This window comes from Ruegeria sp. N10, from assembly GCF_056531545.1.
Genome location: NZ_JBQFLY010000003.1, coordinates 169,782 through 225,734, shown reverse-complemented (window position 1 = coordinate 225,734; position 55,953 = coordinate 169,782). Strand labels below are relative to the sequence as shown.

54 protein-coding genes (2 of these 54 running past the window's edge) are annotated in these 55,953 nt (G+C 60.2%); 27 read left to right on the top strand and 27 right to left on the bottom strand.

Going from position 1 to position 55,953, the window contains the following annotated elements; all coding sequences use genetic code 11:
* The 3 genes in view from ACR0JI_RS06680 to ACR0JI_RS06670 are tightly spaced (at most 14 nt apart) and all read left to right on the top strand, a layout consistent with a single transcriptional unit that may run on beyond the window.
* On the top strand, positions 1–477 hold the 3' portion of the coding sequence (locus tag ACR0JI_RS06680) for a glutathione S-transferase family protein (RefSeq protein WP_480474213.1). 138 nt of this gene lie to the left of the window's left edge; 477 of the gene's 615 nt are visible here — the last part of the coding sequence; its start codon lies off the left edge, out of view; its stop codon occupies positions 475–477.
* A 14-nt stretch (positions 478–491) separates the two neighbouring features.
* A complete protein-coding gene (locus tag ACR0JI_RS06675; protein ID WP_480493926.1) occupies positions 492–1,547 on the top strand; it encodes a saccharopine dehydrogenase in 1,056 nt (351 codons plus the stop codon).
* 3 nt (positions 1,548–1,550) lie between these two features.
* The gene (locus ACR0JI_RS06670) at positions 1,551–2,693 is read left to right on the top strand and encodes a saccharopine dehydrogenase family protein (RefSeq protein WP_480493927.1); all 1,143 of its coding nucleotides are present in this window, start codon (positions 1,551–1,553) and stop codon (positions 2,691–2,693) included.
* Between the two features lie 94 nt (positions 2,694–2,787).
* Here ACR0JI_RS06670 and ACR0JI_RS06665 read toward each other — a convergent pair whose 3' ends face one another.
* The 3 genes from ACR0JI_RS06665 to ACR0JI_RS06655 form a co-directional block, all read right to left on the bottom strand.
* The gene (locus ACR0JI_RS06665; RefSeq protein ID WP_480474216.1) at positions 2,788–2,991 is read right to left on the bottom strand and encodes a DUF1127 domain-containing protein; all 204 of its coding nucleotides are present in this window, start codon (positions 2,989–2,991) and stop codon (positions 2,788–2,790) included.
* Between the two features lie 37 nt (positions 2,992–3,028).
* Positions 3,029–3,256: a DUF1127 domain-containing protein gene (locus tag ACR0JI_RS06660; protein WP_480474217.1), complete on the bottom strand. Its 228-nt coding sequence runs from the start codon at positions 3,254–3,256 to the stop codon at positions 3,029–3,031.
* A 245-nt stretch (positions 3,257–3,501) separates the two neighbouring features.
* Positions 3,502–3,819, bottom strand: coding sequence for a DUF3775 domain-containing protein (locus ACR0JI_RS06655; protein ID WP_209505065.1), 318 nt, complete (start codon positions 3,817–3,819; stop codon positions 3,502–3,504).
* Positions 3,820–3,970: 151 nt separating this feature from the next.
* Here ACR0JI_RS06655 and ACR0JI_RS06650 point away from each other — a divergent pair, with 151 nt between their 5' ends.
* Entirely contained in the window at positions 3,971–4,627 is a 657-nt protein-coding gene (locus ACR0JI_RS06650; protein WP_480474218.1) for a sigma-70 family RNA polymerase sigma factor, read from the top strand.
* Positions 4,628–4,637: 10 nt separating this feature from the next.
* On the top strand, positions 4,638–5,288 hold the full coding sequence (locus tag ACR0JI_RS06645; RefSeq protein ID WP_480493928.1) for a ChrR family anti-sigma-E factor: 651 nt from the start codon (positions 4,638–4,640) through the stop codon (positions 5,286–5,288).
* A gap of 63 nt (positions 5,289–5,351) precedes the next feature.
* Here the strand turns inward: ACR0JI_RS06645 and ACR0JI_RS06640 are convergent, their stop codons facing one another.
* From ACR0JI_RS06640 to ACR0JI_RS06615, 6 genes are all read right to left on the bottom strand, one after another.
* Entirely contained in the window at positions 5,352–6,581 is a 1,230-nt protein-coding gene (locus ACR0JI_RS06640) for a DNA recombination protein RmuC (RefSeq protein ID WP_480493929.1), read from the bottom strand.
* Between the two features lie 52 nt (positions 6,582–6,633).
* On the bottom strand, positions 6,634–8,496 hold the full coding sequence (gene mutL / locus ACR0JI_RS06635) for a DNA mismatch repair endonuclease MutL (RefSeq protein WP_480493930.1): 1,863 nt from the start codon (positions 8,494–8,496) through the stop codon (positions 6,634–6,636).
* Positions 8,497–8,757: 261 nt separating this feature from the next.
* Positions 8,758–9,687 carry a metal ABC transporter permease gene (locus ACR0JI_RS06630; RefSeq protein ID WP_480474222.1) on the bottom strand — a complete coding sequence of 310 codons (930 nt, stop codon included), beginning with the start codon at positions 9,685–9,687 and terminating at the stop codon, positions 8,758–8,760.
* The gene (locus tag ACR0JI_RS06625) at positions 9,684–10,889 is read right to left on the bottom strand and encodes a metal ABC transporter permease (protein ID WP_480493931.1); all 1,206 of its coding nucleotides are present in this window, start codon (positions 10,887–10,889) and stop codon (positions 9,684–9,686) included. The genes ACR0JI_RS06630 and ACR0JI_RS06625 overlap by 4 nt, the downstream gene beginning before the upstream one ends.
* A 3-nt stretch (positions 10,890–10,892) precedes the next feature.
* A complete protein-coding gene (locus tag ACR0JI_RS06620; protein ID WP_209505072.1) occupies positions 10,893–11,696 on the bottom strand; it encodes a metal ABC transporter ATP-binding protein in 804 nt (267 codons plus the stop codon).
* A gap of 3 nt (positions 11,697–11,699) precedes the next feature.
* Entirely contained in the window at positions 11,700–12,653 is a 954-nt protein-coding gene (locus ACR0JI_RS06615) for a metal ABC transporter solute-binding protein, Zn/Mn family (protein ID WP_480493932.1), read from the bottom strand.
* Between the two features lie 198 nt (positions 12,654–12,851).
* On the opposite strand from ACR0JI_RS06615, the gene deoC reads away from it, so the two are divergent.
* From deoC to ACR0JI_RS06600, 3 genes are all read left to right on the top strand, one after another.
* Positions 12,852–13,850: a deoxyribose-phosphate aldolase gene (gene deoC / locus ACR0JI_RS06610; RefSeq protein WP_480493933.1), complete on the top strand. Its 999-nt coding sequence runs from the start codon at positions 12,852–12,854 to the stop codon at positions 13,848–13,850.
* A gap of 47 nt (positions 13,851–13,897) precedes the next feature.
* Positions 13,898–16,231: an aldehyde dehydrogenase family protein gene (locus tag ACR0JI_RS06605; protein WP_480493934.1), complete on the top strand. Its 2,334-nt coding sequence runs from the start codon at positions 13,898–13,900 to the stop codon at positions 16,229–16,231.
* A 224-nt stretch (positions 16,232–16,455) separates the two neighbouring features.
* Positions 16,456–17,265 (top strand): SDR family oxidoreductase, encoded by an 810-nt coding sequence (locus ACR0JI_RS06600; RefSeq protein WP_480493935.1) that lies wholly within the window; start codon positions 16,456–16,458, stop codon positions 17,263–17,265.
* Between the two features lie 22 nt (positions 17,266–17,287).
* Here the strand turns inward: ACR0JI_RS06600 and ACR0JI_RS06595 are convergent, their stop codons facing one another.
* From ACR0JI_RS06595 to ACR0JI_RS06565, 7 genes are all read right to left on the bottom strand, one after another.
* A complete protein-coding gene (locus ACR0JI_RS06595; protein ID WP_480493936.1) occupies positions 17,288–18,598 on the bottom strand; it encodes a M16 family metallopeptidase in 1,311 nt (436 codons plus the stop codon).
* Positions 18,595–19,935, bottom strand: a complete 1,341-nt coding sequence (locus ACR0JI_RS06590) for a M16 family metallopeptidase (RefSeq protein WP_480474231.1) — start codon at positions 19,933–19,935, stop codon at positions 18,595–18,597. The genes ACR0JI_RS06595 and ACR0JI_RS06590 overlap by 4 nt, the downstream gene beginning before the upstream one ends.
* A gap of 81 nt (positions 19,936–20,016) precedes the next feature.
* Positions 20,017–20,532 carry a DUF3035 domain-containing protein gene (locus ACR0JI_RS06585; protein ID WP_480474232.1) on the bottom strand — a complete coding sequence of 172 codons (516 nt, stop codon included), beginning with the start codon at positions 20,530–20,532 and terminating at the stop codon, positions 20,017–20,019.
* Between the two features lie 50 nt (positions 20,533–20,582).
* Positions 20,583–21,059, bottom strand: a complete 477-nt coding sequence (gene lspA, locus ACR0JI_RS06580) for a signal peptidase II (protein ID WP_480474233.1) — start codon at positions 21,057–21,059, stop codon at positions 20,583–20,585.
* Positions 21,059–22,648, bottom strand: coding sequence for a bifunctional phosphoribosylaminoimidazolecarboxamide formyltransferase/IMP cyclohydrolase (gene purH / locus ACR0JI_RS06575; protein ID WP_480474234.1), 1,590 nt, complete (start codon positions 22,646–22,648; stop codon positions 21,059–21,061). Before purH ends, lspA begins: the two co-directional genes overlap by 1 nt.
* Before the next feature lie 22 nt (positions 22,649–22,670).
* Entirely contained in the window at positions 22,671–24,410 is a 1,740-nt protein-coding gene (locus ACR0JI_RS06570) for a heparinase II/III family protein (protein ID WP_480493937.1), read from the bottom strand.
* A gap of 89 nt (positions 24,411–24,499) precedes the next feature.
* Positions 24,500–25,759, bottom strand: a complete 1,260-nt coding sequence (locus ACR0JI_RS06565) for an RsmB/NOP family class I SAM-dependent RNA methyltransferase (protein ID WP_480493938.1) — start codon at positions 25,757–25,759, stop codon at positions 24,500–24,502.
* Positions 25,760–25,847: 88 nt separating this feature from the next.
* Between ACR0JI_RS06565 and ACR0JI_RS06560 the strand changes: the two genes are divergently transcribed.
* Positions 25,848–26,030 carry a DUF1674 domain-containing protein gene (locus ACR0JI_RS06560; RefSeq protein WP_480474237.1) on the top strand — a complete coding sequence of 61 codons (183 nt, stop codon included), beginning with the start codon at positions 25,848–25,850 and terminating at the stop codon, positions 26,028–26,030.
* A gap of 4 nt (positions 26,031–26,034) precedes the next feature.
* On the opposite strand, the gene ACR0JI_RS06555 is transcribed toward ACR0JI_RS06560, so the two are convergent.
* Positions 26,035–26,889, bottom strand: coding sequence for a LysR family transcriptional regulator (locus ACR0JI_RS06555; RefSeq protein WP_480493939.1), 855 nt, complete (start codon positions 26,887–26,889; stop codon positions 26,035–26,037).
* 99 nt (positions 26,890–26,988) lie between these two features.
* Between ACR0JI_RS06555 and tmpA the strand changes: the two genes are divergently transcribed.
* Genes tmpA through ACR0JI_RS06540 form a run of 3 tightly spaced genes read left to right on the top strand, consistent with a single transcriptional unit; the run spans position 26,989 to position 29,377 of the window.
* Positions 26,989–28,125 carry a 2-trimethylaminoethylphosphonate dioxygenase gene (gene tmpA / locus ACR0JI_RS06550; RefSeq protein WP_480474241.1) on the top strand — a complete coding sequence of 379 codons (1,137 nt, stop codon included), beginning with the start codon at positions 26,989–26,991 and terminating at the stop codon, positions 28,123–28,125.
* Complete coding sequence (tmpB, locus tag ACR0JI_RS06545; protein ID WP_480493940.1) at positions 28,122–28,712, top strand: (R)-1-hydroxy-2-trimethylaminoethylphosphonate oxygenase; 591 nt, start codon at positions 28,122–28,124, stop codon at positions 28,710–28,712. Before tmpA ends, tmpB begins: the two co-directional genes overlap by 4 nt.
* Positions 28,709–29,377, top strand: coding sequence for an ureidoglycolate lyase (locus ACR0JI_RS06540; RefSeq protein WP_480493941.1), 669 nt, complete (start codon positions 28,709–28,711; stop codon positions 29,375–29,377). The genes tmpB and ACR0JI_RS06540 overlap by 4 nt, the downstream gene beginning before the upstream one ends.
* Before the next feature lie 86 nt (positions 29,378–29,463).
* Here ACR0JI_RS06540 and dapB read toward each other — a convergent pair whose 3' ends face one another.
* Entirely contained in the window at positions 29,464–30,273 is an 810-nt protein-coding gene (dapB, locus tag ACR0JI_RS06535; RefSeq protein ID WP_480493942.1) for a 4-hydroxy-tetrahydrodipicolinate reductase, read from the bottom strand.
* 101 nt (positions 30,274–30,374) lie between these two features.
* Here dapB and rbfA point away from each other — a divergent pair, with 101 nt between their 5' ends.
* The 7 genes from rbfA to ACR0JI_RS06500 all read left to right on the top strand — a co-directional run bounded on the left by rbfA (position 30,375) and on the right by ACR0JI_RS06500 (position 35,910).
* A complete protein-coding gene (gene rbfA, locus ACR0JI_RS06530) occupies positions 30,375–30,770 on the top strand; it encodes a 30S ribosome-binding factor RbfA (protein ID WP_480474247.1) in 396 nt (131 codons plus the stop codon).
* The gene (locus tag ACR0JI_RS06525; protein ID WP_480493943.1) at positions 30,767–31,510 is read left to right on the top strand and encodes a phosphodiester glycosidase family protein; all 744 of its coding nucleotides are present in this window, start codon (positions 30,767–30,769) and stop codon (positions 31,508–31,510) included. The genes rbfA and ACR0JI_RS06525 overlap by 4 nt, the downstream gene beginning before the upstream one ends.
* Positions 31,511–31,564: 54 nt before the next feature.
* Positions 31,565–32,470: a tRNA pseudouridine(55) synthase TruB gene (truB, locus tag ACR0JI_RS06520; RefSeq protein ID WP_480494047.1), complete on the top strand. Its 906-nt coding sequence runs from the start codon at positions 31,565–31,567 to the stop codon at positions 32,468–32,470.
* 21 nt (positions 32,471–32,491) lie between these two features.
* Entirely contained in the window at positions 32,492–32,995 is a 504-nt protein-coding gene (locus tag ACR0JI_RS06515) for a DUF1643 domain-containing protein (RefSeq protein ID WP_480493944.1), read from the top strand.
* A 95-nt stretch (positions 32,996–33,090) separates the two neighbouring features.
* Entirely contained in the window at positions 33,091–34,125 is a 1,035-nt protein-coding gene (locus ACR0JI_RS06510) for a calcium-binding protein (RefSeq protein ID WP_480474253.1), read from the top strand.
* Between the two features lie 143 nt (positions 34,126–34,268).
* On the top strand, positions 34,269–34,538 hold the full coding sequence (gene rpsO, locus ACR0JI_RS06505; protein ID WP_480474255.1) for a 30S ribosomal protein S15: 270 nt from the start codon (positions 34,269–34,271) through the stop codon (positions 34,536–34,538).
* A 196-nt stretch (positions 34,539–34,734) separates the two neighbouring features.
* Positions 34,735–35,910 carry a S41 family peptidase gene (locus ACR0JI_RS06500; protein ID WP_480474256.1) on the top strand — a complete coding sequence of 392 codons (1,176 nt, stop codon included), beginning with the start codon at positions 34,735–34,737 and terminating at the stop codon, positions 35,908–35,910.
* A 69-nt stretch (positions 35,911–35,979) separates the two neighbouring features.
* Here ACR0JI_RS06500 and ACR0JI_RS06495 read toward each other — a convergent pair whose 3' ends face one another.
* Positions 35,980–36,879 (bottom strand): hypothetical protein, encoded by a 900-nt coding sequence (locus ACR0JI_RS06495; protein ID WP_480493945.1) that lies wholly within the window; start codon positions 36,877–36,879, stop codon positions 35,980–35,982.
* A 175-nt stretch (positions 36,880–37,054) separates the two neighbouring features.
* The gene (locus ACR0JI_RS06490) at positions 37,055–38,767 is read right to left on the bottom strand and encodes an adenylate/guanylate cyclase domain-containing protein (protein WP_480493946.1); all 1,713 of its coding nucleotides are present in this window, start codon (positions 38,765–38,767) and stop codon (positions 37,055–37,057) included.
* Between the two features lie 331 nt (positions 38,768–39,098).
* Here ACR0JI_RS06490 and pnp point away from each other — a divergent pair, with 331 nt between their 5' ends.
* Both pnp and ACR0JI_RS06480 read left to right on the top strand, forming a co-directional pair.
* Positions 39,099–41,249 carry a polyribonucleotide nucleotidyltransferase gene (pnp, locus tag ACR0JI_RS06485; RefSeq protein ID WP_480493947.1) on the top strand — a complete coding sequence of 717 codons (2,151 nt, stop codon included), beginning with the start codon at positions 39,099–39,101 and terminating at the stop codon, positions 41,247–41,249.
* A gap of 176 nt (positions 41,250–41,425) precedes the next feature.
* A complete protein-coding gene (locus ACR0JI_RS06480; RefSeq protein ID WP_480493948.1) occupies positions 41,426–42,430 on the top strand; it encodes a Hint domain-containing protein in 1,005 nt (334 codons plus the stop codon).
* Between the two features lie 12 nt (positions 42,431–42,442).
* On the opposite strand, the gene ACR0JI_RS06475 is transcribed toward ACR0JI_RS06480, so the two are convergent.
* Positions 42,443–43,078, bottom strand: coding sequence for a DUF1326 domain-containing protein (locus tag ACR0JI_RS06475; RefSeq protein WP_480493949.1), 636 nt, complete (start codon positions 43,076–43,078; stop codon positions 42,443–42,445).
* 266 nt (positions 43,079–43,344) lie between these two features.
* On the opposite strand from ACR0JI_RS06475, the gene ACR0JI_RS06470 reads away from it, so the two are divergent.
* On the top strand, positions 43,345–44,034 hold the full coding sequence (locus ACR0JI_RS06470; protein WP_480493950.1) for an outer membrane protein: 690 nt from the start codon (positions 43,345–43,347) through the stop codon (positions 44,032–44,034).
* Positions 44,035–44,163: 129 nt separating this feature from the next.
* Here the strand turns inward: ACR0JI_RS06470 and ACR0JI_RS06465 are convergent, their stop codons facing one another.
* The gene (locus ACR0JI_RS06465) at positions 44,164–44,814 is read right to left on the bottom strand and encodes a peroxiredoxin (RefSeq protein WP_480493951.1); all 651 of its coding nucleotides are present in this window, start codon (positions 44,812–44,814) and stop codon (positions 44,164–44,166) included.
* Positions 44,815–45,028: 214 nt separating this feature from the next.
* Between ACR0JI_RS06465 and ACR0JI_RS06460 the strand changes: the two genes are divergently transcribed.
* Entirely contained in the window at positions 45,029–46,468 is a 1,440-nt protein-coding gene (locus tag ACR0JI_RS06460) for an aldehyde dehydrogenase family protein (RefSeq protein ID WP_480493952.1), read from the top strand.
* Between the two features lie 61 nt (positions 46,469–46,529).
* Here the strand turns inward: ACR0JI_RS06460 and ACR0JI_RS06455 are convergent, their stop codons facing one another.
* Positions 46,530–46,964, bottom strand: coding sequence for a glyoxalase superfamily protein (locus ACR0JI_RS06455; protein WP_480474265.1), 435 nt, complete (start codon positions 46,962–46,964; stop codon positions 46,530–46,532).
* A gap of 177 nt (positions 46,965–47,141) precedes the next feature.
* On the bottom strand, positions 47,142–47,993 hold the full coding sequence (locus tag ACR0JI_RS06450) for a bifunctional helix-turn-helix domain-containing protein/methylated-DNA--[protein]-cysteine S-methyltransferase (protein ID WP_480474266.1): 852 nt from the start codon (positions 47,991–47,993) through the stop codon (positions 47,142–47,144).
* A 117-nt stretch (positions 47,994–48,110) separates the two neighbouring features.
* Between ACR0JI_RS06450 and nth the strand changes: the two genes are divergently transcribed.
* Both nth and ACR0JI_RS06440 read left to right on the top strand, forming a co-directional pair.
* The gene (gene nth / locus ACR0JI_RS06445; protein WP_480493953.1) at positions 48,111–48,755 is read left to right on the top strand and encodes an endonuclease III; all 645 of its coding nucleotides are present in this window, start codon (positions 48,111–48,113) and stop codon (positions 48,753–48,755) included.
* A complete protein-coding gene (locus ACR0JI_RS06440) occupies positions 48,752–49,741 on the top strand; it encodes an adenosine kinase (RefSeq protein ID WP_480474267.1) in 990 nt (329 codons plus the stop codon). Before nth ends, ACR0JI_RS06440 begins: the two co-directional genes overlap by 4 nt.
* Positions 49,742–49,815: 74 nt before the next feature.
* On the opposite strand, the gene ACR0JI_RS06435 is transcribed toward ACR0JI_RS06440, so the two are convergent.
* Positions 49,816–50,715, bottom strand: a complete 900-nt coding sequence (locus tag ACR0JI_RS06435) for a LysR family transcriptional regulator (protein ID WP_480474268.1) — start codon at positions 50,713–50,715, stop codon at positions 49,816–49,818.
* A 409-nt stretch (positions 50,716–51,124) separates the two neighbouring features.
* Positions 51,125–51,616, bottom strand: coding sequence for an RNA pyrophosphohydrolase (locus ACR0JI_RS06430; protein ID WP_480474269.1), 492 nt, complete (start codon positions 51,614–51,616; stop codon positions 51,125–51,127).
* A 137-nt stretch (positions 51,617–51,753) separates the two neighbouring features.
* On the opposite strand from ACR0JI_RS06430, the gene ACR0JI_RS06425 reads away from it, so the two are divergent.
* Together ACR0JI_RS06425 and ACR0JI_RS06420 are read left to right on the top strand one after the other, a co-directional pair.
* Positions 51,754–53,781: an FAD-dependent oxidoreductase gene (locus tag ACR0JI_RS06425; protein WP_480493954.1), complete on the top strand. Its 2,028-nt coding sequence runs from the start codon at positions 51,754–51,756 to the stop codon at positions 53,779–53,781.
* A 404-nt stretch (positions 53,782–54,185) separates the two neighbouring features.
* Positions 54,186–55,091: a LysR family transcriptional regulator gene (locus tag ACR0JI_RS06420; protein WP_480474271.1), complete on the top strand. Its 906-nt coding sequence runs from the start codon at positions 54,186–54,188 to the stop codon at positions 55,089–55,091.
* A 52-nt stretch (positions 55,092–55,143) separates the two neighbouring features.
* Here ACR0JI_RS06420 and ACR0JI_RS06415 read toward each other — a convergent pair whose 3' ends face one another.
* On the bottom strand, positions 55,144–55,953 hold the 3' portion of the coding sequence (locus ACR0JI_RS06415) for a hydrogen peroxide-inducible genes activator (RefSeq protein WP_480474272.1). The gene runs 108 nt beyond the window's last position; 810 of the gene's 918 nt are visible here — the last part of the coding sequence; its start codon lies off the right edge, out of view; it ends in the stop codon at positions 55,144–55,146.

Below are 55,953 nucleotides of genomic sequence, written 5' to 3'. Positions count from 1 at the left end.
CCCAAGGGGCGCGTTCCGGCGCTGGTGGTCGATGGCGGCATCCTGACCGAGACCGGCGCGTTGCTGGAATATATTGCGGCCAAGGCACCCGAGGCCGGGTTGGTGCCAGCTGATCCGGTCATGGCCGCCCGCATGCGCGAGGTGATGTTCTATCTGGCCTCGACCATGCATGTGAACCACGCCCACAAGCTGCGCGGGCATCGCTGGGCCGACAAGAAATCCAGCTGGAAAGACATGACGGACAAGGTCGCGCAGACGATGACTGCATCTTGCGACTATATCTCGTCAAACGGGTTGCGCGGGCCGTTTGTTCTGGGGGACGCGTTCTCTCTGGCCGATGCCTATCTTTATGTGGTTTGCAGCTGGCTGGAAGGCGACGGCGTCGATGTCTCGGCCTTCCCCAGGATCATCGCCTTCCGCGAGGCGATGGAGGCACGGCCTTCGGTTCAGGCGGTGCGCGCTGCCGGGATGCTCTGACAAAAGGAACTAAGATGACACATCTCTGGGTCAGGGCGGAACAGCGCCCGAACGAGGAACGGGTGGGGCTGACACCCGAAGGAGCCGCAGCACTGATCGCCGCAGGTATCCGCGTGACGGTTGAGGAAAGCCATGTCCGCGCCATTCCGATTGATGGCTACAAGGACGCTGGCTGTGCAATCGCGGCTGAGAATTCGTGGCCCGAGGCCCCGCTGGACGCGATCATCTTTGGCCTCAAGGAACTGCCCGAAGATGGCACCCCCCTGCCCCATCGCCACATCATGTTCGGCCATGCCTATAAGGGCCAGCATTCGGGTCGCGCGCTGCTGGAGCGGTTCAAGGCCGGGGGCGGCACGCTTTATGATCTGGAATACCTGGTGAGCGAAGATGGCCGCCGGGTTGCCGCCTTTGGCTATTGGGCCGGGTATGCCGGTGCTGCGGTAACGCTCAAGACGTGGGCGGCACAGCAACGGGGCGAGGCATGCCCGCCGGTTGGGGTGTATGCAGGCAAAGACGTTCTGAACTCTGAATTGCTGGCCGAGTTGGACGCCACCGGAGCCCCACGCCCCCGCGCCATCGTGATCGGTGCACTGGGTCGCGTGGGTACGGGGGCCGCAGACCTGTGCGACGCGATGGGCGTCGACGTCACCAAATGGGACATGGCGGAAACCGCCAGCGGCGGACCGTTTCCGGAAATTCTGGACCACGACCTGTTCCTGAACTGCATCTTCGCGCGCCCCGGAACCCCGGTCTTTGTTCCGCGTGAGGCGTTGACTGCCCCGCGCAACCTGACTGCTATCGGCGATGTCGCCTGCGACCCGGACAGTGATTACAACCCGGTGCCGGTCTATGACCGTGCAACCACATGGGACGCGCCAGCTTTGCGCGTGGCAACCGATCCGGTGATGGACGTGATGGCCATCGATAACCTGCCGTCGATGCTGCCGGTCGAAAGTTCGGAAGATTATGCGGCACAGCTTTTGCCGTCGCTTCTGACCCTGACCGATCTGGACAGCGGCGTCTGGGGTCGGGCAGAAGCAACTTACAAAACACATATCGAAGGGATCTGAGCGATGATGATTCACTGGTGTGGCACCGGCCTGTCGGCCATCCCCGGCCTGCGCCGCCTGATCGAGGGCCGTCACAAGGTCACTGTCTGGAACCGGACGGTCGAAAAAGCCAGGGCCGAGGTTGGGGACCTGACCAACGATATTCGCGCCTTCGACATCGACGCTCTGGGTGGTGTGCTTGAGAAGGGCGACGTGATCGTGTCCATGCTGCCGGGCGACTGGCACGTACCACTGGCAGAACTGGCGATTGCGAAACAGGCCAATTTCGTGTCGTCATCGTATATCGCGCCCGAAATGCGCGCACTGGACGACAAGGCGCGCGAGGCCGGTGTGGCGCTGGTCAACGAAGTTGGTCTGGATCCGGGCATCGACCACCTGATGGCCCATGCACTGGTCGATGACTATCGCGCCTCGGATGCGTTCGATCCGCAAAACCACCTGAGCTTTATTTCGTATTGCGGTGGCATTCCCAAGATCCCGAACCCGTTCCGCTACAAGTTCAGCTGGTCGCCCTTGGGTGTGCTCAAGGCGCTGCGGTCGCCGTCGAAGTCGATCCGCGACTATGCCCCGCTGGACGTTGCCCGCCCGTGGGATGCGATCAGCAGCTATATCGCGCCACTGCCAACGCCGGAAAGTTTCGAGGTCTATCCCAACCGCGACTCGATCCCGTTCAAGGCGCAGTACCAGTTCGAGGATCACTGGCCCGTCAGGGAATTCGTCCGCGGCACCCTGCGCCTGAACGGCTGGGCGGATACGTGGTCGGACGTGTTCCGTGAAATCGAAACCCTGTCGGGCCCGGAAGGGGATGCGCGTCTGAAAGAGATGTCTGACCAGTTCTGGAGCGAAAACGCCTATGACGAAGGTGAGCCCGACCGCGTTGTGCTGTGTGTTGGACTGAAAGCCGAGAAAGACGGCGTTCCTGTCTGGCACAAGACCTATGTCATGGACGCCTGGGGCGATGAGCGCGGCACAGCAATGGCGCGTCTGGTATCGATCCCGGTTTCACTTGCCGTCGAGGCCGTTTTGAACCGCGCCATCCCGGCAGGCGTTCACGCAGCCCCGAGCGACCCAAAACTGGTACAGGGCTGGATGGCCGAGATCGACAGGTTGGCCCAGCACTTGCAGATCGTGGATCATACGGCCTGATCGCACGAAAAAAGCCATTCCAGAGTTTCTGGAATGGCTTTCATTGTTCTTCTTCAGGCATGGTAAACTCGTCTGGATTTCTCTGAAGGTATCTTCAGATATAGCGCTCGATGGTGTCTTCGACATCGCTGCGGTTGATGCCAAGCTCTGCCAGCTGATGGTCGGTCAGGCCGTTCAGATGCTGGGCGGCCCGAACGATATCCGGGCTGATGGCTCGAATGCGCATGGCGCGATCAAACAGCAACAAGGCGCTGGCGGCCGGGGTCGGTTGATTGGTCGAGGGGATAAAGTCAAACATACTGATTACCTCACGCAAGGGTTGCGAAACTTTCGGGTCACTGCTGGTAGGGTGCGTTGTGATACACGCTGTGATAAGCGCGCCGACGGATCTGGTCGCGGGGAATGCCGATATCGTTCAGCTGCTTGTCGCTGAGCTTTTCCAGCTTCCGAACGGTTTTTGAGAAAATCTGGCGTCGGAAATGTTCAACTTTTGCGTCGGCATATTTGGCAAAGAGGCCGTCCAAGAGGCCCTTATGAGTGTCAATCGTCTGTGCATGGGTCATTGCTGGTTCCTCCGAAATTTGAGTTGCTTGCTTGTGATAGCTTCAAATAAGGGAGGCCACCGTTAAGGCCGCCAGTCGGAATCATTAAAGTTTGTTGAGATGACGCGTGCAGCTATTCGCGGCCGGTCTGCCCTACCTGTTCCTCACTTACAGGAGTGCCCGCGCAGCGGAAGGCGCGTTGGCCTTGGTATCCGACGCCGGCGACCAACGCACAAGTCTGTTTTTGGGTGATGCCGCCGAAGGGCCTACATCAGATCGTTTTCCACGTCTTCCGCAGATATTCCCAGTGCGTCCAGACCATTCTCAAGGTGGTCAGACATGTGCGGCGTCCCGATCAGGTAATCTGCGCAGGGGGTCGATGCCTCGGACTTGGCGGTGGCGATGGCCTCGGCCAGATCTTCCGCGAAAAAGCTCTCGCGCCCGATCCACATGATGGCAACCAGTTCGGCCTGCTCGTCTTCGCTCATGCGGTCGATGAACGCCCGCAATTCGCCCTCGGCCCGGTTCAGTTCGCGGCCCATCATGGCGACCTGGGCGACTTTTCTTGCCGAGATTTCCAACATCTCTTCCACTCCTCGTGTTCGCGGTTGTTACGCCATCACAACCACCGACAGCGGCCTGCGTCTTTGATCTTGAACAAACAGGCGGATCAGCGCCGCGATCAAAATGTCCCGATAAAGTGATCCGGCTTGGGGCGTGCGCCGTAATGTGGTTATGTTTACCCAGACCAATACAGCGACCTTGGACGGACCAGCGGTTGAAACACCCGCCCCTCAACCTTGGCGCATCAACAAACACATCAAGGGTAGGCGGGTGAACGACATCAACGGCAAGCGCGAGAACAGGGCCGAATGGGTGGACCACGTCAGACGCATCCGGGATGCGCAGGATCAGGCGGCATTTGCCGATCTGTTCCAGCACTTCGCGCCGCGTATCAAGGCCTTTCTGATGAAGTCAGGGGCTGATGCCGCCATGGCAGAAGAGTGCGCGCAAGAGGTGATGGCGACCTTGTGGCACAAGGCCCACCTGTTCGATCCGACGCGGGCCACTGTGGCCACGTGGGTGTTCACCATCGCACGGAACAAGCGCATTGACGTGCTGCGCAAGCAACGCCGCCCTGAACCCGAGGATCTGGGTTGGGGTCCCGAGGCAGAGCCCGATCAGGATGACGTCATCGCGCTGCAACAGGAAACCGCGCAACTGCGCACCGCCTTGCAGGCGTTACCGGATGCGCAGCGGGACCTGATCGAGAAGGCGTATTTCGGCGACCTGAGTCACCGGGAAATAGCGTCACAAACCGGATTGCCACTGGGAACAATCAAGTCACGGATACGGCTGGCGCTGGATCGCTTGCGCCACGCGATGAATTGAGATGAGTAAGATGAACAAGTTGATCAAACATCACCTGACAGATGACCTGCTGATGGCCTATGCCGCAGGCAACCTGCCCGAAGCCTTCGATCTGATGGTCGCCACGCATCTGTCCCTGTGCGACCACTGCCGTGCGCGCGCAGAAAGCTATGACGCCGTTGGAGGGCAAGTTCTGGACAAGCAGAGTGAGGCAGTCAGCATGAGCGAAACCTCTCTGGCGGCCACGATGGCTTTGATCGCCAAGGGTGCTCCGGCGCCCAAGCCCGTTCGCCCGGGATGTGCAGTTCTGCCGACCCCGTTGCGGGATTACGTGGGTGGAACAGTCAAGGACATCCGCTGGAGGCCGATTGGCATGGGCGTCAAACAGGCGATCCTGCCGACCACTAAAGACGCCACCGCCCGATTGCTGTTCATCCCAGCCGGTGCCGCCGTACCGGATCATGGCCATAACGGCATGGAGCTGACAATGGTTCTGCAAGGGGCTTTCTCGGACGAGGTTGACCGCTTTGCCCGCGGCGATGTCGAGATCGCTGACGAGGATCTTGAACATACGCCTGTGGCGGATATCTCGGAAGACTGCATTTGTCTGGCGGTTACGGATGCGCCGCTGAAATTCAACAAGCTGATGCCGCGCCTGTTCCAGCCCTTTCTGCGTATCTGAACGCTTGCAGGCGCTGGCCCATCAGAACCGGCCCGGTGCCGGTTCAGTTTTTCAACAGGATCCTCAGCCTTCGTGACGCGCCAGAGGTACAACCTCTGTTTCAGTATCGGGCGCGATTTCTTCGAAGTCGAAATTATCCAACCGCTGCGCCCGGCGGCCGGCCTTTTCGGCACTGATCTTGATTTCCGAGATATCCTTGGCCGCCTGACCGAAGTGACGGTCGAGGTTTGAAACGCGGTCACCCAGACGGTCCACATCCTTGTGCAGCAATCCCAGTTCTTTGCGGATCGCACCGGCCTGTTCACGCATGCGCGCATCTTTAAGGATCGCCCGCATCGTGTTCAGCGTGGCCATGCAGGTGGTGGGAGAGACGATCCAGACCCGTGCGGAGAACCCTTCGCGCACCACATCGGGCAGGCGGGCGTGCAGCTCGGCATAGATCGCTTCGGACGGGACGAACATCAGGGCACCGTCAGCGGTTTCCCCTTCGAGGATGTATTTCTCGGAAATGGCCTTGATATGCACTTTCACGGCAGCGCCAAAAGCCCGCAGGCATCTTTCAACATCTGCCTTGGTCTGCGCGGCGGCAAGTGCTTCGAAATCCTCAAGCGGGAATTTCGCGTCAATCACGATCGGGCCAGGCGGGTTAGGCAGATGCACCAGGCAATCCGCGCGCCTGCCGTTCGACAAGGTGGCTTGCAGCGAATAGCTGTCCGCGGGCAGTGCCTTGGACACGATATCGTTCAGCTGAACCTCACCAAACATCCCGCGCCGCTGCTTGTTCGACAGGATATCCTGAAGGCTGAGAACATCGCCCGAAAGTTTCGTGATATTGTCCTGCGCCTTGTCGATGGCGGCCAGACGTTCCTGCAGCTGCGTCAGTGATGTCGCCGTCTGTTTTGACGAACCGTGCAGGGTTTCCTTCATCCGTTCCTGCATCTCGGCCAGCGCGCGGGCCGATTTCATCGCGTTATCCGCCAGCCGGTCATTCATCTGCTGCTGGACCGAGGACAAGCGTGCCTCGACCGTCTGGATCACCTGTACCTGCGCGTTGGCTTGCGTGTCCGAAACATGCTGCAAGCCGCCGCGCAACTGTTCCTGCCCCTGCCCCAGCTGCTGCACATGCTGACCCAGAAGCGCCATCTGCCGCGCCAGCGGTTCCGCCATCCGGGCCGAGCGATTAGCGGCGCGCAACGACAGGAACAGCAGTAGCAGGATCAGCGCAACTGTTCCGCCCACGATAAGAACAACCGGGTCATCCAGTGCATATTCTGTTCCTGCAATCTTGATCATGTCGCCTCGAATGTTCTTGTTTTATTCTTACTAACCTGCAGTGGCCAATGGATCAACTGCGCCCGAACAGGCGTTCGATGTCGCTTAGCTTCAGTTCCACATATGTTGGTCGCCCGTGATTGCACTGGCCGGAATGCGGCGTCGCCTCCATCTCGCGCAGCAGCGCGTTCATTTCCTCGGCCCGCATACGGCGGCCGGACCGAACCGAGCCGTGGCAGGCAACCCGGCTGAGAATCGCCTCGATCCTTGCCTGCACCATCTGGCTTTCGCCCTGTTCGGCCAGTTCGTCGAGGATATCCAGGATCATCGCGCGCGCATCGACCTCGCCCAGAATGGCCGGGGTTTCGCGCACGGCAATGGCGCCTCCGCCAAAGGGTTCGATGGTCAGCCCCAAACGGGACAGGTCATCACAGACAGCCATCAGACGGGCGCAGTCACCTTCGGACAACTCAACAATCTCAGGGATCAAAAGCGCCTGCGCCGCAACGCCCGTCTTGGCCATCTGTGTTTTCAGCTTTTCATAGACCAGCCGTTCATGCGCGGCGTGCTGATCAACGATCACCATTCCATCGGCAGTCTGGGCGATGATGTAGTTTTCATGCACCTGTCCGCGCGCGGCGCCCAGTGGAAGATTCTGGGCATCAGGCTCCTGACCCTGCGAAGCGGGTGCAACCGGGATCGGATCGACAATGCTGCCGCTGTAATCATGCGCCAGTTCCGCAAAACCCGGAGCCTGTGCCCGGTACGCAGCCTGGCGCGCTGCAGGCGACGGGCGATCCATCTGATAGACCCGCGCTGGTGCAGACTGCGCGGGTTCCGGTCGCATTGCACCCAAGGTCGCATTGGCCACGGTCGAGGACGCGCGATGCCCGGCCTCTGCCAATGCGTGGCGCAGGCTGGATACGATAAGCCCGCGCGCAACGCCGGGATCGCGGAACCGGACCTCGGACTTGGCAGGGTGAACGTTCACGTCAACCAATGTCGGGTCGCAGTCGATGAACAATGCCGCCGCCGGGTGACGGTCCCGGCTTAGGAAATCGAAATAAGCCGCCCGTAAAGCGCCGGTCAGCATCTTGTCGCGCACGGGACGCCCGTTGACAAAAAGGTACTGCGCCACCGCAGCGCCACGGGAATAGGTCGGCAGGGCCGCATAGCCAAAAAGCCTGAGGCCGTCGCGCGAGGCATCGACCCGCAGCGCATTCTCAGCAAACTCGCGCCCGATCACACGGGCAAGACGGGCGTGCAAGGCGTCAAACAGGTCGCCATTCTCGCGATCCGCGCGGAAGATCACGCGGCCTACGCCACCGCCCGAGACATCGCGCAGGGTAAATGTGACGGATGGCTCAGCCATCGCCAGCCGCTTCACCATGTCCGTGATCGCCTGCGCCTCGGCCCGATCGGTGCGCATGAATTTCAGCCGGGCGGGGGTGGCGAAGAACAGATCGCGCAGCTCGACCACCGTGCCCGCGCGCAGGGCGGCAGGCTTGACCGAACCCATCTTGCCACCCGCGACATGGATCTGCGCCGCATCCAGACCCGGCGCACGGCTGGTTATGGTCAGGCGTCCGACAGCCCCCAACGAAGGCAAGGCTTCGCCTCGAAACCCGAAGGTGTGGATATTCAGCAGATCCGATCCGTCGATCTTTGATGTGGCATGGCGCGACAGGGCAAGCGGCAAATCTTCAGCCGGGATACCGCACCCATCGTCGGTCACGCGGATCAGCGTCTTTCCCCCGTCGGCGATTTCGACGGCTACACGCGTGGCCCCGGCATCCAGTGCATTCTCGACCAGTTCCTTGACGGCCGAGGCCGGGCGTTCCACCACTTCACCCGCCGCAATACGGTTGATCGCAGCATCGTCAAGCTGTCTGATCACGGGGCGATTTTCGCTGATATTGGGGTTTGTCTGCGCCATACCCCTAGACCTAGCACAACCGCGCACGATTCTACCACCGGTTTGATCATGTCTTCTGTTCGGAAAGGGGCACCCGGATAGCTGTGAATGAATCCCATTCCGTACCATCCGGGCGTACCAAAGTGAGTGGTGTGTTCAGCTAGTCAATGGGCAGCCCTCTAGCATGAGACTTCCCAAAAATCTGCTTAAGATTAACCTTAACGGCATCTGGGCAGAGTTTGGCCGATGACGCTCGGGCATCTGCGGCAGGAAAATGCCGTCTCAGGCTGATGTCTGAACACCAACACGTGTGCGGCATGGGCCAAACATGGCCGCCAGCGCCAGGATCAGCCCGGACATCGTTGCGATCATCCCTGCCGCACTGACCGCATCCGCTGCGCCCAGCCACAGGGGCCCGTATCCTGCCAGCACATACCCTGTCACGGCAGAGGTTATAGCGATCACGACGCTCCAGCCAATCTGCGCCTCAAGCCGGTTGGTCAGCATCCGCGCGGCTGCCGGAGGGCAGATAAACATCGCGATCACGATGATCGAGCCTACCGCGTCAAAAGCGGCAACCGCCGCGATAGCCGCAGTGATGACGAGCGCCATGCCCAGAAGTCCCGTGCGAATACCAATCGTGCGGGCGAAACCTTCGTCAAAGGTGGATATTTTCAGCGGTCGCCAGAACAGCCATGTAAACAGCATCACACCCACCAGTGTCAGCGCAATACGGGGCAGTTCCGGGGGCAATCCGGCAAGGGCCTGAGCGTCCAGCAGCGAGGACCACCCGGTCGCGTCCAGCCAGATCAGGCTTTCGAGATTGCCGTAAAGCGCATGTTCCACATCCAGATGCACGGTTGACGTATCCGTCTGCTCAAGCAGCAGGACGCCTGCCGCGAACATGGTGGTAAAAACCACGCCCATGGCGGCCCCGGGTTCGATCTGCCCCAGTCGGCGAATCGCCTCGATCAGGACCACGGCCAGAACCGCGGCCCCGGCCGCGCCCAACATCATCGGCCAGGTGGATATGGCCCCTGTCAGCAGGAACGCGACAACGATACCCGGCAGCACTACATGGCTGATCGCATCGCCGATCAGCGCCTGTTTTCGCAACACAAGAAAGTTGCCGGGCAAGGCACAGGCGATGGCCGCAAATGTTCCGATCAGCAGCGGCGTCAGAGACAGCGGGACGAATTCTTCACCACTCATGCCGGTATCCCTTGCGGTCCGCCAATCTGGCGGTCGATCTCATCAATCTGGTCCCGTGTCAGAACGGTTTCGATATCGCGCAACCCGTCATAGAGCGCAGCTGTCGCCTCGTGCGCCTGATCGGCACGCACGATTTCCCATCGCTTTTCATCCCGCAGGGCTTTGGCCGCGCGGGCCTTGCCGGTGTCCGTCGCCACGCCATCCGCCCGGACCAGCCCGGCACGCCGCAGCAAACGCAGGGTCAGGGGCTCATAGATCTTCTGCCCTTGCGCCATCGCCAGAAGCCCCTGACGAATATGCACTCGGCGCTGAAACCGCAGATGCCGCAGCACTGCCGCCAGAACGCCGCGCATCGGGGCGAAGAAGAGGGAGGCGAGGAAAAAGGCAAAGCTGACCAGCACGATAATCGGGCCGGTTGGAAGATTGGGCGCAGATGCGGATATGGCAGCGCCGATATATCCGGCCAGACCACCGGCCAGCCCGGCCAACAGAACAACGCGTTCCGAGCGGTCAGACCAAAACCGGGCGGTCACTGCCGGAATGATCAGCAAAGCCACGATCAGGATCAGGCCGACGATTTTCAGGCCGACCACGGTCACGGCCATGACCAGCCCCATCATGGCCAGATCGATACGATGCACCGGCAACCCGCGCGCCGCTGCATATTCGGGATCGAATGCGACAAGGGTCATCGGACGGCGGATGATCAGCACCAGAGCCAAGGTCAAGGCTCCACCAAGTGCGATGATCACCGCATCGGCCCACAGCATTCCGGCGGTCGAACCCAACAGGAAACCTTCCAGCCCGGCCTGACGGCCAACCCCCATGGTTTGGATGACCGTCAGCAGCACGATCCCAAAGCCGAAGAACACAGACAGGATCGCACCGATCGCGGCGTCCTCAGCCAGGCGGGTACGCCGTGTCAGCCAGTTCATGCACAACAGACCAACCCAGGCTGAAATTGCGGACCCAACCAGCAGGCCCGGCAGGTTGCGCCCGTCCCCGCCCAGAGCGACCAGCACCATGAAAGCGATACAGACGCCCGGCAGGGTTGCATGGCTGATTGCGTCGCTGACAAGGGCGCGCTTGCGCAGAAACAGGAATGTCCCCGTTACGCCCGCCGACACGCCCAGCAATGTCGCACCGATGGCTACCAGCGTGGCGTTATAGCCAAGCTGAAGGGTCAGAGCATCCCAAAGCATGAACTATCCCAGCGCGCGTGAAATCTGATCGATCTGGGCCGTTGCCAACCTGCCACCATAGGCCGATTGCAGCGTTTCCGCCGTGAAGGCCTCGGCCACCGGCCCTTCGGCCACCTTGCGAGTGTTGATCAGGAAAACGTGGTCGAAATAGTCGGTCACGGTGGCCAGATCATGATGCACGACAACGACTGTCTTACCGGCCTCTTTCAGGGATTTCAGCACCGCGATGATGGCTTTTTCGGTAGCAGCGTCGACACCGGCAAACGGCTCGTCCAGCAGGTACAGATCAGCATCCTGAGCCAGAGCACGCGCCAGAAACACACGCTGTTGCTGGCCACCGGACAGCTGGCCTATCTGGCGATCCGCGAAATCGCGCATTCCGACACGGTTCAGGCAATCCATCGCACGGGCCTTGTGGCGCGCGCGCAAGCGGCCCAACAGGCCCAGTTCACGCGACAGACCCATCAGAACCACGTCGATCACACGTGTCGGGAAATCCCAGTCCACGCTGGCACGCTGGGGAACATAGGCAACACGTGCGCGTTGCGAATTCAGCGGCTGACCAAATACGGTCACCTGCCCCGACAATGGCGTAACGATGCCCAGCGCCGCCTTGAGCAGCGTTGATTTTCCAGCACCGTTCGGCCCGATAATGGCGGTCATCGCGCCGGGCGTTACTGTCATATCAACCGAAAAGACCGCTGGCTTCTGCCCGTAGGAAACCGTCAGACCCCGCACAGCCAGAGGGCTGTCATCCAGATTATGTTCCTGGACCGTCACACCTTCGTTGCTGATCAGCCCCAGCATCTTTCAGAACCCCGCTGACAGTTTGCCGTTCATGCCGCGATCGGGAACTTCTCCGCCCAATGCGCCTGCGATAACGGTGATATTGTGGTCCAGCATCCCGATATAAGTGCCTTCATAGGTGCCATCCTCGCCCATGGCATCCGAGAACAACTCGCCCCCGACCTTCACCTCGTGCCCTTTGGCTGCGGCCCCTTCGATCAGCGCGCGGATCGACCGGTCAGAAACCGAGCTTTCGACGAAGACCGCCGTGATCCTGCGATCAACCAACAGGTCAACCAGCTCTCCGATCCGGTTCAGGCCCGCCTCGGATTGGGTCGAGATGCCCTGAATGCCCAGAACCTCGAACCCGAAACTTTCACCGAAATAACCAAAGGCGTCGTGGGCGGTGACCAGAACCTTGTTGTGATCCGGTACGGTGGACAGGGTTTTCTCGGCATAGGCCGTCAGACGGTCTATGTCGGCCAGATGGGCTTGTGCATTCGCAGCAAAAACCTCGGCTGCTTCGGGGCGTGCCTCGGTCAGGGCGCGCTGCACCTCTACAACAACCTCGCGCCACAGCACGGGCGTCATCCATAGATGCGGATCATACTTGTCGGCATAATTGTCGTGCGCGCGCAGCCTGGACTTGTCTACGCCTTCTGCAACCGCAATAACGGTCCGTTTCCGCTCAAGATCATGAAAGAAGTCTTCCATTTGCGCTTCGAGATACAGGCCGTGCCACAGAACCAGCTCTGCTCGTGTCATCGCCACAATATCGCTGCGCGTCTGGCGATAGGCATGGGGATCAACGCCGGGGCCCATAAGCCCTCTGACCTCAACCAGATCACCACCGACCTGACGCGCCGCATCTGCAATCATGCCCGTTGTGGCCACCACTTTCAGCGGTGCTCCGGCAAACGCCATGGCTGGCACCGAAAGGGCCAGAGCCAATAGTGCAAGGTAATGCCGACGAATCATTTCCAACCTCGATTTGGATGCGCGTTGGATCAAATATGAGAACCATTCGCAACTAAGTCAACGCTAATGAGAATTATTCGCAAGAAAACCTCTATTATTTGTCCAAATGGTCAAAAATATTCGATCATTGCGCCGGAACACCTTCCATTCCCGAGCCACCCGTGCGATTTTGTCGCAAACCTCCCAAAGGACGTAACCATGGATACGCAGAGCTCAGAAAGCCCCGTGCGCACCGCGCATCTGCCGCAAGTAACCGAACCCCGGAACCCCGGAATGGAACTGGATCTGGATTGGGTGCGCGCCGTTCAGGCCAATACTTCCGCGATTGAACGCCGTGCGGCCACATTGCCGGGCCGCCGTTCGGTCAAGAAGGAATATCAGGCTGCGTGGCTGCTGAAAGCCATCACGATGATCGACCTGACCACGCTGTCGGGCGATGATACGGTGGGCCGTGTGCGCCGCCTGTGTGCGAAGGCCCGTCAGCCGGTTGCGCGTTCGGTTCTTCAGGCACTCGACATGCCGCCGATCACGACAGGGGCGGTTTGCGTCTATCACGATATGATCGAAACCGCTGTGGACGCTTTGAAAGGCACTGGCATTCCGGTCGCTGCCGTGTCCACCGGCTTTCCCGCCGGCCTGTCCCCGTTCCATCTGCGCGTGGCCGAGATCGAGGAAAGCGTGAAAGCCGGGGCCGAGGAAATCGACATCGTGATCTCGCGCCGTCATGTGCTGTCAGGTGACTGGCAGGCCCTGTATGATGAGATGAAGGCGTTCCGCGTGGCTTGTGGCGATGCCCATGTCAAAGCCATTCTTGCGACCGGAGAATTGGGCAGCTTGCGCAATGTCGCGCGCGCCTCGCTGGTCTGCATGATGGCCGGGGCGGATTTCATCAAGACCTCGACAGGCAAGGAAAGCGTCAACGCCACCCTGCCCGTGTCGCTGGTGATGATCCGCGCGATCCGCGATTACTATGACCGCACTGGATATCGGGTCGGGTATAAACCTGCGGGTGGTATTTCGAAAGCCAAGGACGCGCTTGTCTATCTGTCGCTGATCAAGGACGAGCTGGGCGACCGCTGGCTGGAACCGGATCTGTTCCGCTTTGGCGCCTCGTCGTTGCTGGGCGATATCGAGCGGCAGTTGGAACACTATGTGACCGGAGCCTATTCGGCTGGTTACAGGCATTCGATGGGCTGAGCCCGTGGATATGTCTGGACAGTGAGTATTTGGGAAAAGATGAAGTCATGACAGTCAATGAGATTTTTGAGACCATGGAATACGGCCCCGCCCCCGAAAGCGCCGCCGAGGCGCTGGCCTGGCTGGTCGATCAAGGCGACAAGTTCGGACACTATATCGATGGTGCGTTCACCAAGCCTGGCAAAGGGTTTGACAGCCGCAACCCTGCGACCGGGGAGGTTCTGGCGAAACTGACGCAGGCCAAGCAGGCCGACGTGGACGCCGCTGTAGCCGCCGCGCGCAAGGCTCAGCCCAAATGGGAGAAACTGGGCGGCGCGGGCCGTGCGCGGTATCTCTATGCAATTGCGCGACTGCTGCAAAAGCATTCGCGTTTGTTTGCGGTGCTGGAAAGCCTCGACAACGGCAAACCGATCCGGGAATCGCGTGACATCGATATTCCGCTCGCGCAGCGGCATTTCTATTATCACGCCGGCATGGCGCAGCTGATGGAAAGCGAGCTGCCCGACGCCGAAGCGCTGGGTGTGTGCGGTCAGATCATTCCGTGGAACTTCCCCTTGCTGATGTTGGCGTGGAAGATCGCGCCTGCGCTGGCGATGGGGAATACGGTGGTTCTGAAACCGGCTGAATATACTTCGCTGACGGCGCTGTTGTTTGCCGATATCTGCACACAGGCCGGTCTGCCGAAAGGTGTCGTCAACATCGTGACCGGAGATGGTGCCGTGGGCGAGATGATCGTGGCCTCGGACGTGGACAAGATTGCCTTTACCGGCTCGACCGTTGTGGGCCGTCGCATCCGTGAGGCCACCGCCGGGTCAGGCAAGGAACTGACATTGGAACTGGGTGGCAAGTCGGCCTATGTCGTGTTCGACGATGCCGATATCGATTCAGCCATCGAAGGGCTGGTCGATGCGATCTGGTTCAATCAGGGTCAGGTCTGTTGTGCCGGCTCGCGCCTACTGGTGCAGGAAGGCATCGCCGACCATTTCCACGACAAGCTGCGCGCCCGGATGGACACGCTGCGCGTCGGCAATCCGCTGGATAAATGCATCGACGTGGGCGCGGTTGTGGACCCGGTTCAGTTGCAGACCATCAAAGGAATGGTCGAAAGCAACACTGCGGGCCGTGTGCACCAAGCCGCCTGCGATCTTCCCGCAAACGGCTGCTACTACCCGCCAACACTGATCTCGGGGCTCGAGACCTCGGACCCGTTGATGCAGGAAGAGATCTTTGGCCCGGTTCTGGTGTCTTCGACCTTCCGCACACCGGAAGAGGCGGTCGAGCTGGCCAACAACACCCGGTATGGTCTGGCGGCGACCGTCTGGACCGAGAATGTGAACCTTGCGCTGGATATTGCGCCCAAGCTGGTTGCAGGCGTGGTTTGGGTGAATGCCACCAATCTGTTTGACGCTGCTGCCGGGTTCGGTGGGGTCCGCGAAAGCGGCTTTGGCCGCGAAGGCGGCTGGGAAGGGCTGGCCGCCTATACCAGACCCAAGGGCAAGGCCAAGCCGCTGGCAATGGTCGAGGCAGCCATCGGCGAAGGGGCCCCGGTCGATCCGATCGACCGCACCGCCAAGATGTATGTCGGCGGCAAGCAAGCACGACCCGATGGTGGTTATTCGAAACCGATTTGGGGCAAGTCCGGCCTGCTGGGCCATGTGGGTCTTGCCAACCGCAAGGACGTCCGCAACGCGGTCGAGGCTGCGGCAGGTGCAAAAGGCTGGTCCAAGACCACCGGCCATCTGCGGGCCCAGATCCTGTATTACGTCGGCGAAAACCTCTCGGCCCGCGCCGATGAATTCGCGGCGCGGATCGACGCCATGACCAGCAGGAAAGACGGCGCGAAAGAAGTTGAGGCCTCGATCCAGCGCCTGTTCACTGCCGCGGCATGGGCCGACAAATATGACGGTCAGGTGCATGGCGTTCCGATCCGGGGCGTGGCCATCGCCATGAAGGAACCCGTTGGCGTGATCGGTGCGCTTTGCGCGGATGAGGCACCGCTGCTGGGTCTGGTGTCGGCTATGGCGCCTGCGATTGCGATGGGCAACCGGACGGTTCTGGTGGCCAGCGAGCCCTACCCGCTTGCAGCGACGGATTTCTACCAGATCCTTGAGACTTCGGACGTGCCCGCTGGTGTGGTCAACATCCTGACCGGTAGTCATGCCGAGCTAGCGAAACCGCTGGCCTCGCATCTGAATGTCGACGCGATCTGGTCGTTCTCGTCCACCGACCTGTCAAAAGAGATCGAGGTCGTTTCAGCCGGGAACCTGAAGCGGACCTGGGTCAATAACGCGACGGCATTTGACTGGAGCATGGACCATTCCCGCCGCTTCCTTCAGGCTGCAACCGAAGTGAAAAACATCTGGGTGCCCTACGGCGAGTAGGGCTCCCGCCAAGGGAGCGTTTACTTTGGTACTACCGACTGAGAAAACCAATCGGACTTCTATCGCTCGTTTGGTGATTTTTTCTTTGGTCGGCGCATTTGCGTGCTTGGTATTCTTACTCGCAAATCGCGAAACTCTTGTGCTTCCGATGATTGAGGAGATGCGCAACGAACTCAGTCAAGAGAATGGCGCTCACCCAGTAGATCAAAGATAAAGGGCGTTACATGGATTTTTCGGGAAAAACCGTCATCGTGATTGGCGGAACCAGCGGTATCAATCGCGGCATTGCCGAGGCTTTTGCGGCCTCGGGCGCCAAACTGGCCGTGGCCAGCCGGTCGCAGGAAAAGGTCGATGACACCATCGCCGCGCTGAAGGCCGCGGGCGCACAGGATGCGATTGGGGCTGCGTTTGATGTGCGCGATGCCGACGCTGTGGCGGCGGGACTGAAGCAGTTCCATGACGCCTTCGGGGATTTCGATGTGCTGATCTCGGGCGCGGCGGGCAATTTCCCGGCGCTGGCATCCGAAATGTCAGTCAACGCGTTCAAGACCGTGATCGATATCGACTTGATGGGCACGATCCACGTGATGAAGGGGGCCTATCCGTTCCTCAAACGCCCCGGTGCCAGCATCATCAATATCTCGGCCCCGCAATCCTATCTGCCGTATGAGGGCCAGTCCCATGTCTGCGCCGCCAAGGCGGGAGTCGACCAGATCACCCGCACCTTGTCGATGGAATGGGGTGTCGAGGGGATCAGGGTGAATTCGGTTGTGCCGGGGTTCATCGAAGGCACCGAGGGTGCGAAACGCCTTGCGCCCACCCAAAACGCCCACGAAGAACTTCGCCGGGACGTGCCGTTGGGTCGCTGGGGTCAGCCGCAGGACGTGGCCAATGCCTGCCTGTTCCTCAGCTCGGATCTGGCCAGTTATATCAGCGGCACGGTTCTGGCCGTGGACGGGGCACTCTATCAGCGCGGATCGGGCAAGTTCGGGCAGATGATGGGCGATATGCTGCGGAGTATGAAAAAGAGGTGAGCCGCAACTCACCCCTTGCAGTTCAGTTGGTTGTTTCCAGACCAACCGGCTTTCCAACAACAGTGAAATGCAGGCCGTCCGGGTCCAACAGTTCGGATGCAACGCGGTTCACGTCTTCCAGTGTGACCGCGTTCACCTTGTCATTGCGGGTGGCGATATAGTCGATGGGCAACCCTTCCATCTGCATCCCCACCATGATCCCGGCAATCTGCCCGTTGCCGTCAAATCGCAACGGATAAGCGCCGGTCAGATAGGTTTTGGCATCGTCCAGTTCCTTCTGCGTCACCCCTTCGGTGGCGGCGCGCGCCCATTCGTTTCGAATAACCTCTATCGCCTCGGCAATGCGGTCATTGGCCGATGACACCGACCCCAGGTAAACCGAGGCCAGATCCTTGGGCACAAGATAGGTTCCAACCCCATAGGTCAGGCCACGCTTTTCGCGCACCTCCTGCATCAGACGGCTTTCGAACCCGCCACCGCCAAGGATGTGGTTCAGGATATAGGCGGCAAAGAAATCCGGATCGTCCCGATCTATTCCGGCATGGCCAAACAGCGCCACGGATTGCGGGGTGTCAAACTCGACAACACTGATCCCGCCGGGGATGGTCACGTTGGCCTTGCCCGGGATGGGCTTGCCCGTTTCCGGCAGGTCGGCGAGCAACATGTCAAGCAATGCGCCCAGTTCTTCGGCCGTTATATCGCCGACGGCCCCCACATAAAGGCGATCCTTGGCAAAAACGCTTTCATACGCCGTTACCACATCATCCCGTGTCAGCGCCGAGACACTTTCGATCGTGCCCTTGCCTTCGGAACCGTAAGGGTGATCGCCATAGGCCATCCGGGCAAAGTTGCGGCCTGCAATCTCGTTCGGGTCGGTCTGATCTGATCGCAGCCCGGACAGGATTTGCGCGCGCACACGGTCAACCGCGTCCTGATCAAAGCGCGGTTCGTGAATCGTCTCACGCAGCAGGTCGGAAACTTCATCCCGGTTTTCGGTCAGAAAACGTGCGGAAATCGAAACCGTGTCGTCACCGGCGTTATAGCGGAACGATGCGGCCAGCGCCTCAAGCTCGCGCGCATAGGTCCGCGCGTCCATTTCGCCGGACCCTTCCTCGATCAACCCACTCATCAGATAGACCGCGCCACGCTTGTCCGGGTCGTCCAGCGACGTACCGCCACGGAAGCGCAGCTCAAGCGCGGTAAACGGGATCGAGTGATCCTCGACAAGCCATGCGGTGATCCCGCCGGGCGAGGTTACTTCCTCGATCTCGATCTCGGCCAAAGCGGGCAGAGCAACCAGACAGGTGGTCAGCGTTGCGAGAAACCGTTTCATTGCGTCACCTCATCATCGCGCATCAGCCAGCCGGTGACCGACGCCTTGGGTTGCAGAACGTCGCGGGCGGCGGCGATGATTTCGTCTCCGGTCACGGCCTGAAGAATATTAGGCCATGCCTGCACGTCCTGTATTGTCAGGCCGCTGGTCAGGGCGCGCCCATAGCGGTTGCCGATCCCGTCCACATTGTCGCGCGCATAGGTCTGCGCAGCCCGCAACTGCATCTTGATACGGTTCAGATCGTCCTCATCGACACCTTCGGCAATGAAATCGGCCACGGCCTGATCCATGGCATCCTCGGCCTCTTGCAGGGAAACCCCTTCGGCGGGAACGACCAGCAGGTCGAATGTTGTGTCATCCAGCGAGACGTCACGATAGAACGCCCCGGTATAAACAGCCATTTTCTGATCGAATTGCAGCTTTTCGTTCAGATACGAGGTCGTGCTGCCCCCTAGAAGTTCCGCCAACAGAAACAGTGCTGCCGCCTTTTCCTGATCGCCCGGATCGCGTTCCGGCGCCAGATAACTGCGCTGGACATAGGGTTGCGCCACGCGAGGGTCCTTGAATGTCAGACGACGTTCGGCGGTTTGCGGGGGTTCCTGCGACCGGACCCGTTCCGGCAAATCCGCATTGGCGGGAATCACACCGTAATACTGATCGGCCAGAGTGCGAACCTCGGCGGGATCAACGTCTCCGGTGACAACCAGAATGGCGTTATTGGGCGCGTAGTGGGTCTGGTAGAATGACAGCGCGTCTTCCAGTTCCAGTTCTTCCATCTCGTGCTTCCAGCCGATGATCGGCACGCCATAACGGTGATTGAGGTATTGTGCTGCGCTCATCTGTTCGCCGAACAGGGCGCGCGGGTTGTTCTCGGTGCGCTGGTTGCGTTCCTCAAGGATCACATCGCGCTCGGTCACGATATCTTCTTCGCTCAGGCGAATGTTCCGCATCCGGTCCGATTCCATGCGCATCATCAGCTCAAGCCGGTCGGCGGCGACGCGCTGGAAATAGGCAGTGTAATCATACGAGGTGAACGCGTTGTCGTTGCCGCCATTGGCCGCGACGGTGGCCGAGAATTCGCCTGGTGCCAAAGTATCTGTGCCCTTGAACAGCAGGTGTTCAAGAAAATGCGCGACACCCGACGACCCGATCGGCTCATCCGCCGATCCGGCGCGGTACCAGACCATGTGCTGCACAACAGGCGCGCGGTGGTCTTCGACCACGACGACATCCATACCGTTGTCCAAAGTGAATGTGGTGACCGCTTCTTTCCCACCCTCGGCAAAAGCCGGTGTGGTGGCGATCAGGGCAGCCGACAAGGCAAGGGCCCGAACCATGGGGCATCCTCCGTTTCGTTTCTGTCATTCAAACTACGGTGGTGCGGCCCGGGTTCAAGCCCGATGACGGAAAGTTAAGAATTATTCATTCGGCGGCGAGGTTGGAGTCTCGACCCCGGCCCGGCGGGCGGCTTCGGTTTCCGAATACGGATCGATCGACTGGCGTTCGTAGACCTGATTATAGCGGTCGACAGGGAACAGGCGCAGACCGGTCCAGCGGCCCCGGCGTTTGCGGAATGCGGCGTCCTCGGCTTCGACCACCTGCCGCGTATCAGGTGACACGCCATAACGGCTGGACGCCGTCACAAGCGCCGCATCCGACGACGGCACACCAGCGTTGGGGTTCAGGGCGGCGGCATTACCACCCAGCGCGACCACCAAATCGGCTTTGGGGGTCGGGTCTGTCAGATTCCCACCACCCGGCGTGGGTGCCGGCAGAAACGCGTAATCCTGAGGCTGGGTCAGCGGCTTGACTGGCAATACCGAAAATTCATCCGGACCCTGTCCCGGAGGCGCCAGATCCCGCAGTCCGGGATTCGAACATGCCGCGACCGCAGCGGCAACTGTCAGAACAAATATGGCGCGTGGCATCCGCATTGGTGTCTCCAGCCTGTTTCAGGCGCTTTTATCGCAAATCATTCCGCGCGTCACGAGGGCTTTTTGCCGTCAAACAAAACCAGCCCCAGCGCTCCGGCGAATATGAACACATCCGCCAAGTTGAACACAAACGGGTTGTTGATGCCACAGCAGGACATGTTCAGGAAATCCAGAACAAACCCATAGAGGAGCCGGTCGATCACATTCGCAAGCGCTCCGCCGATCAGAAGGCCGCCACAGAGCAACATGAATTTCGAACGCGTCGAACGACCAAGCCAGACAAGAACACCGATGCAGATCACAACGGACACACTGATCAGAAACCAGCGTGCGGCCTCAGAGTCGCCCTGAAACAGGCCGAAATTAATGCCTCGATTCTCGCCGTATTTGAACACCAGCAGCGGTGGCAGAACATCGATACCGTCGGGCCGTTCAGCCACGCGCAGGACGTGAACGACCAGATATTTGCTGATCTGGTCGATCGCAAAGGCGGCCAAGGCTGCCCAGAGAAGCAGGCGTGACCGCATCAGTGACGGAAATGACGCATACCGGTGAAGACCATCGCCAGTCCGGCCTCATCGGCTGCGGCGATCACTTCATCGTCGCGCATGGACCCGCCCGGCTGAATGACGCAGGTCGCGCCCGCTTCGGCGGCTTCCATCAACCCGTCGGGGAAGGGGAAAAACGCATCCGATGCCACGGCCGAACCGATGGTCAGCGGCTGCGGCAAGCCCAGCGTTTCAGCCATGCGTTCGGCTTTCTTGGCCGCGATCAGGGCCGAATCCACTCGGCTCATCTGCCCCGCGCCAACACCCACGGTCGCGCCATCCTTGACGTAGACGATGGCGTTGGATTTGACGTGTTTGGCCACTTTCCACGCGAACAACAGGTCTCGCATCTGCGCGTCAGTCGGGGCTTTCTTGGTCACGACCTTGAGGTCGTCCATGCCGATAAAGCCGTTATCCTTATCCTGCACCAACAGCCCGCCAGCCACCTGACGGACGGTTTTGCCACCTTCGGTTACATCCGGCAGCGCCTCGGTCGTCAGCAGGCGCAGGTTTTTCTTGGCGGCAAAGATCGCCTTGGCCTCGTCCGAGGCACCGGGGGCAATCACAACCTCGGTGAAGATGCCCGTGATCTCTTGCGCTGTTTCTGCATCCAACGGCTGGTTCAGCGCAACAATGCCACCAAAGGCCGAGGTGCGGTCGCAGTCAAATGCCGCCTTGTACGCCTCGAGAAGGGTGGCACCTGTGGCTACACCGCAAGGATTGGCGTGTTTGATGATGGCGCAAGCCGCGCCTTTCGCCGGATCAAACTCGGCCACCAGCTCAAAGGCCGCGTCCGTGTCGTTGATGTTGTTATAGCTCAGTTCCTTGCCCTGATGCTGTACGGCGGTGGCGACGCCGGGGCGGTTGGTGCCGTCCGTGTAGAACGCTGCCTGCTGGTGGCTGTTTTCGCCATACCGCAGGGTCTGCTTCAACTCACCGGCAAACGCGCGGCGCTTGGGAGCGTCCAGTTGCAGCGCATCCGCCATCCAGTTCGAAACAGCGGCGTCATAGGCCGCTGTTCGTGCATAGGCCTTTTGCGCCAGCCACTGGCGGAAGCCATAGGATGTCTTGCCATAGTTTTCTTCCAGCTGATCCAGCAGGGACGAATAATCCTCGACATCCACCACCACGTTCACGAAGGCATGGTTTTTTGAGGCCGCGCGGATCATCGCCGGGCCGCCGATGTCGATATTCTCGATACATTCGTCATAGCCCGCGCCCTTGGCGACTGTTGCCTCGAACGGGTAGAGGTTTACGACCAGCAGGTCGATGGCGCCGATGCCATGTTCCTCCATCGCCGCAACATGGGTGTCATTGTCGCGCAGCGCCAGCAACCCGCCATGCACCATCGGGTGCAGCGTCTTGACCCGGCCATCCATCATCTCGGGGAACCCGGTGATTTCGCTGACATCGCGAACCTCAAGCCCTGCATCGCGCAGCGCCTTGGCGGTGCCGCCTGTCGACAACAGTTCGATCCCGCGTTCGGACAGCTCCTTGCCCAGCTCGATCAGCCCGGTCTTGTCGGAAACGGAAAGCAACGCGCGGCGCACGGGATGAAGGTCGGTCATGGGTCCAAAGGTCCTTTTGGCGTCAGTCAAACTTGGGCTCGTCCCGGTGCGTATCGCGCACGGCAAAGGCTGTATCCTGCGCCTTGCTCAGCGTCCACCGGATGCGCGTCGCATACTCCATTGCGCGGCCAGATAGAACGATCTGTTTTGTCGCGCGTGGCTTTAAACGGCCCTTTTCAAGGTAAACACTTGGTTCGACAGATAATTTTCCCACGCCATCATGGCGGAAAACCCAGATCTCGCCGCTTTTGAGCGCCATCGACACTGCCGCCCCGCCCAGATCCAGCGCCGCATCAACGTCAGGATGCAGATGAAAACGGATGTCATAGCCAACGCCCTTGAGGCCCGAGGCGTCCAACGCCCTGTCGAACTGACGCTTGGCCTTGTCGGTTGCGGTCAGCAGAATATCCTCGACCGTCAGCTCACGCCCGTCAAAGCGCAATTCGAATGTGCGCGCGTGGGTCAGCCCGAAGACTTTGACATATCCGTCATGCCCGGCCATGAAACGGATGCCTTCGAACGCATCTTCAAAATCGACCGGAACGTCCCGCGGCGCATCGACCAGCGCCTGACTTTCGCGGCCCGGCAACGGGTTGGCCAACCGCGCGCTCGAGAACCCGTCCAGACACAAGGTTGAGTGAGATGGGGTCGCACGCCCGGCACGGCGCCAATCCAGCCCGAAACTGGCACCCGATCCACAATTCACGATCAAAGGGCGACGCCCCGAGGTCAGCTCGAACGCCAGCGTGGATGCGTGCGCGTTGAATGAGGCCGCTCCGGAGGGCGGCGCGCTGGCATCCACGATCACCGTGGTGCGTGCTGCGGCCAGGCGGGCATAGCCCATTGGCAGTTCGGTCGCCGCCTTGTGCTTGACGCCACTTTGCGCAAGCGCCTGTTCCAGCCGCCCTTCGACCCCGCGCCCGCCACCGTGAAACCGCGCCAGCGCGCCATCCGCATGGCGCAGACTGCGCAAGGTCGGTGCGATCCGCTTGATCGCCTTGGCCTGCGCGACAGGTGTGCCGCGTCCAAGATCGCTCAGCGCCGCCGACGTCCAGCTGAGCAGCATGAACACCTCAAGCAGCTCTTCCGGGTTGCGTGTTGGAATACCGCCCTTCGCATCCACCTGCCGGTCACACTCACCAGCCAAAGCCCGCAGGGCCGGATCGGCCATCTGCTCCAACCCCTCCAGCGCCAATCCGGCTTGCACAAGACCGGCCAGCGCCTCGAAACGCGGCAACCCGGGCGTCGCGGCCTGCCAGCGTTTGGACAGGAACCATGTTTGCTGCGCCAAAGATCGAAAGAACAGTTTGCTTTGCTTTTCATCTGCCCCGCGCAGCAGAAAAAGCGCATGGTTGATCCAGCGCATCACCCGCCGCCCGGTCAGGTCAGGCACCCAGCCCGGGCCCTGCCCGCGGCCATGCGTCTCGATCCAGCCCCAGACCCAGCGCTGCGCTTTTTCCCGTGCGCGCATATCACCGACAGCGGCCAGATCATCCAGCCATGCAAAACCATGGCGTTCCTCGTCAAAGCCGGCGCTGGGGGCAATGACATCCCACAACGCGGTATCGTCTGCCTCGACCAGATAGCCGGCGAACAAGAGATTCCCCGCAACCAGCTGCCGCCCGCGCGCAAACGAACCAACGGTACGCGGCTGGGGCTGCGCAACAAACCCCGTGGCGGCCTTTTGCCGTTGGCTGAGACGCGCGTAGAAACGGTTCTGCAACCGCATCCACCGACTGGCCATGGTGTCCGAATTTGACATGCGCGTGTTACTCTGCCCCTTGCGCTCTGCTGGCGCTTGAGACCCAACGATAGACCGCGCCGATCGTCAAGTCATCGAAAAGCGTGCACTCAGGCGGATTTGTTCAGGCAGGCGATATAGAACCCGTCCATACCCCCGCGATCGGGCCAGTAATCGGGCCGCAGACGCAGGCCGCCTTCCTCAGTGATCCAGTTGTCTTCGATGCCGGAGAGCTTCAGTGCCTCGCGATCAACATGCATGTCCGGATACATGCCCAGCGCGTCTTCGATCTGAACCTCGCCCTCATCCGGCAAAAGCGAACAGGTGCAATAGACCAGCCGCCCGCCGGGTCTCAGCAGCGTCCACGCATGGGCCAGCATCTGCGCCTGCAAATCGATCAGTCCGCCAAATTCCGAGCCATCCTTGGCAAAAGGCAAGTCAGGATGCCTGCGGATCGTACCCGTAGCCGAGCAGGGTGCGTCCAGCAAAATTGCGTCGTACTGACCCTGATGGTCCAGCGCGTCACCCACGATGACCTCTGCCTGCAACCCGGTCCGGGCGAGGTTTTCGCGCACGCGTTCGGTGCGCGCCGCGGATACATCCAGCGCCGTCACATCGGCCCCCGCCGCAGCCAGTTGCATCGTTTTGCCGCCCGGAGCCGCGCAAAGGTCCAACACCTTCTCGCCCGCCATCGGTGCCAGAACACGTACCGGCAGCGCGGCTGCCGCGTCCTGCACCCACCAATCCCCAGCCTTGTACCCCGGCAAGGCCGAGACCTGACCCGCATCCTGAATACGCACAGACCCGGTGGGCAGCTTTTCGCCCGGGGGGCCTTCTGCCCCCGGCTTCAGTGTAAGGTCCAGTGGTGCGCCCGCGAAATGCGCCTGTTCCATACCGGCAACCGCTTCGGCACCCCAGGCCGCGATCAGAGGTTCTCGCAACCACTCCGGCAGGCGCGGGACACGCATTTTCGGCCATGCCTCGGGACCCTCGGACGCGACCTTGCGCAAAACAGCATTCACCAGCCCTTTCAGACGCCCGTGCTTGCGCGAGCGGCTGATGATTTCAACCATGGAGTTCACCACCCCATGCGCGGCTTCCCCGTTGCACAGTTCGACCGCACCCAGCCTCAGCGCGTTGTGTACGGTCAGGGCGGGTGTTCGGTTCAGGTGGTTGTCCAGCAGACGGTCGGCGCGCTCCAGCCCGCGCAGGGTTTCCGACGCCAGCCGCTGGGCACGCGCGCGATCCTCTGGCCCCAACCGATCCAAAGCGCCCGCAGCGAAGCATTCAGACAACAGGCGGCCTTCGCCCAGAACCTGATCCAATAGATAGATTGCGCTGCGCCGTGCTGCTGTCGCGCTGTTTGTCATGGTGCCGCCTTCATGTGACCTGTGCCCGCATTGCCATTGGCGGACGCGGGCGTATATCAAGGCTATGCACGGAAAGGAACCCGATGTCATGAGTGACGACCGCAAAGACCTGCCCCCCGCCGCCCAACGCGCGCTGGCTGAAGCGGAAGAACGCCGCCAAAAAGCCCGGGCCGAGGCCAGAGAAATGCCCAAGGAACTGGGCGGACGCGATGGGTTGGACCCCGCCCGTTACGGCGATTGGGAAAAGAAAGGCATCGCCATCGATTTCTAGGCCCTCAACCGCGCAGGGCCTTCAGAAAATCATCGATCAGGGCGCGCTGTTTCCTGGACTGCGCCCGATCTTCAGGCCATGACAGCCAATACCCGTCCTTGGTTTGCAGCTCTGGCAGCTCCAACCTGCGCAACCGGCCATCCTTTAGGTCACCGGACGCCAGCGGAACCGAGCCCAGAACGATCCCCATTCCGCGCCTTGCCGCCGAAACGGCGTGTTCCATCGAATCGAAACTGACATGTGATGGCGCGACTTCTCCATGCCCGCATTTCCGGACCCACTCGCGCCAGCCCGGACGTTCACCGCGCAGATCGATCAGGGGGGCACCCCATTCAACACCCGGCGCGGCCATCGGCACCAGCACCTCGCGCGCGATCAATACCGCGTCGCGCCCGGCCCACACCCCCCTGCCATAGCGGATTTGCAGCCAGGTGCGTTCCTCGTCCAGCGACGACCGGCGCGCAACCGAGTCGGTCATCACCCGCACCTCGGGGCGCAGATTTCGGAACACAGGCAGGGCTGGTACAACAAGGGCGTGAATGTTTGACGACAACCCGGCAACCCTGAGTTCGCGTGGCGATTTTCCAAACAGATCCTCGGTGTTGCGTTCCAACGCCAGCAGGCTGTCCTGCACGAGCGGCAGATAGCTTTCACCTTCGACCGTCAGCGACACGCCGCGCGCCTCGCGCACAAACAGGGACCGGCCCAGCCACGCCTCAAGATTGCCGATCCTTTGGCTGACAGCGGCCTGCGTCAACCCGAACTCTTTCGCCGCGGCCGAGAACCCGCCAAGCCGCCCGGCGGCTTCGAACACGCGCAACCAATCCAGCGGCGGTAATCCGGTCTTATTCTTAGCCATTAGTTTTTCCGAGCCTCAGCCGAAATAAGGATTAATTGTCGTAATGCCACGAACGGCGTATCTGCTCAACCAAAGCCCGCGCCGAACAGGAGACCCCCAATGCTGCGCACCGCCACCCACGACACCTCGATTGTTACAGTCGCGTTTGATACCGGGACCAAGGCCCGTTTCCACGCCATCTGGCTGCGCGACAACGCGCTGGACGCTGATACCCGCGCACCGGGCAACGGTCAGCGCCTGATCACCATCGGCGATATTCCTGCCGACATCTCGGTCAGTTCAGCCGAGGTGGTCGCGGGCGACCTGCAAGTCACGTTCCAGCCTGAGGGCAAAACCGTTACCTTCCCGGCGGACTGGTTGGCCGAAAACGGCTATGACCGCGATCATGACATTGCGCTGGGTCGCATCGCCGCCGGCATCACGACCTGGGAGAGTGGCATCGCCGCGCCCAGCGGCGATTGGAACGAGGTCCATGCCAACCCGGCTGCCAAGCGCAATTGGCTGGCCGCTGTGGCCGAGTTCGGCTTTGCCAAGCTGACTGGCGGCCCGACCGAGCCTGAATCGCTGCTGAAGGTCGCTGACCTATTCGGCTATGTCCGCGAAACCAATTATGGCCCCTATTTCGAGGTGCGGACCGAGGTGAACCCGACAAACCTTGCCTATACCGGGCTTGGCCTTCAGGCGCATACCGACAACCCCTATCGCGACCCGGTGCCGACCTTGCAAATCCTCTATTGTCTGGAAAACTCGGCTGAAGGCGGGGATTCCATCGTTGTTGATGGCTTCCGCGCTATCGAAAAACTGCGTGACGCAAACCCCGAAGGCTTTGCCCTGCTGGCAGGATATCCGGCGCGGTTCGAATACAAGGGCTCGGACGGGGTCTGCCTGCGGTCACGCCGTCCGATGATCGAGTTGTCGCCGGATGGCGAGCTGATCGGCATCCGCTTCAACAACCGCTCTTCTGCCCCCTTCGTAGACGTGCCGTTTGACAAGATGGAGGCTTATTACGCCGCCTATCGCCAATTGGGGAATATCATCGACGATCCGGCGATGGGCGTTTCCTTCAAACTGGAACCGGGGGAAAGTTTTATCGTCGACAACACCCGCGTCCTGCACGCGCGGCTTGGCTATTCCGGAGCCGGATCGCGCTGGTTGCAGGGATGTTACGCCGACAAGGACGGGTTGCTGTCCACACTGGCGGCGATGGACTTGGCGCAGCCGGAGGCAGCGGAATGAAACCCGATTTCTCGACCCTGAACCGGGACAATATCGTTGCCTTCATCGGTGACATCTTTGCGCGCCGCGGCGGTGAAGAATATCTGGGCGAGCCTGTCACCATGGCCCAGCACATGCTGCAAGGCGCCACCATTGCCGAGCAGAACGGGATGCCCGAGGAAATCATCGTCGGCGCATTGCTGCACGACATCGGCCATTTCACATCCGAGTTCGGCACCTACCATCCGGATGACACCGAAGACCGCCACCATGAGGACGCAGGCGCCGAAGTGTTGGAGCAGTTCTTCCCCTCGGTCATCACCGATTGCTGCCGCTACCACGTGGCGGCCAAGCGGTATCTGTGTGCCACCAAGCCCGAATATTTCAATCGCTTGTCCGCCGCATCGGTTCACACGTTGGAACTGCAAGGTGGCCCGATGAGCGCCCAAGAAGTTGCCGCGTTCGAAGCCAACCCGAACCTGAAAGAGATCATTCAGGTCCGCTATCTGGATGAGGCCGGAAAACGCGCGGATATGGAAACCCCTGACTTTGCACATTTTGCGCCGATGGTGCAGCGTATGGTCGACAAGCACATGGAGGCCGCATGAACGCCCCGGAATATATCTTTGAAGCCAGCACCAAACCCTCGTTGCCCTGGCACGAGGTTCCCCTGATCCGCGCAACGGACGCCTCGGTCAAAGGTTATGGATGTCTGGTCGATGATCCCGAAGAGTTCGAGATCGAGATCACCCGCTGGCCACAGCAGGGGTGGCGGCCGATCGACGAAGGCACAGGCGATGAAGGCGGCTGGGTCGAAGGCACCTTTCGCGGTGAGTGGAAGGGAGACGTGCTTTACGGCGAGAACGAAGCGGTCAATGGCCACTATGTCCTGGGATGGTCAACCGATCCGCAGCAGGCGCAGACAAGCCGCCAAACAGCGCCCCGCGATCAGGTGCTGCTGTGGCACATGAACTATCACCCGGATGGCGGGCAGATGTTCTGGCCGCTCGACAACAAGCCCTTCATCATTCCTGCCGCGTTGTCCGGCGACAACCTGACGCCGGAAAAGGTGGTGGCGTTCTGGTGCGACGGTTCGCGCGGGCTGTATATCCATCCCGGTATCTGGCACGAGGGGATATTCCCGGTTGAAAACAACCAGCGGTTCCTCGACCGGCAGGGTGCGGTGCACGCTCGGGTCAGCGCTGATATCGGTCAGGAATTTGGCGTCTACCTCGCCTGCCCGCTGCGCGCCGACAAGATCAGGGACTTGTAAGAAAAGCACCGCTTGTTGCTGCGGTGCTTTTTTGGAGCACCGCATTCATTCGATTAGTTGATTTGACCGCGTATGTTTAGCAGCGCCTACAACCCCAACACATCCACCATGTCATACTGACCCGGCGCCTTGCCCTGCCCCCACAGGGCCGCCTTCAGCGCGCCGCGGGCAAAGATGGCGCGGTCCGTGGCCAGATGGCGCAGGACGATGCGTTCTCCGGGGGCGGCGAACAGGACATCATGCTCTCCGACAATGTCGCCGCCGCGAATAGCGTGAAAGCCGATATCTCCGCGCTTGCGCGCGCCGGTGATGCCGTCCCGGCCCCGGTCGGACACATCCGACAACTCGACGCCGCGCCCTTCGGCTGCGGCCTCACCCAGCATCAGCGCCGTGCCCGAAGGTGCATCGACCTTGTGATGGTGGTGACCTTCGATGATCTCGATATCGAAATCCTCATCCAATGCGGCCGCGACCTTTTTGGTCAATTGCACCAGAAGGTTGACGCCAAGGCTCATGTTTCCGGCCCGAACGATCACCGCATGGCGCGACGCGGGTTCCAAAGCTGCGATCTGTTCGTCGGACATGCCGGTGGTGCCGATCACATGCACACAGCGCGCCTGCGCGGCCAGCGCGGCAAATTCCAGAGTCGCTTCGGGCGCGGTAAAGTCGATTACGGCCTGCGCCTGTGCAAACGCCTCCAACGGGTCGTCGGTCACGGTCACGCCCAGCGCGGGGCCGCCCATCGCTTTGCCCACGTCCTGACCGATCCAGTCATGGTCCTTGCGTTCGACCACGCCGACCAGACGGGCCTGATCGCTGTCCGTCACGGTCTTGATCAGCATCTGCCCCATACGGCCCGAAGCCCCTGTAATGACGATCCCCGGAATATGGGTCATAGCGCTGGTCCTTTTTGTTCAGGTCGGCAATGTCGGCTCAAAGCCTCCTACCCCGTTCGCGCCCGCTTGGCAAAGCCCTGCTTTCGGCTTAGATCGAAGACATGGCAAAGAATAAATTCCACGATGGCCCCGGCCCGTCCCAACGGCAACTGCGTGTCGGCGAACTGATCCGTCGCACTCTGTCCGAAGTTCTGGCGCGCGGAGATGTCCACGACCCCGACCTGAACCGCTTGTCGATCACCGTAGGCGAGGTGCGCACTTCGCCCGATCTGAAGATCGCGACCGCGTATGTGCTGCCCTTGGGCGGCCGAGGGCAGGAGGACGTAATCGAGCTGCTGGCCCGCAACAAGGGTGAGCTGCGGCGCATGGTCGGCAAGAAAGTCGGCCTGAAATTCGCGCCCGATTTGCGCTTTCGGCTGGATGACACGTTTGACCGTCTGGACGACACCCGCCGTATGTTCGAACAGGACGCGGTGCGCCGCGATCTGGACGAGTGATCCGCACGTTTGTCACATTGGCGACGCTTCTCTGGGCCGCGCAGGCAGGCGCGGTCACTTGTGAAAAGCTGACCCATGAGGACAAACGTTATACGGTTTGTAACGTCGATGCCGCCAATGAAGATCTGCGGCTGTTTCTGAACGGCAAAGACGGTCAGGTATTGGGGCATTTTTCGTCGGTCAACGAAGTGCTGGCCCCGGAAGGCAAACGGCTGGCTTTTGCAATGAACGCGGGCATGTATCACGACGACCGTTCACCCGTTGGCCACTATGTCGAGGACGGGCAGGAACAGATGCGTGTGATCGCCAACCCCGGCCCCGGCAATTTCGGGTTGCTGCCCAATGGCGTGTTCTGCATCCGCAAGGGCCGGGCGGATGTGTTTGAAACGCTTGATTACGTGGATCAGGCCCCCACCTGCCGCTTTGCTACCCAATCCGGTCCAATGCTGGTGATCGACGGAAAACTGCACCCGCGCTTCCTGCCCGATTCGACCTCGCTTTATGTTCGCAATGGGGTCGGCACCAGTTCCGACGGTACGCGAGCGGTGTTTGCGATCTCGGAAGATTATGTCACCTTCCACGAATTCGGGCGTCTGTTCCGCGATGTGCTTGGCACACCAAACGCGCTGTTTTTCGACGGCAATATCTCGCGGATGTATGAGCGGGCCAGCAACCGCTCGGATCTCGGATTCTCGCTGGGGCCGATTGTCGGCGTGGTCGAAGAAATGCCCGAAAATTGACAGCGGCAGAGTGATCCGCTAACTCGCGCGCCTTAGCAAGATTCAAGGTGCATGATGGGACGTAAACGCAAGGGTCGCGACATTTCCGGCTGGCTGGTGGTGGACAAGCCCGCGGGCATGACCTCGACCGCCGTGGTCAACAAGGTGCGTTGGGCGATGGATGCCAAAAAGGCGGGCCATGCGGGGACGCTGGATCCCGAGGCGACCGGCGTTCTGGCAATTGCCTTGGGTGAGGCAACCAAGACCGTTCCCTATATCACCGATGCGTTGAAAGCCTATACCTTCACTGTGCGCCTGGGGCAGGCCACCAACACGGACGATGCCGAGGGCGAAGTGATCGCGCAAAGCGATACGCGCCCCTCGGATGACGATATCAAGCAGGCGCTGACCCGGTTTCTGGGTGACATCATGCAGGTGCCGCCCAAATTCTCGGCGGTGAAGATCGACGGCCAGCGCGCCTATAAACTGGCCCGCGATGGTGAGGACGTGGAGCTGACCGCCCGCCCCCTCTGGGTCGAGGAACTGATCCTTGTCGACCGCCCCGACGAAGACCATGTGGTGCTGGAGATGACCTGCGGCAAAGGCGGCTATGTGCGCTCGATTGCCCGCGATCTGGGCGAGGCGCTGGGGTGTCACGCCCACGTCAAGGAACTGCGCCGCATCTGGTCCGGCCCCTTCGAGGCCGAGGACGGGTTAAGCATCGAGCAGATTGACGAAATGGCGAAAACAACCGCGCTGGACGAATATCTGCACCCACTGGAAACCGGCCTGTCCGACCTGCCCGAGCTGAAATGCACCGCCGAGGGGGCAACCCGTCTGCGCAATGGCAATCCGGGCATGGTGCTGGCCTCAGACATTGAATACGGCGACGAGGCCTGGGCATCGTTCGACGGCAAGGCCGTGGCCGTTGGCATCTATAAATCCGGTGAATTGCACCCCAGCCGGGTGTTCGTCGACTGAGAGCCGTGTTAGGCGAAGGGCATGATCACCCGTTCCCACACCAAGGGCGACGCGCCCTCGACCGCCATCTATTCCGATTGTGAGAAATACCGATATAGCCTGACCCGCATCTGGGACCCTGAAGGGCGCAAGGCGCTGTTTGTGATGCTGAACCCGTCAACCGCGACCGAGGTGCAGAACGACCCGACGGTGGAACGCTGTGAACGGCGCGCACGCGCGCTTGGGTTCGGCGCGTTTCAGGTCACGAACATCTTTGCCTGGCGCGACACCGACCCGCGCAAGATGCGGGCTGCCGCCGATCCGGTCGGACCCGATAATGACGCGGCCATTCTGGACGGCGTGCAATGGGCCGATCAGGTCATCGCGGCCTGGGGCACGCATGGCGCGCATCTGGAGCGTGGCCCTGCGGTGGAAACCTTGTTGCGAGGCACCGGCCAATCGCTGTTCCATCTGGGCCTGACCAAAGACGGTCATCCCAAACATCCGCTTTATATCGCATACACGCGTCAGCCTGAGGTCTGGTGACAAAGGATTAACCATTTCAAAGGTTTACCTTTGACCTGGTGACGGGCGACATGGGATATTCCACCCTCGGAGCATCATGCTTTCGGAGGGGTTCAATGTTTCTGGCCGGATTGCTTGGACTGGCCGCCATCGGCGGCGCTGCTTACGCGATGAGCGATTTTCTGATCGAAGAGGACGACACGCCGGATGAAAACCCGGAAGGTGAGCCATCGGCTGAGGTTGATACCGGTGAGTTTCTGGTCATCGGTGAAGGTGTCGAAGACCCGGAAAACGCTAACACCGAACCTTCGCCGGACAGTGGCGAGGCACCCTCCACCGGGACTGTGATCTCGGAATGTGAAGGCGATCTCGTGATTGCCGGTGGCGATGGTTCGGACGTGATTACCGGGCAGGACGGTGTCGATCAGATCAACGGCTACGGCGGGGACGACACGATAAACGGTGCCAAGGGCAACGACGTTCTGCACGGGGGCGACGGGGCGGATGAAATATCGGGCGGGCAGGGAAATGACATCCTGCACGGTGAGGCGGATGGCGACCTTTTGTTCGGAGATGACGGGGATGACGCCCTTTACGGTCACTTTGGTGACGACACTCTGGATGGCGGTGCGGGTGAGGACGAACTGTTTGGCGGTCAGGGCGACGACAGGCTGGACGGCGGCGCAGGGGATGATGCGTTGCAGGGCGGGTTCGGGGATGATGTTCTGAACGGTGGCGAAGGTGAGGATACTGTCTTTGGCGGGGACGGAAACGACTTTGTTTTCGGGATCGAAGAAGGTGCCGCCGAAAGGGATTTCCTGAACGGCGGTGCGGGTGACGATACCATTCTGGCAGGCGGCAAAGACGTGGTGACGGGCGGAGCCGGGGCCGATGATATCGTGCTGAACCCCGGCGACGATCAGGTGACCGTGATGGGTTTTCAACCCGGCGAAGACAAGCTGCTGGTGACGTGGGAGGATGAGACCGACCCGGCAATCGAGGTTGAGGTCGACGCCGAAAACGCCAACCTGACAAGGGTTTTCATAGATGGCCAGGAAGTTGCGCAGGTATATGGTGCCGAAGGGATGACAGCGGCCGACATTCAGCTGATCACCGAAGCCCAGTTGGCGCAATACGGGCAGATGGCCTGAGCCCGTAGAAACCCTTTGCCATTTGGGTCAAATGCGCTTATACGCGCCCATCCGCATCGGAATCGGTGCGGTCTTCTCCATGGGCCTGTGCTGGACGACATCCCGGCCTGCGCCATCAACCCTAACCTTAAAAGGAGACCCCGATGTCGATCACTGCCGCTGAAAAAACACGCGTCATGCAAGAATTCGCAACCAAAGAAGGCGACACCGGTTCGCCTGAAGTTCAGGTTGCTATCCTGACCTCGCGCATCAACACCCTGACCGAGCACTTCAAGACCCACAAGAAAGACAACCACGGTCGTCGTGGTCTGCTGAAAATGGTTGCTCAGCGCCGTAAGCTGCTGGACTACCTGAAGGGCAAGGAAGAGGCGCGCTACCAGGACCTGATCAAAAAGCTGGGCATCCGCCGCTAAACGTAATTGTTACGTTTTGTACCGGTTCTGAACCCCGGTTTGTAAGATTTGTACGCCCGCCCAATTGGCGGGCGTTTTCTTATGTGGACGAATGTCAAGTATTCCAACCGACCAAAGCTGCAGTGGTAAACTCAATCTTGGTTGGCAAGGTGAGCCCAATCTGGACATTGACGAACGGCCATGCGCATCGTGAGGCATGTCGCTCACGGAAGACCTAAACCAAATTTTAGAAACTGTCTTGCCGACCGATCCCAGCTTTCAGCAGATCGAATATGCGGTGATAGACAATTGCATTAGTGAAACCCGGCGATACGCCTTGGAAGGCTCCACCGAAGCCTTCTTGATGTCCGCGATGCGTCTACTGGCACTTCCCGACAATGGGCACACACGGCTGATCCCGAACGATGCGATCAAAGTGCTTCCGCTGAGGTTCGTGAGCGTAGGGCGTTCTGTGCAACTCGTCGGCGCGTTTCCAGAGATAACCGCACCGCGAGGAGAACTGATTGCAGTCAACGGCGCAGCTTTGAGCCAGATTGAAGCAAAGGCGGAACAGTTTCTTGCGGGAACATGCCAAAGGAAGCGAGTCATCGGACCGATTCTTTTGGCTTGGCCGTACGCCTTGGCACGTTTGGGTTTTTCGTCAAACGGTGGAACGACCGAGTACCGTGTGCAGGACGAAAATGGGCAGATAACCAATCTGAAAGTGGCAAATGGAAACACTGTTCCTGGATCGATGCTCTACCCGAGAAATGAGCACGGCAAGGATGATCCAACCTGGGTGCCTGAGACTTTTGCGGAAATAAAGGACTGGCAAGATCTTGGGCTATCAATAGCGTTGCCGAGCTTTTTTGCTCCGAACGAAACAACGCTGCACAAAGCCGTCTCAGCCGCGGTGGAACGCGTGCGCGCCCGTCCGAACGGAACGCTTTTGATTGACGTTCGCGGAAACACCGGCGGCGATTTTCTTCTGACTATGCCTTTGATAGACGCGATCTCGCAAATCGCAAGCAAGCAGGTTGTTGTGCTTGTTGATAAATTCACGTTTTCCGCGGCGATAGTGTTTGTGGCCATCCTCAAACATCGTTTGGGAAACAGGCTCAAACTCATCGGGGAAGAAATGGGTGACGGGTTGATGTTCTTTGCCGAGGGCGGGTTGCTCGATTTGCCGACCAGCGGGGCGGTTGTTCGATACTCATCAGCCTTTCACGATTGGAAGAATGGAAGGACTGACAAAACCACTCCGCCCGAAATCGCGCGGAAGATCGTTCCCGTAGGGGCACTGAATTTGGATTTGGAATGGGTCGCAAGTCGTGCAGATGAGGATGCGGACGGCGCCTTCTATCAACGAGTTCTCAGAAGCATGAGCACTTAGGCAAACAGCCGCGACGGCACCGCGGTGCCCATCCGCGACGCCGCTCGGTATGGCTTTTGATGTCTCTGGTCAGATTGCCTGCCACTTTTTGTAGGTATCGACCGCCAAGGCGGTGTCGATCACGAACATCGCAACCGCGGTTACCATCGCCAGCATCGACAGCCAGAACGACCCGCTTGCCGAGGCGACGGCCAGTGTCATGCCGCCGACGCAGGTGGCAATCGCAGCGGCTTTTTCCAGGCCGCTCATGTCGGTCAGGACGATGCCCGCAAGTTTGGTGAACCCGACGGACGCCTTGGCGACGCCCAGCATTGCCTTCATCATGGCCAGATCGCTGCCCGCCGTTCCGGCCTTGGCGATTGCACCGGCGTGGCGGCTGATCGGGCCGCTGCATTTGACGGCAATCCCGGCCCCGGCCCGCGTGACTGTCTTGGTTCCGAGCGCCTGATAAACCCCCAGCGCGGCCATGGCCATCGTGATGATATCTGCAAACGCCTTGGCGGCGGCCCCGATAAAGGTGTTCAGCGCAGCTTTCTTGCGCTTTTTCCTGCTGGTGCCCAGCGGAGCCCCCAAAAGCGGCGTGTCCCCCTGCATCAGGATCAGGCTGTCCGCAGTTTCATGCACCGAGAACGGCGCGGCATCGACGGGAACCGTGGCGGCTTCGGCCTCGGGTATCGGGTCGGGAGACAGGAACCGTGCCTTGATCTGCGCCTGCTGGTCGGCCGGTAGCGCGCGGATATCGGCCCCTTCGTCTGAGGCATAAAGCTCTTCCCATGCGCTTTCCATGATCGCGGCCACGTCCGCCGCGCTTGGTTCGGCGGCGGGGGCTGTCATCAGCGGCATCTTGGGGCCTGCATCAAGGTCGATGTCCTCCACCGCGTCCTCGGGGAGCTTGTCGAGCATCTCGATGAATGACTCGTCGAACACATCAGGGTTGAATGAAATGCCAGAGGCGGAATGGAGCTTCATGGGTAAACCTACTTTCTTTAACTTTGACACAATAAGCCTGCACAATAGACGAGTTTTGAATTCTCTCTGTGGTGAACATCACACTTGAACAGCCAGTCGCCCCCCCGGACGCCGCCAGCCGGGGCGCGCGCGGCGTTTCGTGGCAGCAGCAGGACGCGTGTCTGTAGATCAGCCGTTATTCGGGAAGACCGGCCTTTTTCCACCCTTCGCGCCAGCTTTCGGAACAGGCCGGAACGGTAAAGATCGGCAGCCTGGTCTGATCCGAGGAAGCGGTGATATCCGGGCGCAATGCTTTCAGGTCGCTTATCGCCGCCTGCGCCGCTGCGGCATCCGACATTTGACCCAAGGCGGCAATAAGCATCAGGTGGCTCATGACAAATCCGGACCGAACGGCCAGAGCGTCACGCGCTGCGGCGGCGGCCTCGTCATACCGGGACAGCTGAAACAGTGCACTTGCCCGGGCGATATGTGCCGCATGACGCATCGGGTCTTTCGGGCTGAGTTCAATGGCATGTGTTGCGTGGTCCAAAGCCTCATCCGGTCGGTTCAACATGCACAGGTTGATGGAGGCGAGCATGTGAACACTTGCAGCATTGGGGTTTTCGGCCAGCGCCTGTTTGAACGCCGCACGCGCACGCGGCAGGTCGCGGGCCAGCATCGAGATTGAATGCGCCGCATAAGCCATGGCAATGCCGTCGGAGCGGTCGCTCATGAGAACGCGTTCAGCCGCGCTGATGGCGGCCTTGGGCCCTTCGCCGATGGGATCAAGCCCCTGCACAAGCCGCTGAATATGCAGCCAGGCCAGCAGCCCTGCGGCAGCGGCGTAATCCGGGTCGCGGTCCAGCGCCAGCGTTGTCAGCCGGATGGCTTCGCGATTGGCGTCATCTGTCAGCAGATGAAAATGCGACAGCGCCTGAAGGTAGAGTTCATAGGCTTCGAGATTTTCTGTCGGCTTGGCGCGGGACCGGTTCGTTTCGGCGTGGCGCAGCGATGGCTCGATCGCTGTGACGACCTCTTGCGTGACCTTGTCCTGAAGGTCGAAGATATCGTCCAGCACTCCGTCAAAGCGATCGGCCCACAGGTGGCTGCCATTTTCCGCATCAATCAACTGCCCGGTGATCCGGACACGCTGTCCCGCGCGTCGGACGGACCCTTCCAGCACATACCGAACCCCGAGCGTCAGGCCGACCTGTCGGATATCCGTCGTTTTTCCCTTGAAAATGAAGGACGAGTTGCGGGCCACGACCATCAGCCAGCGAAAGCGCGACAGTTCCGTGATGATGTCTTCGGTTATGCCGTCGGCAAAGAACTCTTGCTCGGGGTCGCCGGACATGTTGTCGAAGGGCAGAACGGCGATCCCCGGACGAGTGTCGGCGGGTGTAGCAAGATGGGCGGTTGAACCCTTTGGCCAGCACCAGACACCAACGCGGCGCGTGATGTTCTTCAGCTCGGCCTGCCCGCCGCCGTCGAACAGGGCCGCATCGCCCCGGTCAAGGCTGTGATGCGCCGTGTCCGAGATCAGGATCTGGTCGGGTTTGGCCAATGCTTCGAGCCGGGCAGCGACATTGATGCCATCACCGAAAATGTCTTCGCCTTCCGTGATGACCTCACCCGTGTGAATACCGATGCGCAGCCGCAGCCCTTCGGGCTTGTCGCAGGATTGCAGGGCAATCGCAAAATCCGACGCGTCGGACGTTGACCGGAATTCGGCGATCCAGCCATCCCCCATGCTTTTGATCAATGTGCCGTTGTGGGTTTCCAGCAGGGCAGTGAGCGTGTCGTCACGGAACGATTTCAGCGCTGCAAGTGTACCCTGCCGGTCCTGATCCATAAGCGCCGAGTACCCGACAACGTCAGCCGCCAGCACTGTCGTAAGCCGTCTTTTCATTCGCACCCCCAATGAAAGTGAGGTTAGCGCAGTGATCCGGTTCTGTCAGGCCATTTCCCGGACGGGGGGCAATGGCACGCATTGCACTATCATGCGGCCCCTGTGCCTTGTATCACGCTGCGAGGGGTCAGGGCCTGCCTCAGCATGATCCGGCCAGCTTTTTCGGTTTCGCTTTCCTTCCAACGCATTCTCATGTATGCGCGCGGTATCTGAGACGTTGTGCCCTGACTCCGGCACTCGAACGGAAGATAAATGGGGTCGGCGGCAATGGGGCCGCCATGCAAAACCGGAGACCCGCAGGGGCGGGAGTGCTCCGTTCTAGGATACGCATATGTTTGATGTAACGAAGAAATCGATGCAGTGGGGCGAGGAGACGCTGACACTGGAAACCGGCAAGGTTGCCCGTCAGGCCGACGGCACCGTGATTGCCACGCTGGGCGAAACCAGCGTCATGGCCAACGTGACCTTTGCCAAGAGCCAAAAACCCGGTCAGGACTTTTTCCCGCTGACCGTACATTACCAAGAGAAATATTATGCCGCCGGTAAGGTTCCGGGTGGCTTCTTCAAGCGCGAGGCGCGCCCGACCGAGAAAGAGACGCTGACCGCGCGTCTGATCGACCGTCCGATCCGCCCGCTGTTCGTTGACGGTTTCAAAAACGAAGTTCTGGTGATGTGCACCGTGCTGAGCCACGATCTGGTCAATGATCCCGACATCGTTGCAATGATCGCCGCGTCGGCTGCGCTGACCATTTCCGGCGCGCCGTTCATGGGCCCGATCGCCGGTGCCCGCGTTGGTTTCGTGGATGGCGAATACGTCCTGAACCCGACCGTGGATGACATGCAGGACCTGCGCCTGAACCCTGAACAGCGTCTGGATCTGGTTGTTGCCGGTACCAAAGACGCCGTGATGATGGTTGAATCGGAAGCCTATGAGCTGTCCGAGGCCGAAATGCTGGGTGCGGTGAACTTTGCGCATGAGCAGATCCAGCCGGTCATCGACCTGATCATTTCGCTGGCCGAAGACGCCGCGAAAGAGCCGTTCGAATTCGTCGCACCCGATTACTCGGAGCTTTACGCCGCCGTGTCGGCTGCCGGTGAAGAGCAGATGCGCGCCGCGTTCGCGATCACCGACAAGCAGGAGCGCACCGCCGCTGTTGCCGCTGCCCGTGAAACGATCAAGGAAGCGCTGACCGAGGAACAGCTGGAAGACGCCAACCTTGGTTCGGCGATGAAAAAGCTGGAAGCCGGCATTCTGCGCGGTGACGTCGTCAAGGGCGGCAAGCGCATCGACGGTCGTTCGACCACCGATGTTCGCGCCATCGAAGCCGAAACCTCGTTGCTGCCGCGCACACACGGCTCTGCCCTGTTCACCCGCGGTGAAACTCAGGCGCTGGCCGTGACCACGCTGGGCACCGGCGACGATGAGCAGTTCATCGACGCGCTGCACGGCAACTTCAAATCGAACTTCCTGCTGCATTACAACTTCCCCCCCTATTCGGTTGGTGAAGTGGGCCGCGTGGGTTCGCCCGGCCGTCGCGAGATCGGTCACGGCAAGCTGGCATGGCGCGCACTTCAGGCGGTTCTGCCTGCGCCGACCGACTTCCCCTATACCATCCGCGTGGTGTCCGAGATCACCGAATCCAACGGCTCCAGCTCGATGGCGTCAGTCTGCGGCGGTTCGCTGTCGATGATGGATGCGGGTGTTCCGCTGAAAGCCCCGGTTGCCGGTGTGGCCATGGGCCTGATCCTGGAAGATGACGGGTCTTACGCGGTTCTGACCGACATTCTGGGTGACGAAGACCACCTGGGCGACATGGACTTCAAGGTTGCTGGTACTGCAAACGGCATCACCTCGCTTCAGATGGACATCAAGGTCGCGGGCATCACACCTCAGATCATGGAAACCGCCCTGGCACAGGCCAAGGACGGTCGGATGCACATTCTGGGCGAGATGGGCAAAGCCCTGTCCGAGACCAACGAGTTCTCGGTCCACGCACCGCGTATCGAAACCATGAACATCCCGACCGACAAGATCCGTGAAGTGATCGGTTCGGGCGGCAAGGTCATCCGCGAGATCGTCGAGGTTTCGGGTGCCAAGGTCGACATCAACGACGATGGCGTCATCAAGATCGCATCGCCCGATGGGGAATCGATCAAGAAGGCTTATGACATGATCTGGTCGATCGTGGCCGAGCCGGAAGAAGGTCAGGTCTATACCGGCAAGGTGGTCAAGATTGTCGATTTCGGTGCCTTCGTGAACTTCTTTGGCAAGCGGGACGGTCTGGTCCACGTGTCCCAAATCGAAAACCGCCGCCTGAACCATCCGTCGGATGTTCTGAAGGAAGGTCAGGAAGTGAAGGTCAAGCTGCTGGGCTTTGACGATCGCGGCAAGGTCCGCCTGTCGATGAAAGTGGTCGATCAGGAAACCGGTGAAGAGATCGTTCCCGAGAAAAAAGAAAAGAAAGAGGAAAGCGCCGAGTAATCTGCCAACCCTTAGATTGAATGCGAAAGGCCCCGGTTTCGACCGGGGCTTTTTTTGTACGAGCGGTCAAGAACACCGGGTGTCCCGTGGCTTGGTAAATCAAATGTTAACACTTCATGCGTGTATTTACTCAACCATAAGGATGATCATGTTGCATTCAGGGATGCTTTTCGACCGTGGCCTCGATTACCGTTTTCGAAATCAGCGCAGACCCCTACAGCAATAAAAGCGTCGACATAACCGCCGCATATTCCGTTGATATCACCGACAATGACGCCCTGTTGCAGGATCCTGACCCTGACAGCGCGCAGCTTGACCTGTCGGCCCTGCCCGGTTTTTCCGGGACAAGCCAGAATTTCAGCACCTTCGAAAGCTATTCGGGAACGGTGAACGGGGCGCCTGTCACCTTCATTCTGGTTCAGTTCTCGAACCCGCGCTACATCATCGTCACCTCGGGTCAGGCACAGTTGAACGATACCATCTCGGGGACCAGCTTTGGCGGGACGGCAGCGCCAACCACCTATCAGACCTTGCCGTCTTTCGTGTGTTTCACCGCCGGGTCCCTGATCCGGACGCCCGTCGGGCTGCGCCGGGTCGAGACGCTGAACCCCGGCGACCCGGTTGTCACCGCCAAGGGCCATACCCGCCCGGTGCGCTGGATCGGCAGGCGTCGCTTGTCAGCGCAGGAGTTGCAGCAGGACCCTCATCTCTGCCCGGTACGGATCATGGCGGGGTGTTTCGGGACAAACAGCCCAAGCCGTGATCTGGTCGTCTCGCCACAACACCGGATCGCCGTCACCTCGGCGATGATGGAGCTGATGCATTGCGAGACCGCGATGCTGGCCCCGGCCAAGGGGCTGATCAATGGGCGGACAATTGTTCAGGAGCTGCCCGCGCAAGGGGTCGAATACGTCCATATCCTCTTTGACCGGCATGAGCTGGTGAACGTCGAAGGGGTCTGGTCCGAATCCTTCTATCCCGGTGACACGACATTGGGCGCGATGGCACCGGCCACAAGGCGCGAGCTGTTTACCCTGTTCCCGGATCTGGCCTGCGGTGCCGGTGGCTATGGATCAACCGCGTTGCCGGTGCTGAAACCCTTTGAGGTTCGGGTGCTGAAGGCGGACCTGACGCTGCCCTGCTGGACTCCTGTCCCGAACACATCTTCACACGCCGCCTGACAGGGGTGCCGATCAGTGGGTAACCCCGCCGGGCCCGTGTTTCAGTAGATGCCACTGGCCATAGCTGTCCTTTAGGTCCAGCTTGATCGCGGCATCAGAGCGGGTCGAGGCGCTGCCGATCTCGGCAATGGAAAACTCGATCCCGCCGGGGATATCGATGCGCACCCGATGCGCGCCGCCGCCATGTGGGGCCTGGATCGGCTGTCCGGTGGAATTCAGGACATCACCAACGGTAACGCTGGCCGTGCGTTCTTCGAGGTCCATCTCGAATTCGATCGGCAGGTAGAGCGTGTCATGGACCGTCTCGCACATTGCCCTGAACACGTACCAATGCGTCGCCATTTCTTCGGTTTCTTCGCCGTGAAAGACCTTTTCCAACGCGTCGCGCTGTGCCGGGGTTGCTGCGGGATCGACGATCACCTGCATCTCGCCGCCGCCTTCAAAGATCGGCCCCGGCCAGGCATAGATCAGCGCGGCTTTGGTCCCGCTGAGGTCGGTGTCGCCGAAATGCCCTTTGGTCACCTCCAGCACTTCGAACCCCCGGCAATCGCCATGGGTCGGCAACTCTTCGAACTGGCAGGGGCAGGCATAGCCGCAATTGCAGTTCCCGAAACTCTCTCCTTCAACATACCAATCTGTAAAAGCCATGGTCTTCTCCCGCTAAGTACAGTCCGACAGCCCGAGGTGATTGGTCGTATGCCTGAGTTTTGCCCCGGAACATCCTATCACAAATTGCCCCGAACCAGAACCTGAGGGCCATGAGACGGCAGATGAACGGGCCTGCCCAACCCCGGATCTATTCATTCACGCGCGTCCAAAACCCTGTGAAACGAAGTGATAACCCCGCGCCTTTCCTTTCCGCCAAGCCCGCCCACATCGAAGCCAAGCAGAGTTTTGGAGCAACGGAGACAATCATGATCAAGCACGTTTTACTTACCTCAACGGCCCTCGCCGTCAGCGCGACGGCGCTTGCCGCGCAGAGCCTGGGCGACGGCACCTATATTCAGGGCTTTGTCGGGTACAGCCAGCTGCAGGACAGCGATTTCGCGGGCACGATCGGCGGCACGCCACAATCGGTCGACACGGAGTTCGACGCGGGTTTCGGTCTGGGCGTGGCCATCGGCAAGGAGATCCCGCAATGGTCCAATGACAGGTTCGGCACGCGGATTGAGCTGGAGCTGTCTTACCGCGACAGCGACGTGGATGGTGTGAACTTCTCGGGCAACGGGCCGGGTGCCGAGGGCAATATCTCGGGCGATGTCACGCAGACCTCATTGTTTGCCAATGTGCTGTTCGATTTCAAACAGGCGGGTGCGCTGACGCCCTATGCCGGGTTTGGCCTGGGGACCACCTATTCGGATCTGGATTTTGCCTATGGGCCCGGTGTGGTGCTGGATGACAGCGACACCACCTTTGCCGCGCAGCTGATCGCCGGTGTGGCTTACGAGATCAACCCGTCAACCGCCTTTACCGTCGACGCCCGCTATGCCCGCGCCTTTGACGTGTCGTCGCGGCGACTGGCCCCGAACGGCGCGTTGACCGGCATTGTCGAAGACGATCTGGATACGTTCAGTGTCAATTTCGGGCTTCGGTACAAGTTCTGAGGTCTAGGGGCAGGTTTCTCTCAGGTCATCCTGCCCCCGCCTGCTTCATCTGGCCCCAAATATCCTCGGGGGGAATCGTGCCGGCAGGCGCGATGGGGGGCAGACAGCCCCCCTGACCCGGGAACCGCCTCAGGACGGCGCTTTGGTCTTGCGCAGATAGGGGAAGATCGTCTCGAACGCGCCGAATTTGGCCGTGGCGTCTTCGTTCGACACAGAGGGTGGGATGATCACGTCTTCACCCGGCACCCAGTTGGCGGGCGTTGCGACACCTTTCGACGACATCTGCAACCCATCCAGCGCGCGCAGGATTTCCGCAAAGTTGCGACCCACGGTCATCGGATAGGTCATCGACAGTTTCAGCTGCTTATCCGGGCCGATAATAAAGACCGACCGCACGGTGGCGCTGTCCGCCGGGGTGCGGCCATCGGGAAGGTAAGCTTCGGCAGGCAGCATGTCGAAGGCTTTCGACACGGCCAGACCGTCATCAGCGATGATCGGGAAACTGGGATTGGCCTTGCCGTATTCCTCGATGTCCTTCTTCCATTTCTTGTGGTCTTCAACACCGTCAACCGACACGCCGATCACCTTGGTGTTGCGCGCGGCCCATTCGTCGTTCAGCTGCGCGACGGCCGAGAATTCGGTGGTGCAGACAGGCGTGAAATCCTTGGGGTGCGAGAACAGAATGGCCCAGCTGTCGCCAATCCAGTCGTGAAACTGAATGGTGCCCTGATCTGTTTCTGCGGTGAAGTTCGGGACCGTATCGTTGATGCGCAAACCCATGGCTACTTCCTTTCCTGTTGAAAATCCGAGTCGATTGCCTGAAACCTAATCACTTTGTGCGAAGGTTAAACCTTTCATCGTGGTCGCGGCCAAGGAATTCGCCGGTTTCACTGGAAAAATAATTTGATCAAATTATCTATTGCCCCCTCTTCGCTTGGGTGACAGAGTGTCGGCGAACAGCCGGATTCTAGCTGAACCGACAGGAGGGCTCAGGATGATCGAGAAACGGAATTTCTATATCAATGGTCAATGGGTCGCGCCGTCGCAACCCAATGATTTCGAGGTCATCAACCCCTCGACCGAGGAGCCGTGCGCGGTGATCTCGCTGGGTGGTCAGGCCGACACGGATGCGGCGGTTGCCGCCGCCAAGGCCGCCCTGCCGGGCTGGATGGCAACGCCGGTGGAGACCCGCATCGCACTGGTCGAGAAGCTGATCGACATCTACCAGACCCGCGCGGAAGATCTGGCGCAGGCCATGTCGCTGGAAATGGGTGCGCCGATTGACATGTCGCGCAGCCAGCAGGTTGGTGCAGGCACATGGCATTTACAGAACTTCATCCGCGCGGCCAAGGCGTTTCAGTTTGAACGCCCTCTGGGGGATCACGCCCCGAATGATCGGATCATCTATGAGGCGGTTGGCGTGGCCGCATTGATCACGCCCTGGAACTGGCCGATGAACCAGGTCACGCTCAAGGTCGGTGCGGCGGCGATTGCGGGCTGCACGATGGTTCTGAAACCATCCGAGCAAAGCCCGCTGAATGCGATGATCTTTGCCGAGATGATGGACGAGGCAGGGTTCCCGCCCGGTGTATTCAATCTGGTGAACGGCGATGGCCCGGGCGTTGGCTCGCAGCTGTCGGGTCATCCCGACGTGGATATGGTCAGCTTTACCGGCTCAACCCGTGCGGGTACGGCAATTTCGAAGAACGCGGCGGAAACGCTCAAGAAAGTGCATCTGGAGCTGGGCGGCAAAGGCGCCAATGTGGTCTTTGCCGATGCCGATGAAAAGGCTGTCAAACGCGGCGTCCTGCATATGATGAACAACACCGGCCAAAGCTGTAATGCCCCCAGCCGGATGCTGGTGCAGCGCCCGATCTATGATCAGGCCGTTGAGATCGCGGCCGAGGTCGCCAGCAAGGTCACGGTGGGCAATGCCGCAGACGAGGGCCGCCATATCGGACCCGTCGTGAATGAGGTTCAATGGACCAAGATTCAGGACCTGATCCAGAAAGGTATCGACGAAGGGGCGCGGCTGGTCGCGGGCGGCACCGGACGCCCTGAGGGGCTGAACAAGGGCTATTATGTCCGCCCCACGGTCTTTGCCGATGCCAACAACCAGATGACCATCGCGCGCGAGGAAATCTTTGGCCCCGTCCTGACCATGATCCCGTTCGACACCGAGGAAGAGGCCATCGAGATCGCCAATGACACCCCTTATGGCCTGACCAATTATGTGCAGACGCAGGACAAGGCGCGCGCCAACCGCATGGCGCGGGTTCTGCGGTCGGGCATGGTCGAGATGAACGGCCAGTCGCGCAGCGCGGGCTCTCCGTTTGGTGGGATGAAGCAATCCGGCAACGGGCGCGAAGGTGGCGTTTGGGGGCTGGAAGACTTTCTGGAAGTCAAATCCGTCGGCGGCTGGGCGGCTGAATAATACACCCAGCGCAATGCAAGATGAGAGGGCGAGGCAACGCGGTTGCCTCGCCCGTGTTATGTCAGACAGGCCGCACCACTAGCTGGGGTTCCCCGTCGGACGTATGGCGACGGGAACGACCGTCCCAGCCAATCTCTCCTGTCACGCGCTGGCGATAGGCCGAGAAACTGTCGAACCGGACTACATCGACAGGCGTGTCGAACTGTAGGGTCACCCGGCGGTGTGCACCGTCCCCCAGCATGGTCAGACCACGAATTTCCGCCGTGAAGGGCTGGCCCAGGTATCGACCTTCGACCCGGTCGCCCACGCGCAAGCGCATCCGGTTGCCCGCCATCGCGTGCAATGTGTTCCAGTCGCGCACCCCATGTTGATGAGCCACCAGTTCCAGGGCCTGACCGTGCGACAGCTGAACGCCGGTGTCGTGCAGTTTCCGTCGCAGGCGTTTGGCCTGCTCTTTCAGCTCCTCCAGCGGAGCGATGTCTTGTGACAGTGTCATGTTTTGCCTCGTTTCCTTGAACGGGCGCGAGTTTAGGACGGGGTTCGCATTACCATCCGCGCGCCGGGAAAGGGCAACAGATGTTTGTTCAACCGGGTTTCACCAAAGCCTATGGCCGCGAACGGCAGGGGACCCGAACCTGCGTTGCTTTTTGGCAGCGGTCGGGCCTTCTGTCAATCAGGCGTCGGCCTGCGCCGCCTCATAGGCCAGCATGGCCCGTTTGACCGGCAGACCCCAGTGATAGCCGCCCAACCCCCCTGATTTGCGCAGGGCGCGGTGACACGGGATCAGCCAACTGACCGGGTTTCGCCCGACCGCCGTGCCCACGGCGCGCACGGCCTGCGGCGAACCCACGCGCTGCGCGATCTCGGAATAGGTCGTCACCTGCCCCGACGGGATGTGCATCAGTGCTTCCCATACCTTGATCTGCAAGGGCGAGCCGATCAGGTAGAGCGGCGTCGGCTCTAACCGGTCGCGGGCCGTGCCGAAAGCGCTGAGAACCCAGGGGCGCAGGCGCATGGTATCTTCGACATAATCCGCGTTGGGCCAGCGCGAGACCATATCCTCCATCGCCGCCTTCTCTCCGGTTTCGGCCCCGAAGGCGATGCCGCAGATCCCCTTGTCGGTGCCCATGACCAGCGCGGGACCAAAGGGGCATTCGAACCAGCCCCAGTAGATCGTCAGACCCGTGCCCTTGCGGGCGTATTCGCCGGGGCTCATGGATTCCCATTTCAGGAACAGATCATGCAGGCGGCCACTGCCGGACAGGCCGACATTATGGGCGGTTTCAAGCGTGGTGAACCGTTCGCGCAGCAGCGCCTTTGCATGGCCCAGCGTAAGGTATTGCTGATACCGTTTTGGCGACACACCAGTCCAACGCGAGAACAGGCGCTGGAAATGCGCCGGGCTCATATCCATCTGGCGGGCCAACTCATCGAGGCTGAGGGTTTCACCGCCCTGATCAATCAGGTCGATTGCCCGGCGCATGACGTTATAGTGGTATCCGCTTTCGGGGGTCTGGACGTTCATGGTTGCACCTCATTGTCTGGCACAAACCATAGCGCGCGCGACACGCTGCCGCGACCCGGAACTTGCGCATTGGCTTTGGGCTTGTGTCGCGGCCCCTCGGGCGGCATTAAGGCCCGGATGGCAAAGCAACTCGACTATCATACGATCCGCGAGATCTTTACGCGCTTTCAGGAGGCCGACCCCGAACCCAAGGGTGAGCTTGAGCATGTGAATGTCTACACGCTGGTCGTGGCCGTGGCGCTGTCGGCGCAGGCAACCGATGCGGGGGTCAACAAGGCCACGAACGAATTGTTCAAGATCGCCGATACGCCGCAAAAGATGCTGGATCTGGGCGAGGAGGGCCTGATCGAGCATATCAAGACCATCGGACTGTTCCGCCAGAAGGCCAAGAACGTCATCAAGTTGAGCCGTATTCTGGTCGAAGACTATGGCGGTGAAGTCCCAAATTCCCGTGCAGCGCTGCAATCGCTGCCGGGTGTCGGGCGCAAGACCGCCAACGTTGTGCTGAACATGTGGTGGCGGCAGCCGGCGCAGGCTGTGGACACGCATATCTTTCGCGTCGGCAACCGCACCGGCATCTGCCCCGGCAAGGACGTGGACGCGGTCGAGCGCGCCATCGAAGACAATATCCCCGCCGATTTTCAACTCCATGCGCATCACTGGCTGATCCTGCATGGCCGGTACCATTGCAAGGCGCGCAAGCCGCAATGCCCGACCTGCATCATCCGTGATCTCTGTCAATTCGAGGACAAGACATTATGAAAACCTACCAGCTGACCGGTATCGGAAATGCCGTTGTGGACGTGATCTCGCAGGCCGATGACAGTTTCCTGGAACTGATGGGCATTGAAAAGGGCATCATGCAGCTGATCGAGCAGGAGCGCGGCGAGCTGCTGTATGCCTCGATGGAGGGCCGGGTACAGACGCCGGGCGGGTCTGTTGCCAACACGATTGCGGGCGCGGGTGCGCTGGGGTTGGATGCCGCCTTTATCGGACGGGTGCATGACGACGCGCTGGGCCGGTTCTATGCGGATGCGATGAACGAAGATGGCGTCGATTTCGTGAACCCGCCTGTTCCGGGCGGGGAATTGCCGACCTCGCGCTCGATGATCTTTGTCTCGCCCGATGGCGAGCGGTCGATGAACACCTATCTGGGCATCTCCTCGGAACTGTCGTCGCATGACGTGCCCGATGAGGTCGCCGGAAGCAGCCAGATCATGTTCCTTGAGGGCTATCTGTTCGACAAGGAAAAGGGAAAAGCCGCGTTTCTTGAGGCCGCACGCGCCTGCCACAAGGGCGGCGGCAAGACCGGGATCGCCATTTCCGACCCGTTCTGCGTGGAACGGCACCGGGTCGATTTCCTACTGCTGATCGAGAATGAGCTGGATTTCGTCATTGGCAACGAGGCCGAAATCAAATCGCTGTTTGAAACCGACGATCTGGAAGAGGCGCTGATCAAGACCGCCGAGATTTGCCCGCTGGTGGTTTGCACGCGCTCGGGTGATGGCGTGACCGTCCTGAACGGAGGCGCGCGCATCGAAGTGCCGGTCAAGAGGATCGTCCCCGTAGATGCAACAGGTGCCGGTGACCAGTTCGCTGCGGGGTTCCTGTACGGAATGGCCACAGGACGCGACTACGAGACCTGTGCCAGGATCGGCAACGTCTGTGCCCGCGAGGTTATCAGCCATATCGGCCCGAGACCCGAGGCGGATATGCTGGAATTGTTGCGGGAAGAAGGGTTGCTTTGAGTCCAAGGTGGACCACGTCAACTCTCATCTCAGAAGGGAACTCGCAATCTTGTCGGCTGCAGCTTCATTCAGCCTTAGGTGGCTTGTTCCTTAAAAATTACCGCATAGCGAGGTGCGAAATATTTGACGAAGGCTCTAACTTCAGGTCGTCGGTAGGCATCTGGTGAAACCAACAACAAATGTGGCGCTGACAGCTCCTCGATCTCGTCGAAGCACCTGATGAGGGTTTTGTCCGGCTCAAGCAACTTCACGTTGCTTATTCCCAACCCTTGACCCGCCCTGATCGCCGAATGCATTAAGTCCAGTTCGCTATAGGTCGCCACAATCTGCTGGGGCTCAATGCGTTCAACTAACCAATGGTGAAAAACGTTGGGGACGTCCCCTCTTTGGAACGTGACGAACCTGTGGCCTTTCAAATCCTGAGATGAGGTGGGTAATCCAAATTCCTGCTCATAACTTTTCCCACCAAACAGCGACCACTTCGCGTCGCTAATCTTCCTTGAAATCAAATTTTGGTCAGGTTCAGTCCGCACCAATCGTAGCGCTATATCTGCTTCACCTGCCATCAGGTCCAGAGCTCTCACTGAAGGCAAGAACTCAAACGCTATGCCGGGGTTACTTGCTGAAAATTCATTGACAATATCGACCATTCGCGGCGAGAAGTTCGCTGAATATGCAGTGATACGAATGGGTTTTGTTGCCGCCAATTCACCTGCATGTCTGGCAAACATATTTGCTGCGGCTTCGAGCGTCTCGGCGCTCTTGACGAGATTGAGTCCGTTTTTCGTGAGTTTGAAGCCTCTGGTGTCACGCTCGAACAGAACTAGTCCGGCTGCATGTTCCAATGCATCAATACGCCTAGCCACAGTAGGTTGGGCCATGCTGAGTTTGCGAGAAGCGGCCAGCGTCGACCCCTCTCTGACGACCATCAGAAAAACGCGTACATCGGACCAGTTCCAATTCTCGCTCTGCATTTATGTAGAACAGCACAAATTCAAGCACGATACCAGAAGGTGATGCTGGCCAATAACCTGAATGGAGAACCCATGAACCAAGGTGGCTAACGATGACTTTGCACATCACCCCACAACTCGATACTTGGAAACCTTTCAGATTGTTGCACAAACTGTTTGAACGTATCCCTGATCCTTCACGGTACTGCGAGAATGACCATGAAGCGGCACGACAACGACGGGAGTTCATTCAAGAAATGATGCAAAGCCACCCGGAAGCATTTCAAAGTGAATTGGACGTTCAGTACCTGATGCAGTGCTACCCATCTTGGTTTTGAACGTGGCTCCAATGGGATTGCGCAGTTTTGTGTATTGCTGCGTGTCCGTTTCGTCCCGCTTAGCGGAACAACCTGAAAAGCATCCCTAGCGATCAGAGTTCGTTTAGATAGTCGGAAAAAGCCTCGACCACGCGCTCATACACATCGCGCTTGAAGGGCACGATTTCGGCGATCAGCCGGTCGGGCTCCTGCCATTTCCAGCGGGTGAATTCCGGGTGGTCGGTTTCGATGTTGATCTGATCGTCGGCGCCGGTGAAGCGCAGCAGGAACCATTTTTGTTCCTGCCCGCGATAGCGTCCTTTCCAGATGTGGGGCACGATGTCATGGGGCAGGTCATAGGGCAGCCAGCCCTCGGTTTCGGCGATGACTTCGACCAGATCAGCTGTGACCCCGGTTTCTTCCCACAGCTCGCGCAGGGCCGCGACGCGGGGGTCTTCGCCCTTGTCCACACCGCCCTGCGGCATTTGCCAGGCGTCTTGTGGGCCGTCGTTTCGCATACCCACAAAAACCCTCCCCTCGGCATTCATCAGCATCAGCCCGACGCAGGGGCGATAGGGCAGTTTGGCGATTTCTTCGGGGGTCATGCGCGGCCTCATCGGGTTGTTCCGCCCACCTCTAGCAATCACCGGCGCTACAGCAAAGAGGGTGACGTGGGGTTTCGCGTGACAAAGTTGACGCGAACGTCAATCTAGCGGGCAAATTCAGGAGGGAGAGTTCCGCCATGACTGCGTACCCGAATATGCTGGCCCCGCTGGATCTGGGCTTTACCACGTTGAAAAACCGCGTGTTGATGGGCTCGATGCATACGGGGCTCGAGGAGACCGGCGACTGGAACCGGGTGGCCGAGTTCTATGCGGATCGGGCGCGGGGCGGCGTGGCCTTGATGGTGACAGGCGGGATAGGTCCGAACCTTGAAGGCTCGGTCCTGCCGGGGGCCTCGATGATGGTGAGCGACAAGGACGTGGCGCACCATTCCATCGTGACGCAGCGCGTACATGAAGCGGGCGGCAAGATCGCGATGCAGATCCTGCACGCGGGGCGCTATGCCTATGGGCCGAAATGCGTGGCCCCCAGCCCGGTGAAATCGCCGATCTCTCCGTTCCCGCCCACTGAGCTGGATGAAGAGGGCATCGAGAAACAGATCAGCGATATCGTCAACGCTGCCGTACTGGCGCAAAAGGCGGGCTATGACGGGGTCGAGATCATGGGGTCCGAGGGGTACTTCCTGAACCAGTTCCTTGTGACCCATACCAACAAGCGCACCGACCGCTGGGGCGGGTCTTATGAGAACCGGATGCGTCTGCCGATAGAGGTCGTGCGCCGCACGCGTGAGGCGGTGGGCACCGATTTCACCATCATCTACCGGCTGTCGATGATCGATCTGGTCCCCAACGGCTCGACCCATGACGAGGTGGTTCAACTGGCGCAGGAGATCGAAAAGGCCGGGGCCACGATCATCAATACCGGGATCGGCTGGCACGAGGCGCGGATTCCCACAATTGCCACCAGCGTGCCGCGTGCGGCCTTTGCCTGGGTGACCAAGAAGCTGATGGGCAAGGTGGGGATACCGGTGATCACATCAAACCGGATCAACACGCCCGAGGTGGCCGAAGAGGTTCTGTCGACCGGTTGCGCCGACATGGTCTCGCTGGCCCGCCCGATGCTGGCGGATGCAGATTTCGTCAACAAGGCGATGGCAGATCAGGCGGCAAAGATCGCGCCTTGCATTGCCTGCAATCAGGCCTGTCTGGATCACACGTTCAGTGGCAAGCTGACCTCATGCCTCGTGAACCCGCGCGCCTGTCATGAGACCGAACTGGTGATTGAACCGGCAAAAACGCGCAAATCCATTGCCATTGTGGGTGCAGGCCCTGCCGGTCTGTCGACCGCAATGATCGCGGCCCAGCGCGGTCACGACGTCACCCTGTTCGACCGCGCTGATGAGGTCGGCGGGCAGCTGAACATGGCCAAGCAGGTGCCGGGGAAAGAAGAATTCTGGGGACTGGTCGACTGGTACCGCAACATGATGGATGATCTGGGCGTGAAGGTGGAACTGAACCGCGAGGTTGGCGCAGATGACCTGACCGGCTTTGACGAGGTAGTCATCGCCACCGGCGTAAGACCGCGTGATCCGCAGATACCGGGGCAGGATCGGAACAACGTGCTGAGTTACATCGACGTGCTGCGCGGCAAGGCCGAGGTTGGCAAGTCTGCTGCCGTGATCGGGGCCGGTGGCATCGGCTTTGATGTGTCCGAGTTTCTGCTGGAAGAGGGTCACAGCGCCACGACCGACCTGCCACTGTGGATGAAGGAATGGGGCGTGACGGACCCGGCTGAACACCGTGCGGGGTTGGCGCCCGAGGGGCCGCAACCCAGCGCCCCCGCGCGTCAGGTCACCTTGTTGCAGCGCAAGAAACAGGCGCACGGCAAAGGTCTTGGCAAAACCACAGGCTGGATTCACCGGGCAACACTGAAGATGAAGAACGTCAATTTCGTGGGTGGCGTGAATTATGAGCGCATCGACGATGACGGCTTGCATGTCAGCTTTGGCGAAGAGCGCGCGGACCCGACGGTGATCGCGGCCGACACCATCGTGCTGTGTGCCGGTCAGGTGTCCGAACGGTCACTGGCGGACGCGCTGATCGAGCGGGGCATCACCCCCCATGTGATCGGGGGAGCGGATGTCGCCGCCGAACTGGACGCCAAGCGCGCGATCAATCAGGGCACGCGGCTGGCAGCGGAATTCTGATCGCAGGGTTTAACGTTTCCCAGTCGGACAGCGCGAGTTTTGCACCCAGAGCGCCAAAGGCCGTTGCAAAACTCCGCCTGATCCACGTCTTCACCGTCGGACGGCGGATCACGTGGTCGCGGGCTAGAACGGCACCCTTCGGCAGGCAAGGACGGCGATGGTGAAAACGGATTTCTTGACCCCGTCTGTGGTCACAAAAATGCCATTCTAAGATGAACAGAAACGCATAATTGCGCGGAAAACGCAGTATCGCAGGGTTCGGGACCGGTTTGGAAACTACTGTTTCCGCGTTTCTCATACGCAAACGATCCGATTCAAATCCCTGATATTATCCCATGTATGCCCCGATTCCGCCCAGATTCAGAGCGATAGTCGGGTTGGAAATCAATATCTGGGGAACGAGTATGGACCGACTGACCGAAATGGAAGCCTTCGCCAATGTGGTGGACCAGGGTGGCTTCACCGATGCGGCCAAGAAGATGGGCATCTCCAAATCGGCCGTGTCCAAACACGTCTCGAGCCTCGAAGCGCGTCTGGGGGCCCGGTTGCTGAACCGCACCACGCGCCGGGTGTCGCCGACGGAAATCGGCCTGGCCTATTATGACCGCGCACGTCGCGTTCTGAATGATGCGGGTGAAGCGGATTCGCTGGTCACATCGATGCAATCGGCCCCGTCCGGTCTGCTGCGCATCAGCGTTGCCACGGATTTCGGCGTCAATCACCTGTCGCCGGTCCTGTCCGATTTCCTAGCCGTCTACCCCGACATCACCGTGAACATGGTGCTGAACAACCGCTATGTCGAACTGATTTCCGAAGGTTTTGACGTGGCCGTGCGCATCGGCGAGCTGGAAGACAGCACGTTGCGCGCCCGCAAGCTGACCGAAACGGTCAAACGCATGGTTGCCGCGCCCAGCTATATCGAACGGTTCGGGCGCCCGCAGAAGATCGACGATCTGAACGAACACAAGCTGCTGCACTATTCCAGCCAGTCGTCAGGCAATGTCTGGAAGCTGACCGCACCGTCCGGTGAAAAGCGTCAGGTGCGCACCGCGGGCTGGCTGAGCGTGAATGACGGACAATCTCTGCTGAACGCGGCCATTTCGGGGCTGGGGATCGCGTATCTGCCCAGCTATCTTTATGCCGAGGCGTTGAAATCGGGGCAGGTTGTCGATGCCATGCCGTCCCTGCCGGACGAGGTACAAGGCATTTACGCCGTTTACCCGCCCGGCCGCTTCACACAACCCAAAGTCCGGGCCTTCATCGATTTCCTGGTCGATGCGTTCGAAGACAAAAGCCCGATGGATTGGTAGTTTCTCCCTGAAGACCAACCTTTGGCCCGCATGTCAAAGTGCGGGCCTTTTTTTATGAACCGATCACCGTCAGACCAATGGATCGCGCGGAAGAGCGCAGGCTTTCCATCAATACGTTCTGGCCCGGCGGCGGCGTTTCGGCATTGCGCGCCAGCAACGCGATATCGCGATTGGCATTGGGAATGGACAGCGGTCGCAGGCGCACCTCGTCGCGGTAGATCCCCTGTCTGCGAGCATAAAGATCAGGCAGAACCGCAACCCCAACCCCCGAAGCCGCCATCAGAACAATGGAATCAAGCGTCGTGCCTTCATATTCATCCGAAACCACGCCGCCGCATTCCGCTGCCAGCGCATAGACGATGCGCGACAGGCGGTGGCTTTGGTCAAGGGTCAGGAACAGCCGGTTCTGCAAGTCGGCGGCACTGACGCCCTGTGGGTCCTGCGCCAGAACGTCGTCAACGGCCACCGCGACCCAGAGGGGTTCGTTGAACAAGCGGTGCTGCACGGTATTGGGGTGATCCTCGGGCGTTGACAGGATCAGGTCAAATCGACCGGATTTCAGGCCCTGTTCCAGATCGCGGGTGTTTTCCTCGCGCACGACAATGCGTAATCCGGGGCGCAGGCGGTGCACCTCTTTGATGGCTTGCGGCAACAGGTATGGCCCGATCGAAGGCAAAACGCCTAACCGCAACCTTCCGCCAACGGGCATATCGTTGGTCATGGCGTGGCGCAGGTCCTTGACCTCGGCAAGGATCCTTTGCGCGCGCGAGATGAACTCTTCCCCCTTTGTGGTCACCTGAATTCCGCCGCGATTGCGGTCAAAGATCCGAACGCCAAGCTCTTGTTCTACGGTCGCAATTTG

Excerpts from the sequence above, each read along its gene's own strand:
- ACR0JI_RS06665 (WP_480474216.1), bottom strand. The coding sequence starts at position 2,991 with ATGTTTGACTTTATCCCCTCGACCAATCAACCGACCCCGGCCGCCAGC.
- purH (WP_480474234.1), bottom strand. The coding sequence starts at position 22,648 with ATGACCGACCTTCATCCCGTGCGCCGCGCGTTGCTTTCCGTTTCCGAC.
- ACR0JI_RS06460 (WP_480493952.1), top strand. The coding sequence starts at position 45,029 with ATGATCGAGAAACGGAATTTCTATATCAATGGTCAATGGGTCGCGCCG.
- dapB (WP_480493942.1), bottom strand. The coding sequence starts at position 30,273 with ATGACCCATATTCCGGGGATCGTCATTACAGGGGCTTCGGGCCGTATG.
- tmpA (WP_480474241.1), top strand. The coding sequence starts at position 26,989 with ATGCTGCGCACCGCCACCCACGACACCTCGATTGTTACAGTCGCGTTT.
- rpsO (WP_480474255.1), top strand. The coding sequence starts at position 34,269 with ATGTCGATCACTGCCGCTGAAAAAACACGCGTCATGCAAGAATTCGCA.
- ACR0JI_RS06590 (WP_480474231.1), bottom strand. The coding sequence starts at position 19,935 with ATGGTTCGGGCCCTTGCCTTGTCGGCTGCCCTGATCGCCACCACACCG.
- ACR0JI_RS06565 (WP_480493938.1), bottom strand. The coding sequence starts at position 25,759 with ATGACAAACAGCGCGACAGCAGCACGGCGCAGCGCAATCTATCTATTG.
- ACR0JI_RS06655 (WP_209505065.1), bottom strand. The coding sequence starts at position 3,819 with ATGTTGGAAATCTCGGCAAGAAAAGTCGCCCAGGTCGCCATGATGGGC.
- ACR0JI_RS06420 (WP_480474271.1), top strand. The coding sequence starts at position 54,186 with ATGGACCGACTGACCGAAATGGAAGCCTTCGCCAATGTGGTGGACCAG.
- ACR0JI_RS06600 (WP_480493935.1), top strand. The coding sequence starts at position 16,456 with ATGGATTTTTCGGGAAAAACCGTCATCGTGATTGGCGGAACCAGCGGT.
- ACR0JI_RS06425 (WP_480493954.1), top strand. The coding sequence starts at position 51,754 with ATGACTGCGTACCCGAATATGCTGGCCCCGCTGGATCTGGGCTTTACC.
- ACR0JI_RS06540 (WP_480493941.1), top strand. The coding sequence starts at position 28,709 with ATGAACGCCCCGGAATATATCTTTGAAGCCAGCACCAAACCCTCGTTG.
- ACR0JI_RS06625 (WP_480493931.1), bottom strand. The coding sequence starts at position 10,889 with ATGCTTTGGGATGCTCTGACCCTTCAGCTTGGCTATAACGCCACGCTG.
- truB (WP_480494047.1), top strand. The coding sequence starts at position 31,565 with ATGGGACGTAAACGCAAGGGTCGCGACATTTCCGGCTGGCTGGTGGTG.
- ACR0JI_RS06615 (WP_480493932.1), bottom strand. The coding sequence starts at position 12,653 with ATGATTCGTCGGCATTACCTTGCACTATTGGCTCTGGCCCTTTCGGTG.
- ACR0JI_RS06630 (WP_480474222.1), bottom strand. The coding sequence starts at position 9,687 with ATGAGTGGTGAAGAATTCGTCCCGCTGTCTCTGACGCCGCTGCTGATC.
- pnp (WP_480493947.1), top strand. The coding sequence starts at position 39,099 with ATGTTTGATGTAACGAAGAAATCGATGCAGTGGGGCGAGGAGACGCTG.
- ACR0JI_RS06595 (WP_480493936.1), bottom strand. The coding sequence starts at position 18,598 with ATGAAACGGTTTCTCGCAACGCTGACCACCTGTCTGGTTGCTCTGCCC.
- ACR0JI_RS06650 (WP_480474218.1), top strand. The coding sequence starts at position 3,971 with ATGTTTACCCAGACCAATACAGCGACCTTGGACGGACCAGCGGTTGAA.
- ACR0JI_RS06620 (WP_209505072.1), bottom strand. The coding sequence starts at position 11,696 with ATGCTGGGGCTGATCAGCAACGAAGGTGTGACGGTCCAGGAACATAAT.
- ACR0JI_RS06495 (WP_480493945.1), bottom strand. The coding sequence starts at position 36,879 with ATGAAGCTCCATTCCGCCTCTGGCATTTCATTCAACCCTGATGTGTTC.
- ACR0JI_RS06465 (WP_480493951.1), bottom strand. The coding sequence starts at position 44,814 with ATGGGTTTGCGCATCAACGATACGGTCCCGAACTTCACCGCAGAAACA.
- ACR0JI_RS06585 (WP_480474232.1), bottom strand. The coding sequence starts at position 20,532 with ATGCGGATGCCACGCGCCATATTTGTTCTGACAGTTGCCGCTGCGGTC.
- ACR0JI_RS06675 (WP_480493926.1), top strand. The coding sequence starts at position 492 with ATGACACATCTCTGGGTCAGGGCGGAACAGCGCCCGAACGAGGAACGG.
- ACR0JI_RS06510 (WP_480474253.1), top strand. The coding sequence starts at position 33,091 with ATGTTTCTGGCCGGATTGCTTGGACTGGCCGCCATCGGCGGCGCTGCT.
- ACR0JI_RS06435 (WP_480474268.1), bottom strand. The coding sequence starts at position 50,715 with ATGCAGAGCGAGAATTGGAACTGGTCCGATGTACGCGTTTTTCTGATG.
- ACR0JI_RS06450 (WP_480474266.1), bottom strand. The coding sequence starts at position 47,993 with ATGAACGTCCAGACCCCCGAAAGCGGATACCACTATAACGTCATGCGC.
- ACR0JI_RS06660 (WP_480474217.1), bottom strand. The coding sequence starts at position 3,256 with ATGACCCATGCACAGACGATTGACACTCATAAGGGCCTCTTGGACGGC.
- ACR0JI_RS06605 (WP_480493934.1), top strand. The coding sequence starts at position 13,898 with ATGACAGTCAATGAGATTTTTGAGACCATGGAATACGGCCCCGCCCCC.
- ACR0JI_RS06645 (WP_480493928.1), top strand. The coding sequence starts at position 4,638 with ATGAACAAGTTGATCAAACATCACCTGACAGATGACCTGCTGATGGCC.
- ACR0JI_RS06515 (WP_480493944.1), top strand. The coding sequence starts at position 32,492 with ATGATCACCCGTTCCCACACCAAGGGCGACGCGCCCTCGACCGCCATC.
- mutL (WP_480493930.1), bottom strand. The coding sequence starts at position 8,496 with ATGGCGCAGACAAACCCCAATATCAGCGAAAATCGCCCCGTGATCAGA.
- ACR0JI_RS06470 (WP_480493950.1), top strand. The coding sequence starts at position 43,345 with ATGATCAAGCACGTTTTACTTACCTCAACGGCCCTCGCCGTCAGCGCG.
- ACR0JI_RS06570 (WP_480493937.1), bottom strand. The coding sequence starts at position 24,410 with ATGTCAAATTCGGACACCATGGCCAGTCGGTGGATGCGGTTGCAGAAC.
- tmpB (WP_480493940.1), top strand. The coding sequence starts at position 28,122 with ATGAAACCCGATTTCTCGACCCTGAACCGGGACAATATCGTTGCCTTC.
- deoC (WP_480493933.1), top strand. The coding sequence starts at position 12,852 with ATGGATACGCAGAGCTCAGAAAGCCCCGTGCGCACCGCGCATCTGCCG.
- ACR0JI_RS06490 (WP_480493946.1), bottom strand. The coding sequence starts at position 38,767 with ATGAAAAGACGGCTTACGACAGTGCTGGCGGCTGACGTTGTCGGGTAC.
- ACR0JI_RS06455 (WP_480474265.1), bottom strand. The coding sequence starts at position 46,964 with ATGACACTGTCACAAGACATCGCTCCGCTGGAGGAGCTGAAAGAGCAG.
- ACR0JI_RS06670 (WP_480493927.1), top strand. The coding sequence starts at position 1,551 with ATGATGATTCACTGGTGTGGCACCGGCCTGTCGGCCATCCCCGGCCTG.
- rbfA (WP_480474247.1), top strand. The coding sequence starts at position 30,375 with ATGGCAAAGAATAAATTCCACGATGGCCCCGGCCCGTCCCAACGGCAA.
- ACR0JI_RS06640 (WP_480493929.1), bottom strand. The coding sequence starts at position 6,581 with ATGATCAAGATTGCAGGAACAGAATATGCACTGGATGACCCGGTTGTT.
- ACR0JI_RS06500 (WP_480474256.1), top strand. The coding sequence starts at position 34,735 with ATGTCGCTCACGGAAGACCTAAACCAAATTTTAGAAACTGTCTTGCCG.
- ACR0JI_RS06475 (WP_480493949.1), bottom strand. The coding sequence starts at position 43,078 with ATGGCTTTTACAGATTGGTATGTTGAAGGAGAGAGTTTCGGGAACTGC.
- ACR0JI_RS06440 (WP_480474267.1), top strand. The coding sequence starts at position 48,752 with ATGAAAACCTACCAGCTGACCGGTATCGGAAATGCCGTTGTGGACGTG.
- nth (WP_480493953.1), top strand. The coding sequence starts at position 48,111 with ATGGCAAAGCAACTCGACTATCATACGATCCGCGAGATCTTTACGCGC.
- ACR0JI_RS06430 (WP_480474269.1), bottom strand. The coding sequence starts at position 51,616 with ATGACCCCCGAAGAAATCGCCAAACTGCCCTATCGCCCCTGCGTCGGG.
- lspA (WP_480474233.1), bottom strand. The coding sequence starts at position 21,059 with ATGCGGTCACGCCTGCTTCTCTGGGCAGCCTTGGCCGCCTTTGCGATC.
- ACR0JI_RS06555 (WP_480493939.1), bottom strand. The coding sequence starts at position 26,889 with ATGGCTAAGAATAAGACCGGATTACCGCCGCTGGATTGGTTGCGCGTG.
- ACR0JI_RS06560 (WP_480474237.1), top strand. The coding sequence starts at position 25,848 with ATGAGTGACGACCGCAAAGACCTGCCCCCCGCCGCCCAACGCGCGCTG.